Source organism: Stutzerimonas sp. S1, from assembly GCF_025966695.1.
Taxonomy (GTDB): Bacteria; Pseudomonadota; Gammaproteobacteria; order Pseudomonadales; family Pseudomonadaceae; genus Stutzerimonas.
Window position 1 is genome coordinate 336,657 of the sequence record NZ_JAOEIY010000005.1, and the last position, 57,538, is coordinate 394,194.

Sequence of the window (57,538 nt, forward strand, 5' to 3'; positions counted from 1 at the left end):
GCGAAGCACTGCACCTGGGCGCCGCGCTGATCCAGGCGCAACAGGGTGATCACGCTTTCATAGATTTCCGAGCCGTCGTAGACGCCACAGCCGGAAAGGATCACGGCGACTTTCTTGTTCATAGCGATACTCCTGGTCTAGACCGGACCGATGAGGCCCTGCGATGCGTCGATGCTAAAGCGTAGGCGGGGGCAGAGGTAGTCCCTGCATGCAGGTTGGATTCGCCAGCCTCGTTGGTGTTCAGTCCACGGCTCTGCGTTGGGTATGCGCGCGCTTAAAGCACTGGCAGTGACCGGCGAGGGTGGCGACAATGAGTCGATCTTTTCGCGGCGTGGTGCGGTCCGTCATAAAGCTGTCATCGCGCTGGCCTATAACCGTCATATTCGCCCGTACTGCGGGCCAGGAGTCCGTCTGTGAGTTTCGTTCCGGCCAATCGCTTGTTCCCTGCCACCCGCCTGCGGCGCAATCGTCGTGATGAATTCTCCCGTCGCCTGGTGCGCGAGAACGTGCTGACGGTCAACGATCTGATCCTGCCGGTATTCGTCCTCGATGGCGAAAACCGCCGCGAGGCGGTGCCGTCGATGCCGGGCGTGGAGCGATTGTCCATCGATCTGCTGCTCAAAGAAGCCGAGGAGCTGGTGGCGCTGGGTATTCCGGCCCTGGCGTTGTTCCCGGTGACGCCGATGGAGAAGAAATCCCTCGACGCCGCCGAGGCCTGGAACCCGGACGGTCTCGCGCAGCGCGCAACGCGGGCGCTGCGCGAGCGCTTCCCCGAGCTGGGCATCATCACCGACGTGGCGCTCGATCCGTTCACCACCCACGGCCAGGATGGCATCCTCGACGAGAACGGTTATGTGCAAAATGACGTGACCGTCGATGCGCTGGTACGCCAGGCGCTGTCACATGCCGAAGCCGGCGCTCAGGTCGTTGCCCCCTCGGACATGATGGACGGGCGCATCCAGGCGATCCGTGAGGCGCTGGAAGTCGCCGAGCATCACAACGTGCGCATCATGGCTTATTCGGCGAAGTACGCCAGCGCCTACTACGGTCCGTTCCGTGATGCGGTGGGCTCGGCGGCCAACCTCGGCAAGGGCAGCAAGAACACCTATCAGATGGATCCGGCCAATGGCGACGAGGCGCTGCACGAAGTGGCGGCGGATTTGGCCGAAGGCGCCGACATGGTGATGGTCAAGCCCGGCCAGCCGTACCTGGATATCGTCTGGCGGGTCAAGGAAGCGTTCAAGGCGCCGACCTTCGTCTATCAGGTCAGCGGCGAGTACGCCATGCACATGGCAGCGATTCAGAACGGCTGGTTGAGCGAGGCGGTGATTCTTGAGTCTTTGGTCGGCTTCAAGCGTGCCGGGGCCGATGGCATCCTGACCTACTTCGCCAAACGCGCGGCACAACAATTAATCCGGGGCCAGTGAGCCCGCGAGGCAGTTGCATGACCAATCAAGGACTCAGCGAAACGGAATTGCAGGACGCGACCGACGAGGCGCCGCCGCTGAACGAGGCGGTGGCCGAGGTGGTCGCGCTCGAGGAGGCGTTGCCGGTGCCGATCGCACCGACGATTACCAATCTCGACGACAGCAGCCTGTATATCCACCGCGAGCTGTCGCAGCTGCAGTTCAATATCCGCGTGCTCGAACAGGCTCTGGACGAGTCCAATCCGCTGTTGGAGCGGCTGAAGTTCCTGCTGATCTTCTCCAGCAACCTGGACGAGTTCTTCGAAATCCGCGTCGCTGGACTGAAGAAGCAGGTCGCCTTCGCCCGCGAGCAGGCTGGGGCCGATGGCTTGCAACCGCACCAGGCACTGGCGCGTATCTCAGAGCTGGTGCACGAGCAGGTCGACCGGCAGTACGCGATTCTCAACCATGTACTGTTGCCGGCGCTGTCCGAGCACGGCATTCGCTTCATTCGCCGGCGTCACTGGACCACCAAGATCAAGACGTGGGTGCGACGTTACTTCCGCGACGAGATCGCGCCGATCGTCACGCCGATCGGTCTCGATCCCACTCACCCGTTCCCCTTGCTGGTGAACAAGAGTCTGAACTTCATCGTCGAGCTGGAAGGCATCGATGCCTTCGGTCGCGACTCGGGCCTGGCGATCATTCCGGCGCCCCGTCTGCTGCCGCGGGTCATTCGCGTGCCGGAAGCGGTGGGCGGGGCGGGCGATAATTTCGTATTCCTTTCCTCGATGATCCACGCCCATGCCGACGACCTGTTCCATGGCATGCGCGTCAAGGGCTGCTACCAGTTCCGTCTGACCCGCAACGCGGACCTGTCGGTGGATACCGAGGATGTCGAGGACCTGGCACGTGCCCTGCGCGGAGAGCTGATCTCGCGGCGCTATGGTGATGCGGTGCGGCTGGAAGTGGCCGACACCTGTCCCCAGCATCTGGCCGATTTCCTGCTCAAGCAGTTCAGTCTTGGCGAGAGCGAGCTGTATCGCGTCAACGGCCCGGTGAACCTGACCCGACTGTTCAGCATCACCGGGCTGGACAGCCACCCGGAGTTGCAATATTCGCCGTTCACACCGGCGATTCCCAAGCCGCTGCAGAACAGCGGCAATATCTTCAACGTGGTGCGCAAGCAGGACATCCTGTTGATGCATCCGTTCGAATCGTTCACCCCGGTGATCGACCTGCTGCGCGAGGCGGCCAAGGATCCAAGCGTGCTGGCAGTGAAGCAGACGCTGTATCGCTCGGGCGCCAACTCCGAGATTGTCGACGCGCTGGTCGAGGCGGCGCGCAATGGCAAGGAGGTCACCGCGGTGATCGAGCTGCGCGCGCGCTTCGACGAGGAGTCCAACCTGCAGCTGGCCACTCGTCTGCAGCAGGCCGGCGCAGTGGTGATCTACGGCGTGGTGGGCTACAAAACCCACGCCAAGATGATGCTGATCCTGCGCCGCGAGAACGGCGAGCTGTGCCGCTACGCGCATCTGGGGACCGGTAACTACCACGCCGGCAATGCGCGCCTGTACACCGACTACAGCCTGCTGACCTCGGACGATGCGCTCTGCGAGGACGTTTCCAAGCTGTTCAGTCAGCTGATCGGCATGGGCAAAACCATGCGCATGAAGAAGCTGCTGCATGCGCCGTTTACCCTGAAGAAGGCCCTGCTCGATCTGATTGCGCAGGAGACGCAGCACGCCAGCGAGGGCAAGCCGGCGCACATCATCCTCAAAGTCAATTCGCTGACCGATCCACGGATGATCAAGGCGCTGTACAAGGCCAGCCAGACGGGCGTGCGCGTGGATCTCATCGTGCGCGGCATGTGCTGCCTGCGGCCGGGCATTCCCGGAGTCTCGCACAATATCCAGGTACGCTCGATCATCGGGCGCTTCCTCGAGCACAGCCGGGTGTTCTATTTCTTCAACGACGGTGAGGAGAAACTCTACCTGTCCAGTGCCGACTGGATGGAGCGCAACCTGGATCGCCGTGTGGAAACCTGCTTCCCGGTCGAGGGCAAGAAATTGGTGATGCGGGTGAAGAAGGAGCTCGAAGGCTTCCTGACTGACAACACCCAGAGCTGGATCCTGCAGTCGGATGGCAGTTACGTGCGCAACAGTCCGAGCGGCAACCAGAACCCGCGTAACGCGCAGAACGCTCTGCTCGAGCGGCTGAGCAACCCGATTTCACGCTAGCGCAGGCGACTTACGACTGGGCGTAGTCGCCGTGCGACTCAGTGCGGACTCAGCGGACGCTTAGGGCAAAGTCGATGCGCTTGAGCCATTCGGCTTCGAGCGCGAAATCGGCTTCGGTCAGCGGATTGTCTTGCAGCCAACCGTCGGCGAAGACCACGTCCAGGCTATCGTCGTTGACGCGCAGTCGATACTCCGGCGCCTGCTGCGGGCCGCGGATGTGGTGGAAGAGAATGGCGAAACGCAGCAGCACGCAGAGCCGAGTCAGCTTGATGCCATCCTCGCAGAGCTCCTCGAACTTCTGCTTGGGGATGTTGCGTCGGTGACCACGCACCAGCAGCGCCAGCATCTGCTGGTCCTGGCGCGAGAATCCCGGCAGGTCGGAGTGCTCGATCAGATAGGCGCCGTGCTTGTGGTAGTGGTAATGGGCGATGTCCAGGCCCACTTCATGGATGCGTGCCGCCCAGCCCAGCAGCTCGCGCAGCCATTCGTCATCCAGTCCCCAGTCTTCGGCGACCTGGTCGAAGGCTTCCAGCGCCTTGGCCTCAACCCGAGCGGCGTGTTCGGCGTCGACGTGATAGCGCTCCATGAGGAAGCTCAGGGTGCGATCGCGTACATCTTCGCGGTGATGGCGGCCGAGCAGGTCATAGAGCACGCCTTCACGCAGCGCGCCCTCGGAGTGGGTCATGCTGCCCAGCTCGAGCGCATCGAAGATCGCCTCGAGGATTGCCAGTCCGGCCGGGAACACGCCGCGACGATCCGGCTTGATGCCGTCGATATCGATGCGCTCCACGTCGCCAAGCTTGAACAGCCGGCGTTTCAGCCAGCCGATGCCTTCGGCCGTGACTTCGCCATTGCTGTAGCCGCCGCTCTTGATCGCCAGGCCGACCGCCCGGATGGTGCCGGAGGCGCCGATTGACTCCTCCCAGCCAAGCCGGCGTAGCGCGTGCTCGATGCTCATCAGCTCCACGCGTGCCGCGGTGTAGGCCTGTGCGTAGCGCGCCGGAGTGATCTTGCCGTCGCGGAAGAAACGCTGGGTGTAGCTGACGCAGCCCATCTGCAGGCTTTCGCGCAATTGCGACTCGAAATGCTCGCCAATGATGAATTCCGTGCTGCCGCCGCCGATGTCCGCTACCAAGCGCTTGCCGGGGCGACCGGGAAAGGTGTGCGAGACGCCGAGATAGATCAGCCGTGCCTCTTCGCGACCCGAGATGACCTCGACCTGATGATTGACAATTTCCTCGGCACGGCGGATGAACTCGGCACGGTTGCGTGCTTCGCGCAGGGCGTTGGTGCCGACGATACGCACGGCCTCTTGCGGCAGGTGATTGACCAGTTGGGCGAAACGGCGCAGGCACTCGAGGCCGCGTTGCATGGCCGCTTCGTCGAGCAGACGGTTGTCGTCGATGCCAGCGGCCAATTGGACCTTTTCACCGAGTCGTTCGAGGATGCGCATCTCGCCGTTGTTGGTGCGCGCCAGCACCATGTGGAAGCTGTTGGACCCAAGGTCGAGGGCGGCGATCAGTGGATAGGATTCGGCGGAAGTTTGGCGCATGGGGTGGTCTCGATGCAGAACCCCGACATCGTGACACGATCGACATTCATCCGCCAACGTGCGCGCGGCTGGTCTTGCCGCAGCCGGACACGTGGCGGACGCGGGTAGGCGGCGGTAACCGGCTGCGGCTTTCGGTCCGCTCGTAGCCGGGCTATCATGTCGACCACTTTCCGTTCCGACCCTGGAGAACATCCATGAGCGAATACATCAACAATGTCAGCGACAGCAGCTTCGAGCAGGACGTCCTCCAGGCGGACGGCCCCGTGCTGGTCGATTACTGGGCTGAGTGGTGCGGCCCGTGCAAGATGATCGCTCCGGTCCTCGACGAGATCGCCAAGGATTACGAGGGCAAGCTGAAGGTTTGCAAACTGAACATCGACGAAAACCAGGAAACCCCGCCTAAATATGGCGTGCGTGGCATCCCGACGCTGATGCTGTTCAAGAATGGTAACGTCGAAGCCACCAAGGTTGGCGCACTGTCGAAGTCGCAGCTTGCGGCGTTCCTCGACAGCAATATCTGATACGACCCGCTGTGCCCGAAGCCCTCGCAGATGTGAGGGCTTTTTTCATTCCAGGGTGGACGCTTCTTCTGTGCGGTGCTAAATTCGGCCCCGCGATCATTTCTTCGATCGCCCTCTGCATGCCGTCGCCGACGCACTTCAGCCTCTAAAAGCACAACGAATCCGTTCGTCTCCTGCTGCGCGGCTTCTCAAGCTAATCGCTGTCTACATCCTTCCTGATCTCTTTCTATGAATCTGACCGAACTCAAGCAAAAGCCCATCACCGAACTGCTGGAAATGGCCGAACAGATGGGCATCGAAAACATGGCCCGTTCGCGCAAGCAGGACGTGATTTTCTCCCTGCTGAAGAAGCACGCGAAAAGCGGCGAGGAAATCTCCGGTGACGGCGTGCTGGAAATCCTCCAGGACGGTTTCGGCTTCCTGCGCTCCGCGGATTCCTCCTATCTGGCCGGCCCGGACGACATCTACGTCTCGCCCAGCCAGATTCGACGTTTCAACCTGCGTACCGGCGACACCATCGTCGGCAAGATACGCCCGCCGAAAGAAGGCGAACGTTACTTCGCGCTGCTCAAGGTCGACTCGATCAACTACGACCGGCCGGAGAACGCGAAGAGCAAGATTCTCTTCGAGAACCTGACCCCGCTGTTCCCCAATGAGCGCCTGAAGATGGAAGCCGGCAACGGCTCCACCGAAGACCTCACTGGCCGCGTGATCGATCTCTGCGCGCCGATCGGCAAGGGCCAGCGCGGCCTGATCGTCGCTCCGCCGAAGGCGGGCAAGACCATCATGCTGCAGAACATCGCGGCGAACATCACCCGCAACAATCCCGAGTGCCACCTGATCGTTCTGCTGATCGACGAGCGCCCGGAAGAAGTGACCGAGATGCAGCGCACCGTGCGCGGCGAAGTGGTCGCCTCGACCTTCGACGAGCCGCCAACCCGCCATGTGCAGGTCGCCGAGATGGTGATCGAGAAGGCCAAGCGCCTGGTCGAGCACAAGAAGGATGTGGTCATTCTGCTGGACTCCATCACCCGTCTGGCACGTGCCTACAACACGGTGATCCCGAGCTCCGGCAAGGTGCTCACCGGCGGTGTCGACGCCCACGCTCTGGAGAAGCCCAAGCGCTTCTTCGGCGCCGCGCGCAACATCGAAGAAGGCGGCTCGCTGACCATCCTCGCCACCGCTTTGGTGGAAACCGGCTCGAAGATGGACGAGGTGATCTACGAGGAATTCAAGGGCACCGGTAACCTGGAGCTGCAACTGGATCGCCGCATCGCCGAGAAGCGCGTGTTCCCGGCCATCAACATCAACCGCTCCGGTACTCGCCGCGAAGAGTTGCTGACCGCCGAGGACGAGCTGCAGCGCATCTGGATCCTGCGCAAGCTGCTGCACCCGATGGACGAAATCGCCGCCATCGAGTTCCTGCTCGACAAGCTTAAGGACACCAAGACCAACGACGAATTCTTCATGTCCATGAAGCGCAAGTAAGCGGCTCGTCGTTGCCAACAAGGCCGGGGAAACCCGGCCTTCGTCTGTCTGCAGGTTTTGGATATTCCGACGCCGGGGCTAAACTTTGCGCCCCGACCCTGCCGGCCCATGCGAGGCTCAAGCATGCAGTATCGCGATCTGCGCGACTTTATCAGCGGCCTAGAAAAACGCGGTGAGCTCAAGCGCGTCAAGGCTGCTGTCTCTCCCGTCCTGGAAATGACCGAAATCTGTGACCGCACCTTGCGCAAGCAGGGTCCGGCGCTGCTTTTCGAAAATCCAACCGGTTTCGACATGCCGGTGCTCGGCAATCTGTTCGGCACGCCGGGACGGGTTGCCCTCGGCATGGGCGCCGAGGATGTCGGCGAACTGCGCGAGATCGGCAAGCTGCTAGCCTTCCTCAAGGAGCCGGAGCCGCCCAAGGGGCTGAAGGATGCCTGGAGCAAGCTGCCGATCTACAAGAAGGTCATCAGCATGGCGCCCAAGGTGCTCAAGGATGCGCCCTGCCAGGAAGTGATCCTCGAGGACGACGATGTCGATCTGGCGAAGATTCCGGTGCAACACTGCTGGCCGGGCGATGCGGCGCCATTGATCACCTGGGGCCTGACCATCACCAAGGGCCCGAACAAGGAGCGGCAGAACCTCGGCATCTACCGCCAGCAGGTCATCGGTCGCAACAAGGTGATCATGCGCTGGCTGAGCCATCGCGGCGGAGCGCTGGATTTCCGCGAATGGTGCGAGAAGTACCCGGATCGCCCGTATCCGGTGGCGGTGGCGTTGGGTGCCGATCCGGCGACCATTCTCGGTGCGGTCACGCCGGTGCCGGACACCCTTTCCGAATACGCTTTCGCCGGCCTGCTGCGCGGCTCGCGCACCGAGCTGGTCAAGGCAATTGGCTCCGATCTGCAGGTGCCGGCCTACGCGGAGATCGTTCTCGAGGGGCACATCTATCCCGGAGAAATGGCCGACGAAGGGCCCTACGGCGACCACACCGGCTATTACAACGAGGTGGACCGCTTCCCGGTGTTCACCGTCGAGCGCATTACCCATCGCAAGAACCCGATCTACCACAGCACCTATACCGGCCGTCCGCCGGATGAGCCGGCCGTCCTCGGCGTGGCGCTGAATGAAGTGTTCGTGCCGATCTTGCAGAAGCAGTTCCCTGAGATCGTCGATTTCTACCTGCCGCCAGAAGGCTGTTCGTACCGCATGGCGGTGGTGACCATGAAGAAGCAGTACCCGGGCCACGCCAAGCGGGTGATGCTCGGCGTGTGGAGCTTCTTGCGCCAGTTCATGTACACCAAGTTCGTCATCGTCACCGACGACGACATCAATGCCCGCGACTGGAACGACGTGATCTGGGCCATTACCACGCGCATGGACCCCAAGCGTGACACGGTGATGATCGATAACACGCCGATCGACTACCTGGATTTTGCTTCGCCGATCTCCGGTCTGGGCTCGAAGATGGGCCTGGATGCGACGCATAAATGGCCGGGCGAGACCAACCGCGAATGGGGCCGGGCCATCGTCCAGGACCCGGCGGTCAAGCAGCGGGTCGATGAACTCTGGTCGCAGCTGGGTATCGACTGACATAACCGAAGAGGCGGGCCCGAGCTCGCCCGAAGCCTTGACGGGTTTTCCCGTTCACTGAAAAGACGTGCAGATGAAAGTTACCTTGCAGCCATCCGGCGCCGTACTCGAAGTTCGGCCCGGCGAACGCATCCTCGACGCTGCCAAGCGGCTGGGCTACGAATGCCCGCAAAGCTGTCGCAACGGCAATTGCCATATCTGTGCCTCGCTACTGGTCGAAGGGCGCGTGCGCCAGGACGGCGAGGTGCGCGATCACGGCGAGCTGCTGGCCTGCATGGCCGAGCCGCTGGAAGACTGTGTGCTGCATTGGGACGGTGTGCTGGCGCCCGGCGAGCTGCCGGTGCGCGAGCTGAGCTGCCAGCTCAGCGGCTATGAGGATGTGGGTGGCGACGTGGTGCGCCTACGCCTGCGTCTGCCGGCCGGGCGTCAACCGCGCTACCACGCCGGCCAGTACCTGTTATTGCAGCGCGAGGACGGCGAATGGTCGGCCTTCTCCCTGGCCTCGGCGCCGGGCAGCGGCCGCGAGCTGGAGCTGCACGTGCTGGCGCGCGAGGAATCGGCCATCGAGCTGCTGGCCTTCCTGCGTCGCCAGGGCTTCGCGCGAATCCAGATGCCCTTCGGCGACACGCACCTAGCCGAGCTGCCGGACGGCCCGCTGGTGCTGGTCGCCGCCGGCACCGGCATGGCGCAGATGCACAGCCTGATCGAATATTGCCGCGCTACCGGTTTCCCGCATCCGGTGCATCTGTACTGGGGGGTGCGGCGGCCAGAGGACTTCTATCGGCTACCGCATTGGGAAGAGTGGCAGGGCATGAGCAATCTGCATCTGCACCGCGTCGTCAGCGACGTCTGCGGCTGGGAAGGGCGCTGCGGGATGCTGCATGAAGCGATTCGCGAGGACTTCAGCGATCTCAAGCCGTTGCATATCTACGCCAGCGGCTCGCCAGCGATGGTCTACGGCACCCTGGATGCGCTGGTGGAAGCCGGGATGGATCCGCACCAGATGCGTGCCGACGTGTTCGCCTACGCACCGCGCGAGGCTTGACCGGGTTGGTGTACCTGCAGACAGAAAAACGCCGGGTCGAGCCCGGCGTTTTCAGTTCAGCGCGTCTGGCGCTGTTGTAGCAGCAGGTTCTTGTAGCCGCTGGCGGCGAGCGTCTTCTGCGCCGCGCTCAGCTGCTCGCGGCTGGCGTACGGGCCAACCAGGACCCGATACCAGGGCTCATCGCGAACCTTGACATTCTCTACGCGCACGTCCTGACCGAGCAGGATGATCTGTGCGCGTACCTTTTCTGCTTCAGCCTGCTTGCGGAACGAGCCCGCTTGAAGGAAGAACTGCGTGACCGGTGCCTTCGCTACGGTTGGTGGCGGCGGTGGCACCTTGCCGCTAAGGGCTGCCATCGCCCGGGCCTCATCAATCTTGGCCGCCTCCTCGGGCGTCACTGGCTTGCTTGGTGGCGGTTCCGGCTGCTTGGTCTCCGGCGGCAGGATCACCTCGGACTCCGGCAGCAGGGTATAGAAATCGTACTTCGGCTTGCTCGGCTGTTCGCTAACCGGGGCACTGCGCTTGGGCTGCTCCTTGGCTGCGGTCTTGGATGGCTTGTCGCGCTTTACCTCGTCGCCGCCGGGCTCCAAACTCGCCAGAAAGACGATAAAGCCGCCGATCACCAAACCACAGGCAAGCCAGACCCATCCGGGCACGGCCTTCTTCGCGGGCGCCTGATAGCGGCTGGCGCCCCGGCGCGGGGCCGGTTTCTTCCTGGCGGCCACTTACATCCGCTCCAGCGTTTCCAGGCCAAGCAACTCGAGGCCCCGCTTGAGCGTGCGTCCGGTCAGCGCGGCGAGGCGCAGGCGACTCTGCTGCACGGCCTGATCGTCTGCGCTGAGGATTGGGCAGTTCTCATAGAAACTGGAGAACAACCCGGCCAGGTCGTACAGATAGGTGCATAGCAGGTGTGGTTCGCCCTTCTCGCCAACACTGTTCAGCACTTCGCCAAACTGCGCGAGCTTGGCGGCCAGCGCCAGTTCCTGTTCGGCCTCGAGCTGGATGTGTCCGGCGATCTCGTCGATGCCCTTGCCCAGCTTGCGGAACACGCTGGCCACACGAGTGTAGGCATACAGCAGGTAGGGGGCGGTGTTGCCCTCGAAGCTCAGCATCAGCTCGAAGTTGAAGCGGTAGTCGCTGGTGCGGTGCTTGGACAGGTCGGCGTACTTGACCGCGCCGATGCCAACGGCGCGGGCGATCCTGCGCAGCTCGGCTTCGCCAAGGTCAGGATTCTTGCTTTTCACCAGGGTATAGGCGCGCTGCTCGGCCTCGTCGAGTAGATCGACCAGCTTGACCGTGCCGCCGTCGCGGGTCTTGAACGGGCGGCCGTCGGCGCCGTTCATGGTGCCGAAGCCCATGTGTTCGAGGTCCATGCCCGGATGGACGAAACCGGCGCGGCGCGCCACCTCGAAGGCCATCTGGAAGTGCAGGGCCTGGCGTTGGTCGACGAAGTACAGGGCGCGGTCGGCGTGCAGCACCTGGCTGCGGTAGCGCATGGCCGCCAGGTCGGTGGTGGCGTAGAGGTAACCGCCGCCGGCCTTCTGCACGATCACCGGCAGCGGGTTGCCTTCGGCGTTCTTGAACTCATCGAGAAACACGCATTGTGCGCCGTCGCTCTCGCTGAGCAGCCCCTTGGCCTTGAGTTCGGCGACGATCTGCGGCAGGTCGGTGTTGTAGGCGCTTTCGCCGCGCACATCGGCCGGGCTCAACTTGACGCCGAGGCGGTCGTAGACCTTCTGGCAGTGTGACAGGGAAACGTCGTTGAAACGCTGCCAGAGGTTCAGGCACTCGGCGTCGCCGGCTTGCAGCTTGACTACCAGTGCGCGGGCACGGTCAGCGAACTCGGCGGAGTCGTCGAAGCGCTGCTTGGCGGCACGGTAGAACTGCTCGAGATCGGCCAGCTCGCTCTCGGCGGCCGTCGGATTTTCTTCGAGGTAAGCCAGCAGCATGCCGAATTGGGTGCCCCAGTCGCCGACGTGGTTCTGGCGAATCACCTCGTCACCGAGGAACTCCAGCACGCGGGCCACCGCATCGCCGATGATGGTCGAGCGCAGGTGGCCGACGTGCATTTCCTTGGCCAGGTTTGGCGAGGACAGGTCGACCACTACGCGCTGGACGGTGCCGCTCTTGCACACACCGATCTGTGTATCGGCCAGTGCGGCCTCCAGGCGTCCGGCCAGGGCGTCGCTGTTCTGAAAGAAGTTGAGAAAACCCGGTCCAGCGATCTCTACCTTGCTGACGGCAGCGTCGGCCGGCAGTGCAGCGATGACTTTCTCGGCCAGCTCGCGCGGCTTCATACCGGCCGGTTTGGCCAGCATCATCGCGATGTTGCTGGCAAAGTCGCCGTGGCTCTTGTCCTTGGTGTTTTCCACCTGGATCGCCGGCGTCAGTCCTTCGGGCAACACGCCTTCGGCGGTCAGGCGGTCGAGGGCTTGCTGGATCAGGTGGCGAATGCTGTCTTTCATGGTCGGCTCGGTCGGCAAGAGTGCGCGAAAACTCGGCATTATCGGGGGGCGGCGGCTCTCGCTTCAAGCCGCAGGGGCGTTGGTCGCCGGGAAAAATCGCTTTTTGCGCTACTCGGTGACGGGCCGGGCTGTCAGAACAGGTCGATGGGATCGACGTCCAGCGACCAGCGCACGGCACGGCTGTTCGGTAGCAGCTCGAGCTGCGGCAGCCAGGTGGCCATCAGGCGATGCAGCGCCGCGCGTGCGTTACCCTGCAGCAGAAGTTGCGCGCGGTAGCGGCCGGCCCGGCGTTCCATGGGCGCAGGAACCGGACCGAGCAGTTCGATGCCGCTGAGCTGCAATTCGTCCAGCAAGTGTTCGGCGGCGTTGCAAGCTTGTTCGAGAAAGTCTTCCGCCTGACCGGGCTTGTGCGCCTCCGCGCGCAGCAGTGCCAAATGGCTGAACGGAGGCAGCCCGGCGGCGCGGCGTTCGGAGAGCGCTTGCTCGGCAAAGGCGAAGTAACCCTGCTCGGTCAACTGCACCAGCAATGGGTGATCGGCGAGGTGGGTCTGGATGATGACCTTGCCCGGTTCTTCCGCGCGCCCGGCGCGCCCGGCAACCTGGACGATCAGCTGGGCCATGCGCTCGCTGGCACGGAAATCCGCCGAGAACAGCCCGCCATCTGCGTCGAGAATTGCCACCAGTGTCACGCGCGGAAAGTGATGGCCCTTGGCGAGCATCTGCGTACCGACCAGTAGACATGGCTCGCCGCGGTTGATGGTGCTGAACAGCTGCTCCATGGAGCCCTTGCGCGCGGTGCTGTCGCGATCGATGCGCAGTACCGGATAGTCGGGGAACAGAACGCCGAGCCGTTCTTCGGCTCGTTCGGTGCCCGCGCCGACGGGGCGCAGATCGACCTTGCCGCACTCTGGGCAATTGCTCGGTGGTCGTTCCACGTGACCGCAGTGATGGCAGCGCAGCTCGTTATGGCGCTGGTGCAGTGTCATCCGCGCGTCGCACCTGGGGCATTGGCTGAGCCAGCCGCAGTCATGGCACAGCAGTGTCGGTGCAAAGCCTCGTCGGTTGAGAAATACCAGCACTTGCTGTCCTGCCGCCAGCGTCTGCGCAATGGCCTGTTGTAGCGGCCCGGAAATGCCCGAATCGAGCGGTCGACTCTTGATGTCCAGACGCAGAAAGCGTGGCGGCTGGGCGCCGCCGGCGCGCCGGGTCAGCTTGAGCAGGGCATAGCGGCCGCTGTGGGCGTTGTGCAGGCTTTCCAGGGATGGCGTCGCCGAGCCGAGCAGGATTGGCAGGTTCTCCTGGCGCGCGCGCAATAGCGCGAGGTCGCGAGCGTGATAGCGCAGGCCCTCTTGCTGCTTGTAAGAGGCGTCATGCTCCTCGTCGATGATGATCAGTCCGGGATTCTTCATCGGTGTGAACAGCGCCGAGCGAGTGCCGATGATGATGTCCGCCTCTCCATCGCGCGCCGCGATCCAAGCATCCAGGCGCTCGCGATCATTCACATTGGAGTGCAGCAGGGCGATGCGGGCGTTGAAGCGTTTCTCGAAGCGCGCCACGGTTTGCGGACCGAGATTGATTTCCGGAATCAGCACCAGCGCCTGCTTGCCGGCCTCAAGGACTTGGTGGATCAGTTGCAGGTAGACCTCGGTCTTGCCGCTGCCGGTGACGCCAGCGAGGAGGAAAGCCTGGAAACCGCCGAGACCTGCGCGCACCGCTTCAAACGCGGCGCGTTGTTCGCTGTTGAGTGACAGCTCCGACTGCAGCAGCCAGCTGCCGCTGTGGCTCCGCGGTTGACTGATACGCCGGCTCTCGACCCGTAGAAGGCGTTTCTCCAGCAGCAGGTCGAGGCTGTCTTTGTTCAGCTGCAACTTACCGAGCAGGCTGTGCGGGACGCCGTGAGGATGCTGGGCAATAGTCTTCAGTGCGTCGCGCTGGCGCGGGGCGCGCGCCAGCCGCGGATCATCGGCGCGCGCGCCTTCAATCACCTGCCAGAATCGCTCTTGCCGCGCCTCGGCAGGCTCGCCTTGGCGTAGCAGCGCCGGCAAGGCCCAGCTGAATGTGTCACCGAGGCTGTGCTGGTAATACTGCGCGGTCCATAAGCACAGCCTGAACAGCGCCGCCGGCAGCGGCGATTGGCTATCGAGCAGTTCAAGCGCCGGCTTGAGCTTCTCCTCCGGCACCTCGCTGTGCGTGGCCAGCTCCACCAGCACGCCGACCAGCTCGCGCCGGCCGAAGGATACGCGTAGGCGCATACCTGGCTGCAGCACGACAGGCTCGATACCGGCCGGTGGCAGGTAGTCGAACAGGCGGCGCAGCGGCGAGGGCAGGGCGAGACGGAGGATGGTCGTGGGCACGCGAAGATCCCTGGTTGAAGGGCGCCGATGGTAAACGATCAGTGCATGTGCTGCTGTGTTGTTATGGAGCTGCGCATGCCGGGCTGGCGGGCTGCGATGAGCGTGGTTTCCGCCGCCCTGCATGGGGTGGGAAGTCTGCGTTCGGCCACGACGGCCTGCGCTTGCATCACATAAGGGCTCTGGTATGATTCGCGCCCTACTTCGTGCGGTACTCGACATAGGGTCGGGTGGCGGCACGCAATCCTAGAGGATTCACCATGAAAGCCGATATCCATCCTACGTACGTAGAAATCGAAGCCACCTGCAGCTGCGGCAATGTCATCAAGACCCGCTCCACGCTGGCCAAGAATCTGAACATCGACGTGTGCTCCGAGTGCCACCCGTTCTACACCGGCAAGCAGAAAGTGCTGGATACCGGCGGCCGTATCGATCGCTTCAAGCAGCGTTTCGGCGTTTTCGGCGCCAAATAAGCTGGCGTATCGGGAATCCCATGCGATTCTCCGAATACTTGAAAAGGGCGTCCCTCGTGGGCGCCTTTTTCGTTTCTGTCATTTGCGGTTTTCCGGTGTTGGCGTCCTGCCCAGCACCGGGACCGCTCTCGGTGGTCGATGTGGCGCAAGTTATCGACGGCGATACCTTGCGTTTGACCGATGGCCGCAGTGTACGACTGATCGGTCTGAACACCCCGGAGCTTGGCCGCAAGGGACGCCCGGCGGAGCCCTTGGCGGAAACGGCCAAAGGCCATCTGCAGTCATTGGTGGCGGCCAGTGATCATCGGATCGGCCTGAGGGTGGGGCGCGAGGCGCGTGACCGCTACGGTCGCTTGCTGGCGCATGTCTATGGTGCAGACGGTGGGAATCTGGAAGCCGCGCTGCTGAGGCAAGGGCTCGGCTACTTTGTCGCAGTAGCGCCCAATACCCAGTTGGTTGACTGTCACCGAGCTGCGGAGACGCAGGCGCGTCAGCTGAAGCGGGGCGTGTGGCGCCGCCCGCCGATACAGAGTGCAAGGGGCGTGGGAAAAGCCGGCTTCGCCTTGATTCATGCGCGTGTCGAGCGTATCGAGCGCAACCGGGGCGGCCTGTGGTTCGAGCTCGACGGCCCGCTGGTGCTGCACGTTCCTTCGCAGCACGCTAGCGTCTTCACCCCGCGCCAGCTCAAGGCGATGGAGGGCGCATACGTCGAAGCGCGCGGCTGGATTGTCGATCGTCGCGCCCGCGCGCGTCGTGACCAAGCACGCTGGCTAATGCCGCTGTCGCATCCGGCAGCGGTTTTCGTGCTGCCATGAACGCTGCGCGAGACAGCGTTTTCAGCGACGTTCATACCCGGAAAGTCGCAGTCCGCAACGCTTGACAAAAGGGCTGTTGACTCGCTTGTGACGGCGCGCGCTCTTGGCGTATGCTCGACCGCCTGTCTGTCCCAGTAAAAATAAGCGGAAATGCCAATGACTGACCTGAAAACTGCCGCTCTCGACTACCATTCCCTGCCTCGCCCGGGAAAACTGAGCGTCGAGCTGACCAAGCCTACCGCCACCGCCCGCGATCTCTCGCTGGCTTACAGTCCAGGTGTTGCCGCTCCCGTCCGAGAAATCGCTCGTGATCCGGAGTTGGCTTACCGCTACACCGGCAAGGGCAACCTGGTCGCTGTGATTTCCGATGGCACCGCTATTCTCGGCCTGGGCAACCTCGGCCCGCTGGCGTCCAAACCGGTGATGGAAGGCAAGGGTGTGCTGTTCAAGCGTTTCGCTGGTGTCGATGTGTTCGATATTGAAGTGGACGCTGAAAGCCCGCAGGCCTTCATTGATACCGTCAAGCGTATCTCCATTACGTTTGGTGGCATCAACCTGGAAGACATCAAGGCGCCGGAATGCTTCGAGATCGAGCGCGCACTCATCGAGCAGTGCGATATCCCGGTGTTTCACGACGACCAGCATGGCACGGCCATCGTTACCGCCGCCGGTATGCTCAATGCGCTGGAAATCGCCGGCAAGAACATCGAGACGGCGAAGATCGTCTGTCTTGGTGCCGGGGCTGCTGCGACGTCCTGCATGAAGTTGCTGGTCAGCATCGGTGCGAAGATCGAGAACATCTTCATGATCGACCGCAAGGGCGTCATTCACGCCGGCCGCGACGATCTGAACCAGTACAAGGCGATCTTCGCCCATGAGACAGACAAGCGTACGCTGGAAGATGCGTTGGATGGCGCCGATGTGTTCGTCGGTCTGTCAGGCGCTAACCTGCTCAGCGGCGAGGGTCTTAAGCGCATGGCGGCTAACCCGATCGTCTTCGCCTGCTCCAACCCTGATCCCGAGATCAGTCCTGAGCTGGCCCATGCCACTCGTTCGGACGTGATTATGGCGACCGGCCGTTCGGATTACCCGAACCAGGTTAACAACGTGCTTGGCTTCCCGTTCATCTTCCGTGGGGCGCTGGATGTGCGCGCAACCCGTATCAATGAAGAGATGAAGATCGCTGCGGCTCTCGCATTGCGCGATCTGGCCAAGCTGCCAGTGCCGGCGGAAGTTAGCGCTGCTTATGGTGTCGATAATCTGCAGTTCGGCCGCGAATACATCATTCCGAAGCCGATGGATCCGCGCCTGATCACTTTGGTGTCGGATGCTGTCGCCAAGGCGGCAATCGAAAGTGGCGTAGCGACTCTGCCTTATCCGTCCAACTACCCGCTCAATTCGGTAGACGACGTGTTCAACGGTTGATTCCGTCGGATGATAAAGGGCCCCGCTGATGCGGGGCTTTTTATTGCGTGTCTCGTGGTGCCTCTTGAAAGGCGCGCAGGGCTCGCGTGTAGCTAGAACAAGTCGATGGGCGCCGCTTCGTTGGCAGGAAGCGGGCTGCCGGGTATCTGCACGCCGGACTCATGTTCGCTCATCGGCGGTGGTGAGTCTTCACTCTTGAACAGCTCGAAATATGCGTTCGGCGTATCCGGCGTCGCGGCGCGGCCACTTTGTGGGTCGACGCGCAGCGTCAGCAGTCCTTCGGGTTCGGCGGGTGGATGTTCTGGGTGGCCCTCGAGTACTGCTGCCATGTATTTCATCCAGATAGGCAGCGCCACCGTGCCGCCGTATTCGTGGCGGCCAAGGCTCTGTGGCTGATCGAAGCCGGCCCAGACGGTGGTTACAAGGTCCCTGTTATAGCCGGAGAACCAGCTGTCAATTGAGTCGTTGGTGGTACCGGTCTTTCCGGCAAGATCCTGTCGTCCGAGCGATAGTGCGCGCCGCCCGGTACCGAGCTTGATCACGTCCTGCAGCATGCTCGTCATGATGTATGCCGTACGCTCGTCGATGATCTGTTCGGCGACGCGCGGGGTTTGTTGCTGTGTTTCAACCGCAGCGTCCGTCACGCTGGAGGGCGTTTCCTCGTTTGGTACGCGAGAGGGATTGGCGGTGAAAAGCAGCTTTCCTTCGCGGTCCTCGATGCGCTGAATGAGGTAGGGCTCGATCTTGTAGCCGCCATTGGCGAACGCGGTCCAGCCAGTCGCAATTTCCATCGGGGTGAGTGTCGCGGTGCCGAGAGCCAGTGACAGGTTCCTTGGCAAATCCTGGGGTTGGAAGCCAAAGCGGCTGATGTAGTCGATGGTGTAGTCGATGCCGATGGTCTGCAGCAGCCGGATCGACACGAGGTTGCGCGACTTGTATAGCGCCTCGCGCATGCGGATGGGGCCAAGGAAGGTGTTGGTGTCATTCTTCGGTCGCCAGATGCGGTCCATTCCTTCCTCGACGAAGACGATGGGCGAATCGTTGACGAGAGTGGCGGCAGTATAGCCTGCATCGAGGGCAGCGCTATAGATGAAGGGTTTGAAACTCGACCCGGGCTGCCGTTTGGCTTGGATGGCGCGGTTGTACTTGCTCTGGCCGAACGAGAAACCACCGGCAAGAGCCTCGATGGACCCGTCGTCCGGATCTAGCGACACCAGCGCTGCCTGGGCCAGCGGGACCTGACTGAAGTGTGCAGTTTCGTCTTTCCAGCGGACGCGAATCAGGTCTCCGCGGGCGACGATGTCGGCAGGGCGCTGTGGGCGAGGCCCTAGGCTGTTGGTGGCGAGGAAGGGGCGCGCCCATTTCATGTCGTCCCATACGATGGAGTGTTCGGTACCGTCACGGAACAACACCTTGATCTCGTCGCTTTCAACCTCGCTGACGATCGCGGGCAGCAGGCCGGAAAGTGGTCGCCGTTGTGCTAGTTCCTCCAGCCACTCGTCACGCGAGCTGTTTGCGAATCGAGCCTCCGGGCCGCGGTAGCCGTGGCGCTGGTCGTACTCCAGTAGTCCTTCAAGAAGTGCAATGTTCGCAGACTGCTGCCGTTCGCTTGTGACAGTGGTGTAGACGCGGAAACCATCGGTGTAGGCTGCGCTACCAAAACGACCTACCATTTCCGCGCGGGCCATTTCGGCTATGTATGCGGCATCCAGCTCGGGTGACGCACCGTGATAACGCGCCGTTTCAGGCTCCTGAATGGCCAGCTGAAAACTCGCTTCGTCTATCGAGCCTAGCTTGTACATACGGCCTAGAATCCAGTCGCGCCGCTCCTTGCTGCGAGTCGGATTGACCAGCGGGTTGAATGCTGAGGGAGCCTTCGGGAGGCCCGCGATCATCGCCTTCTGCGCAAGGCTGAGGTCGCTGATCGACTTGCCGTAATAGACTTGTGCTGCAGCCTCGACGCCATAAGCGCGGTGGCCTAGGTAGATCTTGTTGACATACAGTTCAAGAATGTCGTTCTTGGTCAGTTCGCGCTCGATCTGCAGGGCCAGGAGTATTTCGCTTATCTTGCGTGAGAAGCTTCGCTCGCTGGTGAGAAAGTAATTTTTGGCCACCTGCATGGTGATCGTGCTGCCGCCGGTCTGAATGTGGCCACTTTTCAATAATTGCGCGGCAGCGCGCATCAAGCCCGTGATGTCGACGCCATAATGGTTCGCGAAATTGTCATCCTCGGCGGCGAGCAAGGCTTGTATGAAATCGGCGGGGATTTCTTCGAAACGGATGGGGGATCGGCGCATCTCCCCGAACTCTGCGATTAGCTTGTCATCGGCGCTGTAAACCCGCAGCGGTATCTGGAGCTGGATACTTCGTAAAGAATCGACGGAGGGCAGGCTCGGGCTCAGGTACAAAAATGCACCGCTCAGGCTCAGTGCTAGTGCGCAAAAAATTGCAAAGCAAGACCAGAAGAAAAACTTCAGAAAGCGCATCGGGGTTCTTGGAATCCGGAATTAGGGGAGGGCGCCGCAGGCGATGCTGAAAGGGGAAAACCGATCACATTATAAGCGGTTTTTTTGCCGACTAGCCATTTGCGCTTCTGTCAAGGCTGTAATCTAATGTGGATAACCATAATTAATCCGTAAGTCGCGGATAAGATAGGAAATTGGCCGTGCTAGGGCTCTTCACGAAGAAAGCGAACACGCTACTTGGGATCGACATTAGTTCGACCTCAGTCAAGCTCCTCGAATTAAGTCGATCGGGTAGTCGTTACCGGGTCGAGGCTTATGCCGTCGAGCCATTGCCGCCGAATGCCGTCGTCGAAAAGAACATCGTCGAACTCGAGGGCGTGGGTCAGGCATTGCAACGCGTGGTCGCTAGGGCCAAGGTAAATAGCAAGCTGGCTGCGGTGGCCGTATCCGGCTCTGCGGTGATCACCAAAAGTATCGAGATGGACGCGGGGTTGTCGGACGATGAGCTGGAAAATCAGCTGAAGATCGAGGCTGATCAGTACATTCCTTATCCACTCGAAGAGGTGGCGATCGATTTCGAAGTGCAAGGGCCGGCTCCGCGCACGCCAGGTCGCGTGGAGGTGCTTCTTGCAGCTTGCCGTAAGGAGAATGTCGAGATTCGCGAGGCCGCGCTCGCGTTGGCTGGGTTGACGGCCAAGGTGGTGGATGTTGAAGCCTATGCTCTGGAGCGTTCCTACGGGCTTCTCGCTCCTTTGCTTGCTTCGGGCCAAGACGAATTGACGGTTGCCGTTGTGGATATCGGCGCCACCATGACGACACTGAGCGTGCTGCATAATGGTCGCACCATCTATACCCGAGAACAGCTTTTTGGTGGGCGTCAGCTGACTGAAGAAATTCAGCGTCGCTACGGGCTGTCTGTTGAAGAAGCAGGGCTGGCTAAGAAGCAGGGTGGTCTTCCAGATGACTACGACAGCGAGGTTCTGCAACCGTTCAAAGAAGCTGTCGTACAGCAGGTATCGCGCTCTCTGCAGTTCTTCTTTGCTGCAGGGCAGTTCCATGACGTGGATCATATCCTGCTAGCCGGCGGAACGGCATCGCTGCCGGGGCTGGATCGCCTAATCCAGCAGAAAATAGGCACGCAAACGTTAGTCGCCAATCCTTTTGCCGACATGTCTCTGAGCAACAAGGTCAACGCCGGTGCGCTGGCCAGTGACGCGCCGGCGCTGATGATTGCGTGTGGTTTGGCGTTGAGGAGTTTCGACTGATGGCGCGTATCAATCTTCTACCGTGGCGCGAACAACTGCGCGAAGAGCGCAAGCAGCGATTCCTGGCAACTCTCGCGGGCGTGCTTCTGGTGGCGGGGGGCATTGTCTTTCTCGGCGACCGATATTTCGAGGGTGCGATCGAGCAGCAGAACGCTCGTAACGACTTCGTCCGCAAGGAAATCGCGGTGCTCGACGCGCGAATCAAAGAGATCAAGGAGCTGAAAGAGCGGCGACAGCAACTTCTTGAACGCATGAAAATCATTCAGGACCTGCAAGGTAATCGTCCCATCATCGGGCGAGTATTCGATCAGCTGGTGCGCACGTTACCCGACGGCGTCTACTTCACGGGTTTGAAGATGACTGGCAAGACCATCGCGATTGTCGGGGCTGCCGAATCGAACAATCGGGTATCTAACCTGATGCGTAATCTCGATGGATCGGAATGGCTGGAGGCGCCCAACCTCACCGAGGTAAAAGCGGTCACGGCCGGTGCGGTTGATCAGGAGAACGTGTTCCAGCTCACGGTGCAACAGACGCAGCCGGGCATCTCTACGGAAGGAAGTAAGCCATGAGTCTGGCTGATTCTCTGGAAAGTTTACGCAAGGTCGATCTGGCCGATCTGGACCTTAATAATCTCGGCTCGTGGCCGGGCCCGGTAAAGGTAATCGCATCGGCATTGCTGCTGTCTGTGGTGCTGGCGCTAGGGTATTACTTTCATCTGAAGGATCTGCAGGCCACGCTAGACCAGCAGCGCGCGCAAGAGGAAACGCTGAAACAGCAGTTTTCCACAAAAGCGTTTCAGGCTGCGAATCTTGAGGCCTATAAAGAGCAAATGGCCGAGATGGAAACGTCTTTCGGTGCGCTACTTCGGCAGCTGCCCAGCGATACTGAGGTTCCGGGACTGCTGGAAGACATTACGCGCACCGGACTCGGGAGTGGTTTGGAGTTTGAAGAAATCAAGCTTCAGCCGGAAGTAGTCCAGCAGTTTTATATCGAGCTGCCGATCCAGATAAAGGTAGTTGGTGGATATCACGACCTTGCGACGTTTGTTAGTGGTGTGGCCAGTTTGCCGCGGATTGTAACGTTGCACGATTTCGAGATTAAGACCGACAAAATGGATACGTCTAATAAGTTGCGTATGAGCATTGTGGCTAAGACGTATCGGTATAACGACAAGGGGCTGCAGAAATGAAAAAAGCCCGTTTTGCCGCGTTGGGCTTGACTCTTGCGATGTTGAGCGGTTGCGGGGGTAGTTCAGATTTCTCTGATCTGCAGCAGCATCTTGATGATGTTCGCGCGCGACCAAAGGGGACAATCGAGCCGCTTCCGGCATTCGTGCCTTACGAGGCTTTCACCTATAGCGCTGCGGCCCTTCGACACCCCTTCCAGCCTCCAGTGAAAATAGATCTAGCGCAGAGGGAAAAAGGCACCAAGGACATACGTCCTGACGAGACCCGCGTAAAACAGTTTCTCGAAGGATTCAATATCGAGAACTTCGTGATGGTCGGTACTCTGGCGAACGGCGGCGGTAGATTCGCGTTGGTGAGAGGTGGGGATGGTGTTCATCGGGTCAAGATTGGCGATTATCTTGGGCGCAATCACGGCCGTATCGTCGACATCAGCGACGCCGAGGTTGAGGTGGTGGAAATCGTCCCGGATGGGGAGGGTGGGTGGTTGGAGCGCCCGCGCAGTTTGACTTTGAAAGAGCGCACTTGAGCGCGGGGCAATAAGAATGGAAAACCTGTACCGGTCTGCACAACGGAAGAACTCTATGAATACCACCATCTCCCGCTTTAGTGTCGCATTCCTGGCGCTGTTGGCATCGCCGGCATTGCTGGCTGCCAACCTGAATGCTCTGGATGTTGCTTCGCTCCCTGGTGATCGTGTTGAACTCAAGCTCGCATTCGATGAGCCGGTCAGCAAGCCGCATGGCTACACGTTGGAACAGCCGGCACGCATTGCTCTGGATCTGCCAGGAGTGTCCAACAAGCTGGGGGTAAAGAATCGTGAACTGGGCGTCGGCAATGCGCGAAGCGTCACTGTCGTTGAGGCGCAGGGGCGTACTCGCCTGATTGTGAATCTCACTACGCTTGTGCCTTACTCGACGCGAGTTGAGGGAAGCAATTTGTTTGTCGTCCTTGGAGAATCGGCTGCTTCGGTTAGTTCCGCCACTCCTGCGCCAGTGGCCAGTCCAGCTCAGTCGAAGTCGCTGGTGGTTGGTAAAGCAATAAGCAACATCGATTTTCGCCGTGGGGATGATGGCGCAGGCAACGTGATCATCACTCTTTCCGACCCGTCGGTTAGCTCCAGCATTGAAGAGCAGGGTGGAAAGATCCGCGTTTCGTTTGCTAAAACGCAGCTGCCGGAGTCTCTTAGGGTCCGGCTGGATGTTCAAGATTTCGCGACTCCGGTGAAGTTTGTCGATGCATCTAGCCAAGACGGTGGTGCGAGTATCGCTATCGAACCGACCGGTCGTTACGATTATTTGGCTTATCAAACAGACGACAAGCTCACTATCAGCATCAAGCCCTTGAGTGAGGACGAGGCGGAGCAGCGCAAGACAGAGCGTTTCGCCTATTCAGGCGAAAAGCTATCGCTTAACTTCCAAGATATCGATGTTCGTTCGGTGCTGCAGCTGATCGCGGACTTCACCGACCTCAATTTGGTCGCAAGCGATACGGTACAAGGGAATATCACGCTTCGTCTGCAAAATGTGCCTTGGGATCAGGCGCTGGATCTTGTCCTGAAAACCAAGGGGTTGGATAAGCGTCAGGTGGGCAATGTGTTGCTGGTTGCGCCGGCCGATGAGATCGCTGCGCGCGAGCGCCAAGAGCTGGAGTCGCAGCGGCAGATCGCCGAGCTTGCTCCTTTGCGTCGTGAGGTGGTGCAGGTTAATTATGCTAAAGCTGCTGATATCGCTCGTTTGTTCCAATCAGTCACTGACAGTGACGGTGCAACTGAGGAGCGTGGATCAATAGCAGTAGATGATCGTACTAATAATATTATTGCCTATCAGACGCAAGATCGATTGGATGAGCTTCGACGCATCGTTGCGCAACTTGATATTCCAGTGCGCCAGGTAATGATCGAGGCGCGTATTGTTGAAGCAAACGTCGATTATGACAAGAGTTTAGGTGTGCGTTGGGGCGGTAATATTGGTGCTGGCGATAAGTGGAGTGCGTGGGGTAAGAACGGTAACTTGGACATCGAAGATGCCGATGATGGAGGACAGCAAATTACCTGGCCTATGAATACTCCATTTGTTGATATGGGCGCAGTGGGTTCTACCGCAGGGATTGGTTTGGGCTTTGTTACAGATAACGCGATCCTTGACCTCCAGCTTTCGGCGATGGAAAAAACCGGTAATGGTGAAGTTGTTTCTCAGCCGAAGGTTGTCACCTCTGACAAGGAAACTGCGAAAATATTAAAAGGATCTGAGGTTCCTTACCAGGAAGCTAGCTCAAGTGGCGCGACGAGTACCTCCTTTAAGGAAGCTGCCTTGTCACTGGAGGTCACCCCGCAAATCACTCCAGATAATCGCATCATCATGGAAGTTAAAGTTACCAAGGATGAGCCGGATTTCTCGCAAGCTGCGACAACAGGTGTTCCGGCTATTCGGAAGAATGAGGTCAATGCGAAGGTACTGGTGACTGATGGTGAGACAATTGTAATTGGTGGCGTGTTCTCTAATACTCAGAGTAAGTCGGTGGATAAGGTGCCATTTCTTGGTGATCTTCCGTTCTTGGGGCGTTTGTTCCGACGCGACCTCGTCCAAGATCGTAAGTCCGAATTGCTGGTATTCATCACGCCGCGGATCATGAATAATCAGGCGATTCAAGTCAGCCGCTAGCGTAGTGAATGCAGAATCTAATCCTCGTAGGCCCGATGGGGGCAGGTAAGAGCACCATCGGGCGTTTGCTAGCCAAAGAGCTGCGCGTACCGTTCAAAGACTCCGATAAGGAGATCGAACTGCGGACCGGTGCCAGCATCCCGCTTATCTTCGATGTGGAGGGGGAGGGCGGCTTTCGCGAACGCGAACATGCCGTTATCGCGGATCTCTGCACTCTGGATGGTGTTGTGCTGGCAACGGGGGGGGGCGCGGTGTTGCGAGAGGATAATCGTAGCGCTTTGCGCGCCGGGGGACAGGTTGTTTATCTGTGCACTTCCGTCCAGCAGCAGCTGGAGAGGACGTCGCGAGACCGCAATCGTCCCCTGCTTCAGGCGGTTGATCCCCGCCAGGTGCTGGAAAGTCTCATGGCGGTCCGTGATCCGTTGTATCGCCAGATCGCTGATATCGTCGTCGAAACAGACGAGCGTCCGCCGCGTTTAGTGGTGATGGAGATTCTCGATAAGCTCCAAGCGCTTTCCCCTCGTGATAGCCGCGATAAAACTACGCTATCCTAGCCTCCTTTTTCCGTGGGGGCTCCATGCAGACACTCCAGGTCAATCTCGGCGAACGTAGCTATCCAATTCACATTGGCGAGCGGCTACTTGATAGCGTAGAGCTATTTTCCAATCGTATCCGTGGCAAGCAAGTGGCCATTGTTACCAATGAAACCGTTGCGCCGCTCTACCTCGAGAGGCTTACTCGTACGCTTGGTAGCTACTCGGTCACCCCGATTGTTCTCCCTGATGGTGAAGCTTATAAAAGTTGGCAAACGCTCCAGCTGATCTTCGATGCTCTGTTGGGCGCTAGACATGATCGGCACACTACCGTGATTGCGCTTGGGGGGGGGGTGATCGGCGATATGGCTGGGTTTGCTGCGGCTAGTTATCAGCGCGGCGTCGATTTCATCCAGGTGCCGACGACGTTGCTATCTCAGGTCGACTCTTCGGTAGGAGGCAAGACCGGCATCAATCATCCGCTGGGCAAGAACATGATTGGTGCGTTCTACCAGCCGCGCGCCGTCGTGATCGACACTGCTACTCTGGATACCTTACCGCCGCGAGAGCTTTCTGCAGGGCTCGCGGAAGTCATCAAGTACGGGCTGATCTGCGATGCGGCGTTTCTTGGATGGCTCGAAACCAATGTCGACCGTTTGCGCGGATTGGATAACATGGCGCTGACCGAAGCCATTCATCGCTCCTGCGCGGCCAAGGCTAAGGTTGTGGCGCAGGACGAGCGTGAATCTGGCGTCCGCGCCATCCTGAATCTAGGTCATACCTTCGGGCATGCCATCGAGACGCACCAGGGCTACGGCGTCTGGTTGCATGGTGAGGCGGTGGCGGCCGGTACGGTGATGGCGATGGAGATGTCTTGCCAGCTGGGCTGGCTTCAACCTGCCGAGCGAGACCGAGCCATACGCTTGCTCGTACGCGCGGGGCTGCCGGTCGTGCCCCCGGCGGACATGACGGTGGCGAATTTTCTGGAGCACATGGCGGTCGACAAGAAAGTGCTAGACGGCAAGCTGCGGTTGGTTTTGCTCAAGGGAATCGGTGAGGCTGTCGTTACTGGTGATTTCGCCCGGGAGGCACTGGAATCCACGTTGTGTGTTGATTACCAGGCGCTGACGCAAAAACTAGGAGCGTAAGAAAATTTCCATGACCAGTTTGTCTGCAGACGACTCGTTTCTGAATCATTACGGTTTCAGTCATGATCCTTTTGCAGCCCGCGTTCCGGGGTTCAAATTCTTTCCTGCGCAGCGCAAGCCGGTGCTGGGGCAGCTTCATCACCTGGCTCGTTATAGTCAGCTGTTGCTCGTGGTCACTGGCCCGGAGGGCAGCGGCAAAACGCTGTTGCGACAGGCGTTAGTCGCCAGTAGCAACAAGCAGTCCGTGCAGAGTGTAGTGATCACGCCTCAGGGGACCGTCGATGCTGCTGCGGTGTTACAGCAGGTAGCGCAGGCGCTGAACGTCGTGGCGAGTGACTTTGACGCGATAATGGCGCAAATCGTCCAGTTGGCACTCACAGGGCAAGAGGTTTATCTCTTGGTCGATGACGCGGAGCGCCTGACGGGGGCTGCCATCGAAACCCTGTTGCGCTTTGCTGCGGGAAACCCTGAGGCACGCCCCCATGTGTTTCTGTTTGGTGATCCAACACTCGTCGGTCGCCTGGAAGCGCTAAGCGATGGCTCGGGCGAGGAGCGCTATCACGTCATAGCACTGCGACCTTATGAAGAGGATGAGACACGGGAGTACCTTGGCCAGCGCCTCGAGGGGGCAGGCGGCGGGCTGGAGTGTCTCAATGAAGAACAGGTCGGCCGTATCCATGATCTGTCGGGTGGCTGGCCCGGCGCGATCAATGCCTTTGCACGCGAGGAGCTGCTTGCCGCTATGCAAGCCGCTGGCACGCGCAGGCGAACCGGAAGCTTGTTCTTGCCCCTTCCAACAAGGCACCTGTTGGCAGTCGCGGCAATAATTGCTGCTGTCGGGCTGGCAGTGTTGTTTCGCGGCGGCGATCAGGAGCCGGCAACGCCGACCAGCAGCTCGCTTCCTTTGGGGGGGGATATAGCTGGTGCACCGGTGACCACTCGCGAGACCGGAGCTGCGATCGAGTTCGATGGCGCTGATCGTCCTTCGTCGCTGCCATTGGCTGGTGACGCTCAGCCGGTGATTCGTGAGCCATTGGCCGCAGCGGCCGGTGGTGAAGAGGATGATTCGGGCGGTCAGGCATTGCCGCCGGTGTCGCCTGTCGCTGCTGCCGAGGAAGAGCCTGTTGCCGTGGAGTCGGTGCCGCCACCGCGGCCGTTGGCAACACTGGCTCCAGAGGTTACACGTGCTCCCGAGCCCGTAGCTCCAGTTGAACAGGTACGAAAGCCGGTTGCATCGCCGGCGCCTACGCCTGCCATCGCGCCGAAAGCGACAACAGCTAGTGGCTGGTACGCTAGCCAGTCTGCGTCCAATTATCTGGTGCAGATTCTCGGCACTCGAAGCGAGAAAAGCGCGCAGGCAGTGGTGGCCAAGTACGGTGCTGACTACCGCTACTTCGTCAAGCAGCACCAGGGGAAGCCGCTCTATGTGGTGACCTACGGCAACTTCACTAACCGCAGCGCAGCAGTTGCGGCTACCAAGGAGCTGCCGCCGGCTTTACAGTCGGGCAAGCCTTGGGTGCGCAGCCTTGGCACTATTCAGCAAGAGATGCGTTAATTTTTACAAAATGCCCCAAAAAAGTGCGCAATGCACCGAATTGGGGCTTGCAAAAATAAATTGTGTCGTTCCGCCGTTGCTTTGTAAACTGCTCCCCCTTTTGCCCGCGTGAATGACGGGGCTTTGTTCCGCTCCGTCAATAAGGGGTTGATTTACAACGCATTTAGCTGGTGGAGTGCCTATGAGAGCAGGTCTGTTTCGTCCTGAAGAGTTCAAGGATAACTGCGGTTTCGGCCTGATTGCCCACATGCAGGGCGAGGCAAGCCATCACCTGCTAAAGACTGCGATTGCATCCCTTACGTGCATGACCCACCGCGGCGGCATCAATGCTGACGGCAAGACGGGTGACGGCTGCGGTCTTTTGATGCAAAAGCCGGACACCTTCCTCCGCGCGATGGCCCGCCAGCATTTTGCTGCTGAGCTTCCGGCTCAGTATGCGGTGGGCATGATCTTTCTCAGCCAAGATGCCGGCAAAGCCGAGGCTGCTCGTGCCCGCCTCAATGAAGAGGTCGCGGCCGCGGGTTTGACTCTTGTGGGCTGGCGGGAAGTTCCCGTCGACACCAGCGTGCTGGGAAAACTTGCGCTGGAACGCCTGCCGCGCATTGAACAGATCTTTGTTTCTGGCGAAGGCCTGTCCGAGCGCGATTTCGGCATCCAGCTATTCTTCGCCCGTCGCCGGGCGGAGGTCGCCCTGGCGAATGACCGGGAGTTCTATGTCTGCAGCCTGTCGGACAAGGACATCATCTACAAAGGTCTGATGATGCCGGCCGACCTGGCGCAGTTCTATCCGGAACTAGGCGACGAGCGCCTGGCCACCGCGATCTGCGTGTTTCACCAGCGCTTTTCTACCAACACCATGCCGCAATGGCCGCTGGCTCAGCCGTTCCGCTTTCTCGCCCATAATGGCGAGATCAACACCATCACCGGCAACCGCAACTGGGCACAGGCGCGCCGCCTGAAGTTCAGCAACGATCTGCTCCCCGATCTGGAAAGCCTGGCGCCCCTAGTCAATCGTGCTGGTTCCGACTCGTCCAGCATGGACAACATGCTTGAGCTTCTGGTTACCGGTGGCATGGATCTGTTTCGTGGCCTGCGCATGATCATTCCGCCGGCCTGGCAGAACGTTGAAACCATGGACGCCGATCTGCGGGCGTTCTACGAATACAATTCCATGCATATGGAGCCATGGGATGGCCCGGCTGGCGTTGTGCTGACCGACGGCCGCCACGCGGTGTGCTTGCTCGATCGCAACGGTCTGCGGCCGGCTCGCTGGGTGACTACCAAGAACGGCTACATCACGCTGGCATCCGAAGTCGGCGTGTGGGACTACAAGCCGGAAGATGTCATCGCCAAGGGGCGTGTCGGCCCCGGACAGATTCTCGCCGTCGATACTCACACCGGCCAAGTCCTGCATACCAGCGATATCGACAACCGCCTGAAGTCGCAGCAGCCCTATAAAAAATGGCTGCGTGGAAACGCACTGCGAATTCAGTCGACGCTCGACGACAATGACCACGGCTCGGCGTTCTATGACGTCGATCAGCTCAAACAGTACATGAAGATGTTCCAGGTCACCTTCGAGGAGCGTGATCAAGTGCTGCGCCCGCTGGCGGAACAAGGCCAGGAGGCGGTCGGCTCGATGGGTGACGATACGCCCATGGCGGTACTGTCGCGGCGCGTGCGGTCGCCGTACGACTACTTCCGGCAGCAGTTCGCTCAGGTGACCAACCCGCCAATCGATCCGCTGCGCGAAGCCATCGTGATGTCGCTCGAAACCTGCCTGGGTGCCGAGCGCAACGTCTTCGAGGAAACGGCGGAGCACGCCAACCGCGCGATCCTGACCACGCCGGTGATCTCGCCCGCCAAGTGGCGGAGCATCATGGAGCTCGATCGCCCCGGCTTCGAGCGCCACGTTTTTGACCTGAACTACGACGAAAGCCTCGGACTCGAGGCAGCGGTGCGCAACCTGGCCGATCAGGCCGAGGAAGCCGTACGCGCTGGCAAGGTGCTGCTGGTGCTCAGCGACCGCCATATCGCTCCGGGCAAGCTGCCGGTACATGCATCGCTGGCGGTTGGCGCGGTGCATCATCGCCTGGTCGAAACCGGCCTGCGCTGCGACTGCAACATCCTGGTGGAAACCGCCACCGCACGCGATCCACATCATTTTGCGGTGCTGATCGGCTTTGGCGCCACGGCGGTGTACCCGTTCCTCGCCTACGAAGTGCTGGGTGATCTGATCCGCACCGGCGAGGTGCTGGGCGATCTCTACGAGGTGTTCAAGCACTACCGCAAGGGCATCTCCAAGGGCTTGCTGAAGATCATCTCGAAGATGGGCATCTCGACCATCGCTTCCTACCGGGGCGCGCAGCTGTTCGAGGCTATCGGCCTGTCCGACGAGGTGGTTGACCTGAGCTTCCGTGGCGTGGCCAGCCGGATCAAGGGCGCGCGCTTCGTCGATCTCGAGGCCGAGCAGAAGGCACTCGCCGCCGAAGCGTGGAACAATCGCAAGGCCATCCAGCAGGGCGGGTTGCTGAAGTTCGTCTACGGTGGCGAGTACCATGCCTACAATCCGGACGTGGTCGGCGCGCTGCAGGCGGCCGTGCAGTCAGGCGACTACAGCCGCTTCAAGGAATACAGCGCGCTGGTTGACCGGCGTCCAGTGTCGATGCTTCGCGACCTGCTGAATGTGAAGCTGGCCGAGCAGCCGCTAGCGTTGGAAGAAGTCGAGCCCCTGGACTCGATCCTGAAGCGGTTCGACTCTGCTGGTATCTCCCTGGGCGCGCTATCGCCCGAGGCCCACGAGGCGATCGCCGCGGCGATGAACCGCATCGGCGCGCGCTCGAACTCCGGTGAGGGTGGTGAAGATCCGGCGCGCTACGGCACCGAGCGCAGCTCGAAGATCAAGCAGGTCGCAACCGGCCGCTTCGGTGTAACTCCGGAGTATCTGGTCAACGCCGAAGTGCTGCAGATCAAGGTGGCGCAGGGCGCCAAGCCCGGTGAAGGCGGGCAGCTGCCCGGCGGCAAGGTCAACGGCCTGATCGCCCGCCTGCGCTACGCAGTACCCGGCGTGACGCTGATCTCGCCACCACCGCACCACGACATCTATTCCATCGAGGATCTGGCTCAGCTGATCTTCGACCTCAAACAGGTCAACCCGCAGGCGCTGGTGTCGGTCAAGCTGGTGGCCGAGCCGGGTGTCGGCACCATCGCCGCCGGTGTGGCCAAAGCCTACGCGGACCTGATCACCATCTCCGGCTATGACGGCGGTACCGGTGCCTCGCCGCTCACTTCGATCCGCTATGCCGGCTCGCCGTGGGAGCTCGGTCTGGCCGAGACCCATCAGACCCTGCGCGGCAATGATCTGCGCGGCAAGGTGCGGGTGCAGACCGATGGTGGCCTGAAGACCGGGCTGGACGTGATCAAGGCCGCGATCCTCGGCGCGGAGAGCTTCGGCTTCGGCACCGCGCCGATGATCGCGCTGGGCTGCAAATACCTGCGTATCTGCCATCTGAACAATTGCGCCACCGGTGTCGCGACGCAGAACGAGCAGCTGCGCAAGGATCATTTCATCGGCACCGTCGATATGGTGGTCAACTTCTTCCAGTTCGTCGCCGAGGAAACCCGCGAGTGGCTGGCCAAGCTGGGCGTGCGCAGCCTCGGCGAGCTGATCGGCCGTACCGATCTGCTCGAAGTGCTGCCGGGCGATACCGCCAAGCAGAACAACCTCGACCTGACGCCGCTGCTCGGCGGCAGCAATATCGCCGCCGACAAACCGCAGTTCTGCGAGGTGGAGAAGAACCCGCCGTTCGACCAGGGCCTGCTGGCCGAGGAAATGGTCAAGCTTGCCAAAGGCGCCATCGACACCAAGAGCGGCGGCGAGTTCGAACTGGAAATCTGCAACTGCGACCGTTCCATCGGGGCGCGGGTGTCGGGTGAAATTGCTCGCCTGCACGGCAACCAGGGTATGGTCGATGCGCCGATCACCTTCCGCTTCACGGGCACCGCAGGGCAGAGCTTCGGCGTGTGGAACGCCGGTGGACTCAACCTGTATCTCGAAGGCGACGCCAACGACTACGTGGGCAAGGGCATGACCGGCGGCAAGCTGGTGATCACTCCGCCGAAAGGCAGCAGCTACGCTTCGCAGGACACCGCCATTCTCGGCAATACCTGCCTATACGGTGCAACAGGCGGCAAGCTGCTTGCTGCCGGTACCGCGGGCGAGCGTTTTGCGGTGCGCAACTCCGGTGCCCACGCGGTGGTGGAAGGCACTGGCGATCATTGCTGCGAGTACATGACCGGTGGTTTCGTCTGCGTGCTGGGCAAGACCGGTTCGAACTTCGGTTCCGGCATGACTGGCGGTTTCGCTTACGTGCTCGACATGGACAACAGCTTCATCGATCGCGTGAACAACGAGCTGGTGAACCTGCAACGGATCACCGGTGAGGCGATGGAGGCCTATCGCAGTCACCTGCAGGTCGTCCTGCGCGAATATGTGAAGGAAACAGGCAGTGCCTGGGGGGGCGAGTTGCTGGAGAATCTCGACGATTACCTGCGTCGCTTCTGGCTGGTCAAGCCGAAGGCGGCCAACCTGGCGTCGCTGTTGTCGAGCACCCGGGCGAACCCGCAATAAAAACTGCCATGGACGGCATGGCTCCGAAGATAGGGGCGCTGCCGTTCTACCGTGCTTTGCCTGCAGCTCGGAGTTTGCTGTCCGCGGCTGCCGTTACGAGGTTTTGAAATGACTGAACGTCTGAATAACGACTTCCAGTTCATCGAGGTCGGGCGCAAGGATCCGAAGAAGAAGCTGCTGCGCCAGCGCAAGAAGGAGTTCGTCGAGATCTACGAACCCTTCAAGCCGCAGCAGGCCTGCGAGCAGGCGCATCGCTGCCTGGGCTGCGGCAATCCCTATTGCGAATGGAAGTGCCCGGTCCACAACTACATTCCCAACTGGCTCAAGCTGGTATCCGAGGGCAACATCCTCGCGGCTGCTGAGCTGGCGCATCAGACCAACACTCTGCCGGAAGTCTGCGGTCGGGTTTGCCCGCAGGATCGCCTGTGCGAGGGTGCCTGTACGCTGAACGACGGTTTCGGTGCGGTGACTATTGGCTCGGTGGAGAAGTACATCGCCGATACCGCTTTTGCCATGGGCTGGCGTCCGGACATGTCCAAGGTCAAACCGACCGGCAAGAAGGTCGCCATCATCGGCGCCGGTCCCGCTGGTCTCGGCTGTGCCGACGTCCTGGTGCGCAACGGCGTGACCCCGGTGGTGTTCGATAGGAATCCGGAAATCGGTGGCCTGCTGACCTTCGGCATCCCCGAGTTCAAGCTGGAGAAGAGCGTGCTCAGCCGCCGCCGCGAGGTCTTCAGCGGTATGGGCGTCGAGTTCCGCCTCAACACCGAGGTGGGCAAGGACGTAACCATCGAGCAGTTGCTGGCCGACTACGATGCCGTGTTCATGGGCATGGGTACCTACACCTACATGAAGGGCGGTTTCCCCGGCGAGGACCTGCCGGGCGTGCATGACGCGCTGGATTTCCTCATTGCCAACGTCAACCGCAACCTCGGTTTCGAGAAGTCGGCCGAAGACTTCATCGACATGAAAGGCAAGAAGGTGGTGGTACTCGGCGGTGGCGACACTGCGATGGACTGCAATCGCACCTCCATTCGCCAGGGCGCCAAGAGCGTCACCTGTGCCTATCGCCGCGACGCAGCGAACATGCCGGGCTCGCGCCGCGAGGTGAAGAACGCCAAGGAAGAGGGCGTGAAGTTCCTCTTCAACCGTCAGCCGATCGCGATCGTGGGCGAAGGCAAAGTGGAGGGCGTCAAGGTAGTCGAGACACGTCTCGGCGCACCGGACGCGCGAGGTCGCCGCAGTCCCGAGCCGATCCCCGGTTCGGAGCAGGTGCTGCCGGCCGACGCCGTGGTGATCGCCTTCGGCTTCCGCCCGAGTCCGGCGCCGTGGTTCGAGGCGCAGGGCGTTCAGCTCGACAATCAAGGTCGCGTGGTGGCACCGGCGGTCGGCGAGTTCAAGCACCAGACCGCCAACCCGAAGATCTTCGCGGGTGGCGATATGGTCCGTGGCTCCGACCTAGTGGTGACGGCGATCTACGAAGGCCGCCAGGCTGCCGAAGGCATCATGGATTACCTCGGCGTCTGACCGCGGATTTCCGGGACGCTCTAGGCGTTCCGGGCCGCCTGACCTGAATCAAGACCATAGAGAAAAGGCACGGTGCTCGCCGTGCCTTTTGTTTTCCGCTTTGCGACAATGCACGGCACTTTTTTGCTGGGACCCTGCCATGACCGCCTTGAAGAACGACCGCTTCCTTCGTGCCTTGCTCAAGCAGCCGGTGGATGTCACCCCCGTGTGGATGATGCGCCAGGCTGGCCGTTACCTGCCGGAATACCGCGCCAGTCGTGCCAAGGCCGGTGACTTCATGAGCTTGTGCATGAATCCGGAACTGGCGTGCGAGGTCACCCTGCAGCCGTTGGACCGCTATCCGCTGGATGCCGCGATTCTCTTTTCCGATATTCTCACCGTGCCGGACGCCATGGGTCTTGGCCTGTACTTCGAGACTGGCGAGGGGCCGCGCTTCAAGAAAGTGGTCAGCAGTGCCGCTGATATCGAAGCGCTGCCGATCCCCGATCCGGACAAGGATCTGGGTTACGTGATGGATGCGGTGCGTACCATCCGCCGCGAGCTGAACGGTCGCGTGCCGCTGATCGGTTTTTCCGGCAGCCCCTGGACGCTGGCGACCTACATGGTCGAGGGCGGCTCGTCGAAGGATTTTCGCAAGTCCAAGGCGATGCTCTACAGCGATCCCGCGGCGATGCATGCGTTACTCGACAAGCTGGCACAGGCCGTCACCAGCTACCTCAACGGGCAGATTCGCGCCGGCGCGCAGGCCGTGCAGATTTTCGATTCCTGGGGTGGCAGCCTGTCGGCGGCGGCCTACCAGGAGTTCTCTCTTGCGTACATGCAGAAGATCGTCGACGGTCTGATTCGCGAGCACGATGGCCGCCGTGTGCCGGTAATCCTGTTCACCAAGGGGGGTGGACTGTGGCTCGAGTCCATGGCCGACAGCGGCGCCGAAGCGCTGGGGCTCGACTGGACCTGCGATATCGGCAGCGCCCGTGCGCGGGTCGGTGACAAGGTCGCGCTGCAGGGCAACATGGACCCCAGCGTGCTGTATGCCAAGCCGGAGGCGATTCGTGCCGAGGTTGGCCGCATCCTCGCCAGCTTCGGCCACGGCGATGGCCACGTCTTCAACCTTGGCCACGGCATTACGCCGGAAGTCGATCCAGCCCACGCCGGTGCCTTCATCGAGGCAGTACACGAGTTGTCAGGGCAGTATCACCGCTGACGCACGCTTTTACGAAATGGGCCGCCTCTCGCGGCCCTTTTCGTTCAGGGCTGCTGGTAATGGCCCGGCTCGTGCTCATGGATTAGTCGGGTTACGCGAATGTCCGTGATCCCCAGGACTTCGGCCTGTTCCCGCAGTTGCGCCTCGTCCGCATCGGCGTTCGGCATGATCAGGCTGTTCTCGGCGTCGGCGTTGTGTAACTGGATGAGATGCCGCGCGGCGTCGGCTTGCGACAGGCGTTCGGTCTCCGCTTCGACGATCTCGGCACGTGGATCGTTCTGATAGATGTAGTTGACTTCGAATCTGTGTGGTTTGCCGAACATGACGGTCTCCTCTGTGGACGCGTTCTGTTCGGTGGACTGGTCGACGGATTCGATCGTTCCGCCGCGCAGTCAGTTGATCGTCGAGACGACACCTCCCGAGGAGGCGCCGCTCCGCACTTTTTTACTTCACGTTAGCCAGATCGGCCTTGATCGCGACGCCAGCCATGATGGCGCCGGCATGGCATTCGTACTTCTGGCTGTCCTTGTACTCGACGTGCTTGTAGTTGCTGACGATGTTCACCACCGCATTGGCGCCGGCAGCCTTGGCGGCCTGCTGCATGGCGATCAGCGCCGATTGCAGCGCCCAGCTGCAGGCGCCTTCGTCGGTCTTGTTGAAGGCGTTGGTCTTCTTGCTGGTGGTAACACCGCTACGCACGACCTTGGCATTCTTCGGCGTCTTGCCGGCCAGATAGAACTTGACGCTGCCATCCAGCCGGCCGGACTGGGTGGCTTCGGCGACGACGGCGTCGAACGGCAGGTAATGGGTGGTATCACGGGCCTGGCTGATGCCCGGCAACACCAGAAGCGCCAGCGCTGTGCCTATCCATGCGGTTGTTTTCATCGGCTTTTTCCTTGCGGTTGGTGGGTGAAACTCAGGCCCAGCGGCGGAAGATCAGCGAGGTGTTGATCCCGCCAAAGGCGAAATTGTTGTTCATTACATATTCGTGCTGCATGGCCCGCGGCGCGCCCTGCAGATAGTCGAGTTCGCCACAGCGCGGGTCGACCGAATCCAGATTGAGCGTATGGATATAGCGATCGCGGTTCATCATCTCGATGCTGAACCAGGATTCCAGCGCGCCGCACGCGCCCAGGGTGTGGCCGAGATAGGACTTCTGCGAGCTGATTGGCATGCCGCTGCCGAACAGCGCCTGGGTCGCGTGGGTTTCGGCGATGTCGCCCTGCTCGGTGGCGGTGCCATGGCCATTCACGTAGCCGATGGCAGTCGGTGCGAGTCCGGCATCTTCCAAGGCCAGCTCCATGGCCCGGCGCATGGTCAGCTGCTCGGGCTTGGTCGCATGCTGGCCGTCGGCGTTGCTGCCGAAGCCGACCAGTTCGGCGTGAATCGTCGCGCCGCGGGCCAGGGCATGCTCCAGCTCCTCGAGCACCAGCATGCCGGCGCCTTCGCCGATCACCAGGCCATCGCGGTCGCTGTCGTAGGGGCGCGGCGAGGTATGCGGTGCGTCGTTCTTCAGGCTGGTGGCGTAGAGGGCGTCGAAGACCATGGCCTCGGTGGCGCAGAGTTCCTCGGCGCCGCCGGCCAGCATCAGCGGCAGGCGACCGAACTTGATCGCCTCGTAGGCGTAGCCGATGCCCTGGCTGCCGCTGGTACAGGCGCTGGAGGTGGGGATCACCCGACCGGTAAGGCCGAAGAAGATGCTGATATTGGCCGCGGTGGTGTGCGGCATCATGCGGATGTAGGAATTGGCATTCAGCCCGTCGGCCACCGAATTCAGCAGCATGTTGCCGAATGCCTTGATCTCCTCGGTGCTGCCGGTGGAGGAACCGCAGGCAACGCCCATGCGTCCGTCACGGATCGAGGCATCGTCCAGTAGGCCAGCATCGGCCAGCGCACGCTCGGCGGCCAGCACCGACAGCCGCGACACTCGGCCCATGCTGCGCAGCTGCTTGCGCGTCCAGTGCGACGGCACACTGAAGTCGTCCACCGGGCCGGCCAGACGGGTGTTCAGTTCAGTGAAGCGATCCCATTCATGCATGCGGCGGATGCCGCTGCGGTTGGCGCTGAAATTAGCTTCGATGCTTGCCCAGTCGCTGCCCAGCGAGGTGATGCCGGCCATGCCGGTGACGACTACACGTCTGCCGCTCATCAGCACAGCCCTCCGTTGACGGCGATGACCTGCCGGGTGATATACGCCGCCTCGGCGGACATGAGGAAATTCACCGCACCGGCGACCTCTTCCGGCGTGCCCATGCGCTGCGCTGGAACCATCTTCAGCATTTCCTCGATGGGCAGTTCGGCATCGAGCATCTCGGTGTCGATCAGCCCGGGCGCAACGCAATTGACGGTGATTCTGCGCTTGCCCAGCTCCACCGCCAGCGCCTTGGCCGCACCGATCACACCGGCCTTCGATGCACTGTAGTTGACTTGGCCGCGGTTGCCGATCAGGCCGGATACGGAGGTGATGCAGACGATGCGCCCCGGCTGGCGGCGGCGGATCATCGGCATGGTCAGCGGCTGCAGCACGTTGTAGAAACCGTCCAGGTTGGTGCGCAGCACCTGGTCCCAGTCGTCGTCGCTCAGTGCCGGGAAGGCGCCGTCGCGGGTCAGGCCTGCATTGCAGACCACGCCGTAGTACGCGCCATGCGCTTCGACGTCGGCTTCCAGCTCACGCCGGCAGGCGGCGCGCTCGGCGATGTCGAACTGCAGGATGCGCGCGCTGCGACCCATCGCCTGTATCTCGGCCTGGACCGCTTCGGCCTGATCGCGACGCGAGCGGCAATGCAGCACGATGTCGTGGCCAGCCTGGGCCAGGCGCAGCGCGATGGCGCGGCCGATGCCGCGGCTGGAGCCGGTGACGAGGACGGTTTCACTCATGGGGCAGACTCTTGTAGGTAACTCGCCACTTCGGGCGGGCGGAACACGTTCAGGCGCGCCTCGGCATGGATGCCGGGCCCGTCGAGATGACATTCGAAGACGCCCATGCCGTTATCGTCCTGCAGAGAGCGATGGGCACGGACGCGCAGGGCGGCGCCGACCGGAAACGCTTCGACATTGCACTGGTAGCTACGGGTACCGAGCAGAAAGCCCAGCTCCACCGGTTGGCCGGCCTGGCGTGCATGGCAGCCGGCGAACGCGGCGACGCTCTGCGCCATGATCTCCACGCCGACCCAGGCTGGCAGGCTGCCGTCGGCTGCGCTGAGCAGGCCGTCGGCACGCACCTGCAGCACGGTTTCCACACTGTCGTCGTCGAAACGCTCGACGCCGTCGAGCAGGATCATGTCGCCGGCGTGCGGCAGCAGCTCGGCGATGGGCCAGTCGATCACGGTGCATCCCCCAGAATCAGGCTGATGTTGTTGCCACCGAAGGCGAAGGAATTGCTCATCATCCGTCGCGGCCTTGTTGGATTCATTCGCGTACCGACTGCTACCAGCTGCAATGCCGGCAACGCCGGATCGGGCTCGCCATCCCAGCGGTGCGGCGGCAGCTGCTGATCGGGGTTGAGGGGCGAGAGCGACAGCCAGCAGAACGCCGCCTCCAGCGCACCGGCGGCGCCGAGGGTGTGGCCGGTCAGCGGCTTGCTCGATGAGCAGGCCACGCCCAAGGGGAACAGCGCGGCGACGGCGGCGCTTTCCATGGCGTCGTTGTGGGGCGTGGCGGTGCCGTGCAGGTTGAGGTACGCGATCTGCTCGGGTGTGCAGCTGGCGCGGGCCAGCGCCTGGCGCATCGCGCTCAGGGCGCCGTGGCCCTCGGGATCGGGCGCGGAGATGTGATGGGCGTCGGAACTGGCACCGCCGCCGAGCAGGGCGATGCCGATTTCGCCGTCGGTATCGCGGGTCATCAGGAACAGCACTGCTGCCTCACCGATGTTGATGCCGTTGCGGTTGCGCGAGAATGGATTGCACAACGTCTCGCTGGTAGCTTCCAGTGCGGTGAAGCCTTGCAGGGTCAGGTCACTCAGGCTATCCACACCACCACACAGCACCGCATCGCAGAGGCCGGCGTCGAGCAGGCGCTTGGCGCTGAGCAGCGCGCGGGCGCTGGAGGTGCAGGCGGTGGAAATGGAGTAGCAGGGGCCGGCCAGTTGCAGCCACTCACCCAGAAAGCTCGCCGGTGCCGCCAGTTCCTGATGCGCGTAGTGGTAGCCGGGCGCAAACGAACCCTCGCGTAGCAACCCGGCGATGCCCTGCGAGGCTTCCTGAATACCCGTAGTGCTGGTGCCCAGCACCACGCCGATACGACTCTGGCCGTAATGGGCGATGGCCTTGCGGATATCGCTTTCGATCTCCAGCACGGCAGCCAGCAACAGCTGATTGTTGCGCGTGGCATGACGCGGGTCGTCGTCGGGCAACGCCGGCAGTGCGCAGCGGACCGCGCCCACCGGCAGTCGACGGCCGGCCACCGGCTGCGGGTGAACCTGCATGCCCGATGTATCGCCAGCGAACAGGCGCGATGCCACCTCGGCCTTGCCGCTGCCGAGCGCACAGATCACGCCGAGGGCGTTGAGGTAGGCGGTCATCAGTGCTGGCTTCCGGTCGTATCGGGCAAGGGGGCGACACCATAGGTCAGACCCGGCGCCACGTCGAGTTCGAAGCTCAGTGCGGATCGATAGCGTACCTGCCAGCGCACGCCGCCAGCCTGGCGCAGCTGTCGCTCGCCAGGACCGGACTGTTCGGCCGCGGCGCCATACAGCGCGGCCAGTTGGTCGCGCCTGGTCAAGGCGAACAGCAGCGCGGCGAACAGTTCGCGCGCCTCTGGATTGGGTCGTAGCAGCCCCTCGGTGTGCCAGTCGCCGTCGCGCAATTGTTGCCGCGCGAGCGGGATGCCCAGCGGATCGAGCAGCGACCAGCGCAGAGCGGCTTCTTCGCGCTGGATCACCAGCAACCAGTCCGCCGGCTCGCTGCCCCGGCGCTGCACATGAAGCTGCAGCGGCACGTCCAGCGCTGACGTGGTTGCCGGTAGCGGTGCGCGCGCCGCGCAGCCCTCCAGCAGCACGAAGCACAGGCCGAGCAGCAGTCGCTTCATTTTGATCCGCTCAGACACCGGCACCCGCCGAGCAGAGTTCGGCCAGTACGCGCAGGCGGCGTTTGGGTTCGGCGACATAGGGGTTCTTTTCGTCCCAGGCATAGCCGGCGAGGATCGAGCTGATCATCCGGCGGATCTCCGGCTGGGCGTGTTCGTAGTAGATCACGTCCTGGAAGCTGCAATCGTACCAACCCTCCACGTAGGTCCGGAAGGTATCGACGCCGCGCTTGAGCGGGGCGGCGAATTCGCGCTCCCAATCCACCATTTCGCCGCTCAGCTGGCGATGCAGCACACCGGCAGCCATGTGTGCCGAGCGCATGGCGATGGTCACGCCGGAGGAAAACACCGGGTCGAGAAACTCGGCGGCATTGCCGAGCAGGGCGAAGCCCGGACCGTGCAGACTCTTGACGTTGGCCGAGTAGCCGCCGATCAGTCGTGCTGGGGTGTCCCATTCGGCGTTCTGCAGAATGCGTTTGAGGTTCGGTGCCTCCTGGACGAATTCGCGCAGGCAGGCATCCAGATTCACCGGCCGGCCTTCGTAGCGTTCGGCACTGGCGACCACGCCCAGCGAACAGCGGCCGTTGCTGAACGGGATGGTCCAGTACCAGACGTCCCGCAGTTCGGGATGGGTGGTGATAAGGATCTTCTCGCGGTCGAAGCGCGGGTCGTCGATGCGATCTTCGATGTGGGTGAAGACCGCCCGGCGTACCGGGAAGCCCGATGGCGCTTCCAGATCAAGCAGCTGCGGCAGCACACGGCCATAGCCGCTGGCATCCAGCACGAAGGCGGTATCGACGCGGTACTCGCTGCCGTCGGCCCGCCGAATCTGCAGCCAGGGCCGCTCGCCGGTGAAATCCGCCGCGGTGACTTCTTCCTCGTAGCGAATCTCCACACCCTGCAACGCGGCCTGATCGGCCAGCAGCTTGTCGAAGTCGGCGCGCTGAACCTGATAGGTGCTGCCATGACCGGCGGTGAATTTGTCGCGGAAATCGAAATCCGTGTAGCGCTCGCCCCAGCCGAAGGCCGCGCCGTGCTTGGTCTGGAAGCCCGCCGCGCGCACCGCCTCGAGCATGCCGGCTTCCTCGATGAAGTCCAGGCAGTGCGAAAGCAGGCTCTCGCCGATGGAGAAGCGCGGAAAGCGCTGGCGTTCGATGATCAGCACGTCGTGGCCTTGGCGCTTGAGCAGCGCGCCGGCGATTGCGCCGGACGGGCCGGCTCCGATGATCACGACTTCACGGTGTTGCGATTCAAGCGGCGCCATACGGCCTCCCTGCCTGTGGTGGTGTGTCTTGCTTATGGGTGGCCCAGGGGGCCAGGAAGAAACTGAAGGCCAGCCCGAGGCTGACGGTGAGGCCGAAGTTGCTCACGGCCGGCGTGCTGGACACCGCCAGCAGGCCGAACGACAGCCAGGTGGTGGTGGCCGCCAGCAGGGTGCCGACCAGGCTGACCGCGGCGCCGCCGACCTGCTCGCGCATGAGGATGGCGTAATCCACGCCGATCGCCGTGACCAGCAACAGGCCGAACAGGCCGAACAGGGTCAGCGGCTGACCGAGCCAGCCGAGGCTCGCCAGGCTCGCCAGCGCCGCCAGCAACGGCACCGCAATGCAGCGCAATGCGCCGGCGGCGCCGAAGGGCAGGCAGAGCAGGGCGAAGATCAGCAGGCTGGCCAGCACCTTGAGCTCGGCAGCCTGCAGCTTGGTTGCGGCGAACAGCTGGTTGAGCCTGGCGGGTTGATCGACCAGCGTTGTGCCGGGCACGGCTTTGGCGATGGCCGCCAGCGCTGTACTGTCGCGCAACCCCTGCAGGCTGATCAGTCCCGCCACGCCATTGTCCATTTTGCCAAGCCAGAGCGCGCGCCAGGCTTCGCCAAGCGGACCGGCCAGTGCCGCCTCGACGGTCACCGGCGGCTGCGTCTGCAATTGCGCGATTTCGGCCCGCAGGGTTGCGACTTCGACGCCAAGCGCCGTCAGCGGCTGGCTGGCCGCGAGTAGTTGCGGCAGGGCGGCGCGCAGCTGTGCCTGCTCGGATGCCGGCGCGAGCAACTGGCTCAGGGCAAGGTAGCCAGCCAGCTGCTGCTCGCTCTGCAGAGCATCCAGATCGCGGCTCAACTCCACCTGGCGCTTGAGCAGTTCATCTGTATCGGCTGCACGCACCAGGAAATACTGACTGGTGGGCTGGAAACCGGTGATCGCAGCGATGCGTTCAGCCTGCTGCTGCAGTTCGGGCGCGCTGCTGACCCACTGGCGCAGGTCGTCCTTGAACGACAGCTGCAGCACGCCGCCGAGGCAGAACAGCCCGAGGCCGGCCAGCAGCCAGGGTGTGGCGATGCGCGCCAACAGCGCCTGGCGCAGCTGCAGCCAGTGCTTCGCCCAGCCCAGCGGGCGAGGCCAGGGTTGCAGGCGGCCATTGAACAGCACCGGCAGCAGGCAGGTGGTGCAGAGAAAGGCGCCGAGCAGTCCGGCTGCGGAGAAAACCGCCACCTGGCTCAGTGCCGGGAAGGGTGTGAAGGCCAGTGCCAGATAGCCGATCAGGTTGGTGAACAGGGCCAGCGCCAGCCCCGGCAGGATCAGGCCCAATGCGCGGCGGCCGTGCCAGGGTTGCAGTGTCCAGCTCTTGGACAGGTAGTGCAGCGGGAAGTCCAGGCTGACGCCGATCAGGCTGGCGCCGAGCACCAGGGTCAGTACGTGCATCTGGCCGAACAGCGCGACGCAGGCGGCCGCGCCCGACAGCGCGCCGACCAGCACCGGCAAGGCAGCCAGCAGGATGCGCGGTGTGCGGAACAGCCAGAGCAACAGCAGCAGGGTGGCACCCAGCGAGAGGCTGCCGATCAAACTCGCCTCGGCGCGGGCGGTACGTTGGCCATGGGCGGCATGCAGCACCCCGCCGGCACTCAGCAGTTCGCCTCCCGCCGCTTCGATGTCGTCACGGGCCTTTTCGACGAGGGTTGCCACCTGTTGTGGCGAACCCTCGTCGAAGGCATCGCCTTGCGCACGCGCATGTACGACCAGCCAGCGCTGGCCGGCATGTTCGGCGACGAGGCTGCCGTCGTTCTGGGCGCGAACATTGCCCAGCTGTGGCAATCGTTGCAGGGCCAGGCCGGCGAGGCCGAACCAGTCCTGCTCGAGCGGCAGCGGGCTGGCGGCGAACGGGTCGTAGAGTCGCTCGAGGCGCTGCTGGATGAACGACTCCGGATGGTCGACAAGCTGTTGGCGATCGGCAGTCGCGAGCAGACCGAGGGACTGCTCGCGCAGCTGGCGCGCGACCGCCGGCAGATCGGGCTGTACCCGCTCGCGCACCTGGGCGAACAGGCCGCTACCACGCAGTTCGGCCGCCAGGCTTTCAGTCAGACGCCAGGTTTCACGCTCGTCGTCATGCCGGATCAGCAGCATCAGATCGCGCCTGAGCGGTTCCTGCATGCGTTCGGTCGCCAGCTGTTCGAGCGCGTCGTGGCTGTCGCTGGGCAGCAATAGCAGCAGGTTGGCACTCAGTGGCGGGCCGTCGCGCCATTGCCAGGCATTCAGCGCCAGCAGGCCGAGCAGCGCCAGGCCGAACAGCGCGGCCGGCCAGCGCCGGGGTTGCAGTTGCTCAGTCGACAAGATCGCGTTGCTCGTGGGCCGTGAGGCTGTCGTCGATCTGGCTATCGAGCAGGCGCAGCACGGTGCGGTCGCCCTGCACCTCGCGCAACTCGATCCGCACAACCGTGGCGCCGCCCTCGATCTCGATGGTCTCGAAAACCTGGCTGAGCAGTGCGCCGCGCGGGGTCAGCTGCAGGCGCCAGGCATCGGGGGCGCCGTTCAGCTTGAGTTCGAAATCGCGCTGCAGGGCCTGGGTATCACCGCTCAGTACGGCGAGGAACAGCTGATTCTGCCGAGCCGAACTGCCGTGCGGGTCGACCGCCTGCCAGCCCTGCTCGTCCCGCCGCGCGATGCCCTGGGCGGTGATGCGATAGTCCTGGCGGATCGGCTGCTGCAGCAGCCAGAGCAGGCCGTGGCCGCGGGCGAGCACGAACCGGCCCTGGCTGGTCAGCGGCTGCGGCAGGGCACGCAGGTGCTTTTCCTGAATGAAGTCGCCACGTACCACGGCCGGCCCGCTCAGTTGTTCGGCGAGCTGTGGCAGCTCGAAGGGCTGCGCCATGGCCATGTGGGTCACCATCAGCAGGGCGATGGCAGCAGCCCAGTTCCTGAATATTCGCGTCATGCCAGTGCGCGCTCCACCGCGTCGACGAAGACTCGCGGCGACGCCAGCAGCATCTCGCGGCTGGCGATCTCCACGGCGACCTGCACGCTGCTGCCGCGGGTCATGCGCTCGCCAGTTTCGGCATCGCGGATCAGGTAGTTGATCTTCAGGCGGTTCTCCCACTCCACCAGGTTGGCGCGCACGACGATGCGCTGGTTGAAGCGGGCGCCGCGCATGTAGCGCAGCTGCACGTCGATGATCGGCCAGGCATAGCCGGCGTCGCGCATCTGCTGGTAGTTGTGGCCGATGCGCTCGAGCAGCGCACAGCGGGCGACCTCGAAGTACTTGACGTAGTGGCCGTGCCAGACCACGTCCATGGAGTCGACGTCGAAGAACGGCACGAGGATCTCGACCTCGGCCTGCAGTACGCCGTCCTTACGCATAGAACCTCCACTTCCGGTTACGGATCTGCGCAAGGCACAGGCGCAGTTCGCCTTCCAGCGCGCGGTCTTCGATCAGCGGCGGGAAGTCCGCGGCCAGTTCGCCGTGCATGGCTGCAAGGGCCGCGGGCAAGGCGCGGGCGTCATCTTCGCGCTGGCGCAGCCAGACGCCCTGCTGGGCGGCGAGCAGCGTGGCGGCGGCGACCTGTTCGGTGAGTTCCAGGCTGCGCAGGGCGTCGCGGGCGGCGATGGTGCCCATGCTGACCTTGTCCTGGTTGTGGCATTCGGTGGAGCGCGAGAAGACGCTGGCGGGCATGCTGTTCTTCAGTGCTTCGGCGGTCCAGGCGCTGGCGCCGATCTGCACTGCCTTGAAGCCGTGGTTGATCATCGCCGTGGCCGCCGGGGCGCCGGAGAGGTTGCTTGGCAAGCCGTGGTTGTAGCGCGTGTCGACCAGCAGGGCGAGCTGGCGGTCGAGCAGGTCGGCGACGTTGGCCACCAGGTTCTTCAGGCTGTCCATGGCGAAGGCGATATGCCCGCCGTAGAAATGTCCGCCGTGCAGCACGCGCTCGTTGTCGGCATCGATGATCGGGTTGTCGTTGGCGCTATTCAGCTCGGTCTCGATGAACTGGCGCAGCAGGCCCAGGCTGTCGGCCAGCACGCCGAGCACATGGGGCGCGCAGCGGATGGAATAGCGATCCTGCAGCCGGTGCAAGGGCGCGGCAGGCGCATCGATGGCCAGGTCCTGGCGAATCCAGGCGGCGACCTGGGCCTGGCCCGGGTGCGGCTTGGCGGCAAACAGGCGCTCGTCGAAATGCTCCGGATTGCCTTGCAGGGCAATCACGTTCAGCGCGGTGATGCGGGTCGCCAGCTGCAGCAGGTAATCGGCGCGGGCGTAGGCCAGGCAGGCGAGGCCGGTCATCACCGCGGTGCCGTTCATCAGCGCCAGCGCTTCCTTGGGGCGCAGCGTCAGCGGCGTCCAGCCGAGCTGGCGGTGCACTTCGGCGGCGCTGCGGCGTTCACCGCGATATAGCACCTCGCGCTCGCCGGCCAGGGCGGCGGCGACGTAGGACAGCGGGGTCAGATCACCGCTGGCGCCGACCGAGCCTTCCTCCGGAATCAGCGGCAGCACGTCGTGTTCGAGAAATGCCTGCATGCGTTCCAGCAACTCGATGCGCACGCCGGACATGCCGTGGGTCAGCGAGCGCAGGCGCGCGGCGAGCACGGCACGGGTGGCTTCGGCGTCCAGCAGCTTGCCCAGGCCGCAGCCATGGAAGGTGAACAGGTGCTGCGGCAGCGCTTCGACCTGATGCAGCGGCACCGCCACCACGCAGGAGTCGCCGTAGCCGGTGGTGACGCCGTAGATCACGCCTTCGCGGTCCAGCAGGGTGTCGAGAAATTGCGCACCGCGGGCGATGCGGCTGCGGAACGCTTCGTCCGCCTGCAGTCGTGCTGGCGCACGGCGCTGCGCTACGGCCAGCACGTCCTCGATGCGCAGAAGGTTTTCGCCAAAGATCACGGGCTCAGTCACGACGCGGGTCCTGTGTGTTCCAGAAGGGATAGAAGTTGAACCATTGCAGCGGCGCCTCAAGGCAGCGCGCGGCGAGGCGATCGGCGTAGCGCTGCACCGCCTGCGCGATCACCGCGTCGCGCTCGGCGCGGCGCCAGCGGACGCGCTCGGCGAAGGGCTCCAGATGCACATGGAAGCGGCCTTGATGTTTGAGGCAGAACAGCAGGTTCACCGGGCATTCGAGCAGGCCGGCGAGCAGCCAGGGCCCTTGGGGAAAGGCTGCCGGCTGGCCGAGAAAGTCGGCCATGGCAGTGCGTCCGCCGTGCAGCGGCACGCGATCGCCGGCGATGGCCAGCCATTCGCCGCGCTCCAGACGCTGGGACAGCTGCAGCATGGTCGCCGGGTCCAGCTCGCTGACCTGGATCAGCCGCAGGTTGTCCGCGCCGGACTGGTCGAGCAGGCGGTTGAACTGTTCGGCATGACGGGTGTGCACCAGCACGTTCATCCGCACTTCGCCGCCCATTTCGGCAAGGGCCCGGCAGATCTCCAGGTTGCCCAGGTGCGAGCCCACCAGCAGCTGGCCGCGCGGGGCTTCGAGGCTGGCGTGAAGATTGGCCGGATCGTGAATCACCAGGCGTTCCCGCCCGACGCGCCCGCTCCAGACATCGAGCTTGTCCAGCAGCGCTTCGGCGAAGCTCATGAACTGGCGATAGACCGAGCGGGTGTTGGGCTGCAATTCGGCGCGCCCGCTCCAGCGCGCCAGGTTGCCCTGGTACTGGCGCGCGCTGTCGCGGGCGCTGCGGCCGAACAGGTAGAAATACAACACGATCAGGTACAGCAGCGGCGCCATCACGCGCCGGCCGAGCACCCGCACCGCCCAAGCGGTCAGGCGCATCAGCGCGAAGCTGCCGCGCTCGCGTTGCGCTGCCCAGTGCGAAGGCATCGGGGCTTCGCTCATCGTTGCAGGCGCCGCGCGAGCAGCTTCGGTGCGCGCAGCAGCATGCCGACGAACAGTCGGGCATGCATCGCGGAGATCAGCGCGTTGTCCAGCCAGAGGCGGAAATGCGAGATACCGTCCTGCGGGTAATGCACCCGCGTTGGCAGCCAGACCATCGGCTGGTCCTGCCAGTGCAGGCGCACCAGAATCTCGGTATCGAAATCCATGCGCCGGCCCAGGCGCACGCTGTCGATCAACGCCAACGTCGGCTCCAGCGGATAGACGCGGAAGCCGCACATCGAGTCGCGAATCGACAGCGACAGGGTGTTGATCCAGACCCAGACATGGGTCAGGTAGCGGGCATACAGGCGACCCTTGGGCACGCTGGCGTCATATTGCGGATAACCACAGATCAGTGCATCCGGGGCCTGGCTGGCGCGATCGAGGAACAGCTCGACGCCGGAGAGATCGTGCTGGCCATCGGCATCCACCTGCAGCGCATGGCTGAAGCCCAGTCGCCGGGCCTCGCGCAGGCCGCTGATCACCGCGCCGCCCTTGCCCTGGTTGTGCTGATGGCGGAGCAGGAAGACGCCGGCCTGCTCGGCGAGCTTGTCGATGACTGCCGCTGCGGCCGGGGAGGAACCGTCATCCACCAGCACGCAGGGCAGATCCGCGGCACCTAGCGCGGCGACCACCGCGGGCAGGCTGCGCTCGTGGTTGTAGACCGGGATCACCGCGCAAGGCTTGAACCAGTCTTCTTCCGGCTTCGCGGGAGGAGCGACTACCGCGGTTGCAGGCGCCGCGGCTGCTACGGGTGGCAACTCGTTCATGGTGGTCATGGCTGCGCTCCCAGCAGAATGCGCCCGGACGAGCAGGGCTTGTCGTCGTTGTGATAGGTGAAGTACAGCTTGCCGCGCTCGCGATCGAATCGCAGGCTCAGCTGCAGCCGGTCGCCGGGCCTGGCGAGCTGCTGGAATTTCAGCACTTCCATGCCGCCGAAACGGGGCGGCAAGTCGTCGATCAGTTCGCGTGCGAGATCCATTGCCCACTCGATCTGGACGACGCCGGGCAGCACCGGCGTACGCGGGAAATGGCCGCTGAAGTGCGCCAGGTCCAGCGGCACGCGCAGCTCGATCTGCCAGTGATCGTCCTGCCATTGCTGCCGCAGGCGCTCCGGCCCGCGCGGGCGTGGCGCCTGCAGCAGCGTATCCACCTCGGCTTGGGATAGTTTGCCCTGGGAATTGCTCGGCAGCTGGCCGACCAGTCGCCAGCGCCGCGGCAGCGCCAGCGCCTCGCAGTGGGCACTGAGATGTTGGCGCAGCGCCTGGGTAACGGCGCGGCGGCCCTGATTGCGCAGCGCGAAGGTGCCAGCCTCGCTCAGTGCCACCAGCGCGCCGAGATAGGCACGATTGTCCTGGATGACGCCGAGCCGCGCCTCGCTAATGAATGGGTGTTCGGCGAGTGCGCTTTCCAGCATCGGTAGCGAAATGCGCTTCTCCTCCAGCTTGACGATGCGATCCAGCCGGCCGCGCAGAGTGAAGCGGCCATCGGCGTGCAGTTCGGCGCCATCGGCAGTCTGCTCCACATGTCCGCGTGCAAGCCAGGGCGATGCCACGCGCAATGCACCCTGCTCGTCTTGATCGAGTTCGATACCCGGCAGCGGCTGCCAGCGTTCGCCGCCCTGGCGCCAGGCGATGCCGCCGGTTTCGGAGCTGCCATAGATCTCCGTCGGCCACTGGCCGAGGCGCTCCCGCAGCAGCTGTGCGGCCTCGGCCGGCAGCGGCCCGCCAGAAGAGAACACCCGACGCACCTGGCGCAGCGCCGGCCAGTCGAGGTTGTCGCCCATGCGCTTGAGCAGGGCGGGGCTGGCCACCCAGCAGAACGCCGGCTGTGCGCGGCTGGCCAGCTGCATATCCTCGGCGAAGGGCAGGGCACGACGCAGCAATGGTCGGCCGGCACAAAGCGGCCAGAGCAGCCGAAACAGCAGGCCATAGATGTGCTGCGTGGCGACGCTGCCGATCACTGTCGCATCGCCGAGGTCGGCACCCCACAGCGCTTCCAGCGCTTCGACTTCGTTGGCCAGTTGGTACAGGCGTTTGTCGATGAGCTTGGGCTCGCCGCTGGAGCCGGAGGTGCAGAGCGTCAGGCCGAGCAGTTCGGGATCGAACGCTGCAGGGGCGAGCGGCGCAGCCAGCAGGTCCGTCAGGCTGGAGTCGCCAGGCTGATCGGTCAGCCAGAGCTCCACGTGCGGCCTCAGCCGCGCGCGGCTCGCGGGTTGCAGGTCGGCTGGCAGCAGTACCCGCGCGCCGGCACGCCAGGCGCCGAGCAGGGCGATTGCCAGCTGTGCCGCATCTTCCAGATGGACAGCGAGGTTTCTCACCCCGCGCTGTTGCAGCCCGCCGGCCAGTTGCAGAGCCTGCTGCTGCAGTTGCTCGAGTGACAGTGGCGGTTGGTTGGACACTGATCGCGGATCGACCTCGAGCAACAGTTCGGTAAGAGGAAGCCAGCTCATGCGCGATCCTTCACGTACTGGCGAACCAGCCATTCGCCGACGAACAGCAGGCCCATCAGCACATAGGCGATCAGGCCGTTGTACAGCGTCCACCAGCTCAGCGGCGCCCATAGTGTCAGGACGGCAGCGATCGTGCCGTTCAGGATGAAGAAGGCTACCCAAACCTTGGTTACCTGCCGCGTATAGCGCACGCCAGAGGCCGGTAGTTCAGGCTCCTGCAGGCGCGCCAGACGCTCGATGACCGGCATCCCGCTGAACAGACTGCCGGCGAACAGTACAAGCATGGCGACATTGATCAGCACCGGATACCAGCGCAGCAGCGTGCTGTCATCGAGCAGTGCCAGCAGCAGGCAGAACAGCAGCGCCACAGCGGCGGTCCAGCGGCTGGCTGAGCGGCTGGCGCTCAGCAGACGGGCGAACCAGAGCGCCCCGAGCAGCGCGGCGAAGGCGCGTGGCGAGAGGTGTTCAATGCCGAAGTAGACGGCGAAGGGATAGGCCAGCCCGGCGAGCAACAGGGCGAGGCCCGCCAGCCGGGCTGCGCCGGCTGGCATCCTGGGTGAACGTGAAAGCATCGATCGGTTCCGGAAAGTGCCTTGGGGCGCGCTGCATGCGCGGCCCAGTCAGTCCCTGCGCCGCGCTGGCGCAGTTGTCTTGTCTGTCAGGCAGTTTCCGCGTTGGTCAGCCGATAAACCGCTTCGACGACATCGCCCACGGTGCGCACGGCCTTGAACTCTTCGGCGGCGATCTTCTTGCCGGTCTGACGCTTGATGTGGTCGATCAGGTCAACGGCGTCGATGCTGTCGATTTCCAGGTCCTGGTACAGATTGGCTTCGAGGGTGATGCGCTCGGGATCGAGCTCGAACAGTTCGACCAGTGCGTCGCGCAGGGTCTGGAAAATCTCGTTGCGGCTGTTCATGGGAGATTCTCCTCAGGCGGTGGCGCGGTTGGCGCTGACGAAGGCCGCCAGGCTGTCGACGCTGGCGAAGTGCTTGCGGGTGTCCTTGGCGTCGGCGTCGATCTTGATGCCGAAGCGCTTCTGGATCGCCAGACCCAGTTCCAGCGCATCCACCGAATCCAGGCCGAGCCCTTCCCCAAACAGCGGCTGATCGGCGGCGATGTCGTCCGGGCCGAGGTCTTCCAGACCCAGGGCGTCGATGATCAGTTGCTTGATCTCAAGCTTGAGTTGGCTCATCGAGTGCGAGCTCCTTTATAAAGTGTCGGTGCAGATGGTCGTTGAGTCGTCGCGAGGCGATTGGCGCCGCTCCCTGGGCGGCAAACTGCTGCGGGTCGATATCCTCCCCTACCCGCAGCTGAAAGTGGAAGCGTCGCGACGGAATGCGGTACCAGGGCTCGGCCTTGGTCAGGGTGGTCGGCGTCACGCTGATGACTACCGGTGTCACCAGTCTTGCGCCACGCAGGGCAATGGCTGCCGCGCCGCGGTGGAACTGTGGTGGCTGGCCGGGCGTGGTGCGCGTGCCCTCGGGAAAGATGATCAGCGTCTGGCCCTGCTGCAGCGCGCTGGCGGCTTCGTCGAGCATCTCGGCGCTGCCGTTGTTGCTGATGTACTGCGCCGCGCGGATCGGCCCACGGGTGAAAGGGTTGTCCCACAGGCTCTGCTTGACCACGCAGTTGGCGTCGCGGATCAGTGCGATCAGCACGACCACGTCGATCAGCGAAGGATGATTGGCGATGATCAATTGTCCCGGGCGGCCAAGTCTCTCGGCACCTTCGACCTCATAGGTCAACACGCCGCTGCGATACATGAACTGCACGAACAGCCAGAACAGCCGGCTGACTGTCTGCCGTGCGCGACGGCGGTGCGTGGCCGCGTCGCCGGGTAGCAGCGAGAGCAAGGGGAAGACCAGCAGGCGCAGACACAGTCCGCCGAGGCCGAACAGGACGAACGACAGCCCGGTGGCGATCAGGCGCCACAGCCAGGGCGCGTTGGGGCGTTTCAGCGTGTGCGCTGCCAGTTCCATCGGCGCGTCTTCCATTGATGCGTGAAGTGGGATGGTGTTGTGTGCAGTGCGCGTACCAGTTGCAGCGCATGCGGCCAGCGGGCCGCTGGCATGTCCGTATCGGCCGCAGTCAGGCTAAGTTGCCAGTCGGTGCCTGGCTTGAGCAGCAGGCCCAGGGCATAGGGAAACGGCACGTCGTCGATCCAGGCGCGATAGGGTTCCGGGGGCTGCTCTTCGGCAATCAGCAGCAGCACTGCCGGCGCGCCTTCGTCTAGCAACAGACTGGCCTCGATCACAGCATGTTCGAGTCCATCACCTTCGGCAGCCAGTGCGGTCATCTCGCTGGTGTCGCCGCGTTGGATCGACCACAGACCGGCGATTGCGTTGTGCACGGAGAGACTGAACTGCGTGGGTGACAGCGGCTCGCTGCGGGCCAGATCGCTGAGCAGGCTAAAGTTGCGCGAGATTTCACCATGCCGCGAGGCATACACCAGTGGCAGCCGCGGTTGATCTTCGGCCAGCGGGGCTGCGATGGCGAAGATCATGCGTGCCAGACGGCTCATGCGCCGGCGTAGTAGCGGCGGGAGGAAGGCAACGTCAGGCTGCAGCTCGGGATCGGCAGGGCAGCAGGGCGCCAGCGACCATTTCGCCCAGGCGTCAGCACAGGCCAGACCGGGCGCCCAGGCTTGCCATCGCTCGATATTGAAATTGATCACGCCAGTGCTCACAGGGCCCCTCGCAGAGCCGGCCGCTGTGCCTGCGGACGTCCTTGTACTGCCTGCATTGGAATATTGCCGCCTCAAAAGTGCGGGCATTATCCAAGCGCCGTCGAGGCTAGGCAAACATTGCTGCTGCCGACTGACCAGAGGCACCGTCCGGGGGAGGGCGAATCATCGGTCTCGCCGGCACGCCGAGGCGGTTACACGCCTTGCTGTCGAAGCCACGCCAGCAGCTGTGGCAGTGGCATCGCCCCGCTCTGGCGCGCGACCTCACGACCGTTCTTGAAGAGGATCAGGCTGGGAATCGAGCGGATGCCGAGCTGGGTCGAGAGTTGTGGGTTGGCTTCGCTGTCCAGCTTGGCCAGGCGACAGCGGCCCTGCAGTTGGGCTGCTGCCTGCGTGAAGATGGGGGCGAAGCTGCGGCAGGGGCCGCACCAGCTGGCCCAGACATCCACCAACAGCGGGAGGTCACCCTTGATCTGGCTGGCGAACTGGTTCGCCTGCAGCTCGAAGGGCTGGGCCGGCAGGACGTCGGCTTTGCAGCGCCCGCAGCGGGGCATCTCGGCGAGACGGGCGGCAGGGATGCGGTTGAGACTGGCGCAATGCGCACAGGGAATGATCAGCGAGTCGGTCATGGCGAGGCTCCACAGCGGTATGTCGGATAATGTGGAGCCTTGCAGCACGATATCAAGCAGGGCACCAGGTGGTGCCCTGTCGCATTCAGCCCTTGGCTGCGCTCAGCGCCTGTGCCAGGTCGGCGAGGATGTCGTCGATGTGCTCGATGCCGATCGACAGCCGAATCAGATCCTGCGACACGCCGGCGCGGGCCAGCTCTTCGGCATTCAGCTGGCGATGAGTGGTGCTGGCCGGATGGCAGGCCAGCGACTTGGCATCGCCAATATTGACCAGGCGCACGATCAGCTTGAGCGCGTCGATGAAGCGCGCGCCGGCCTCCAGGCCTCCCTCGATGCCGAAGCAGAGGATAGACGCCGGTTTGCCGCCCATGTAGCGCTGCGCCAGTGCATGCTCGGGGTGGTCGGCCAGGCCGGCGTATTTGACCCAGGCCACTTGCGGATGGGCCTGCAGGTATTCGGCGACCTTGAGCGCGTTCTCGCAGTGGCGCTCCATGCGTAGCGCGAGGGTTTCCAGCCCCTGCAGGATGAGGAAAGAGTTGAACGGCGAGATCGCCGCGCCCATGTTGCGCAGCGGCACCACCCGGCAGCGGCCGATGAAGGCTGCCGGCCCGAACGCCTCGGTGTAGGTGACGCCGTGGTAGGACACATCCGGCGTATTGAGCAGGGCAAAGCGCTCCTTGTGCTGCGCCCAGGGGAAGTTGCCGGAATCAACGACGATGCCGCCGATGCTGGTGCCGTGGCCGCCCATGTACTTGGTTAGCGAGTGCACGACGATGTCGGCACCATGCTCGAACGGTCGGCAGAGAATTGGTGTGGCTACGGTGTTGTCGACGATAAGCGGCACGCCGTGACGATGCGCGGCGTCGGCCAGAGCCTGCAGGTCGATGATGTTGCCGGCCGGGTTGCCGATGGACTCGCAGAATACCGCCTTGGTCTTGCTGTCGATCAGCGCTTCCAGTGCGGCGATGTCGTCATGGGCGGCGAAACGCACCTCGATGCCCTGACGCGGCAAGGTGTGGGCGAACAGGTTGTAGGTGCCGCCGTAGAGCTTGGCGACCGAGACGATGTTGTCACCCACTTCGGCAATGGTCTGGATGGCATAGGTGATCGCGGCCATGCCCGAGGCCACGGCCAGCGCGGCGACACCGCCTTCCAAGGCGGCGACGCGCTGTTCGAGCACGTCGGTGGTGGGGTTCATGATGCGGGTATAGATGTTGCCCGGCACCTTCAGATCGAACAGATCGGCGCCATGCTGGGTGTCGTCGAACGCGTACGAGGTGGTCTGGTAGATCGGCACGGCCACCGCCTTGGTGGTCGGATCGGGGCTATAGCCCGCATGGATGGCCAAGGTTTCCAGTTTCATGTCGCGCTCCTGTTGTTGTTTGTCGCAGAAAAGCCCGGAGCATGAAACGGAACGCGCAGATGTTCAATGATTTGAGGCAAACCCCTGGATCATTGAGGGGTGAGCGGCCAGAACAGCGGGATAACCAGCGTCGCAACCACCCAGAGCAGGAGGTTGAGCGGAATGCCGACCTTGAGGAAGTCGGCGAAACGGTAGCCGCCGGCGTTATAGACGAAGGTGTTGGTCTGATAGCCGATCGGCGTTGCGAAGCTGGCGCTGGCGGCGAACATGACCGCAACGACGAAAGCACGTGGGTCGACGCCCAGGTGCTGAGCGAGGCCGATCGCGATCGGGGTGATCAGCACGGCGACCGCGTTGTTCGACAGCATCTCGGTGAGCAGCGAGGTCAGCAGGTAGATGAACGAGAGCATGAACAGCGGGCCCGCCCAGGGGGTCAGGTTCGTCACGTTCTGCACGATCAGCTGCACCAGGCCGACCTTGTCCATCGCGATGCTGATCGCCAGCATGCCGAAGATCAGACTGAGGATCTTCCAGTCGACGGCCTTGTAGGCATCCTCGACATCCAGGCAGCGCGTCGCCAGCACCGCGGCGGCGCCGATGATTGCCAGGCCTTCGATGGGCATCACGCCAACGGCAGCCAGCAGCATCACTGCCAATGTGGTGAGGATCGCAATCGGAGCCTTGTCGCGCCGAAACGCCCGTTCCTGCACGGCGTTCAAGCTGATCAGCTCGCCGTTGTCGGCAAAGCGCTTGATCTGCGCTGGCGTGCCTTCGACCAGCATCACGTCGCCGAACTGCAGCTGGAAGTCGTCGAAATTGCCTTGAATGTTCTCGTCCTGGCGGTGCACGGCCAGCACATTGATGCCATAACGAGCGGAGAGGTCGAGGTCGCGCATAGGCCGGTGGCTGTAGCGGGAGCCACGGCCGACGATTGCCTCGGCGAGAATCACGTCCTCGCTGCTGATAGTCTCGAAGGCATCGCCGCGATTGAAGGTCAGGTGACCGCTTTCGCGTAGCTCCACCACGTCCTTGACCTGTCCGTGGATCAGCAGAAGATCACCGGCCTGCAGCGTGAAGTCGTGCTCCGGGCGGCTGACATGCTGCGCTTCTCGGCTGACCTGCAGCACCTGAAGGCCACTACCGCCGTTGAGGTTCGCCTCGGCCAGAGTCTTGCCGATCACGGGAGAGCTGGACGGCACCCGCAGTTCGGTCATGAAGGTACGGTCCAGTCGTGGGCCGAGCAGTTTGGCGAGGGTGTCGCGCTCGGGAAGCAGGTGCTTGCCGATGGTCAGCAGGTAGAGCATCCCGGCTCCCGCAAGGATCACAGCGGCGCCGGTGATCTCGAACATGCCGAATGGTTCGAGGCCGGCCTTACGCGCCACGCCGTCGACCAGGATATTGGTGGAGGTGCCGATCATTGTCAGCGTGCCGCCGAGGATCGTGGCGTATGACAGTGGAATCAACAGCTTTGATGGCGTGGTGCCGGCGCGCTTGGCCAGCGAGATCGCTACCGGCGTGAGGATCGCCACCACCGGCGTGTTGTTGAGAAAAGCGGAGATTGCCAACGCGGTCAGGGTGAGCCCGGCCAGCACGCGCGTCGGGCTGGTGCCGACCAGACCGCCCAGCCAGTTACCCAGGGCATCGATGCAGCCGGTGCGTTCCAATGCCGCGGAAATGATGAACATGCAGGCGATGGTCACCGGTGCCGAGTTGGACAACACGCCCAGCACTTCGCCGGGAGTCAGCAGTTGGGTGGCGAGCAGCACCGCCACGGCGATCGCCACGACGATGTCCGGACTCCAGCTTTCGCGCACGAAGGCCAGCAGTACCCAGATCAGCAAGGCGCAAACGAACAGAAGCGGCAGCGAGTCTGGAAACATGGAAGTCCTTAGCGTGGCGATGACTCGAAACGGCGGCCGCGCCAGCGACCCCGCGCGCACGATAGAGGGCAGCACTTAGAGAGTCCAGAAACCAATACTGCTGTTTATATGCGATTTGGTTATTTGTCAGTGGGCGGGCAGTTGATGACGGACGTGCAGAACAACTCATCCATGCATGAAGTTGCAGCGGGCCCGCGGAGCTGAGCGCGGGCAGAAAGGGATATGCGCGAAACGAAAAAGCCGCGCAATGCGCGGCTTTAAAGGTGGTGGGCCCACACGGACTCGAACCGTGGACCAAAGGATTATGAGTCCTCTGCTCTAACCAACTGAGCTATAGGCCCCCAGAAGGCCGGCGGATTATACCGGCGCTGGCGTCAATGCGCCACGCGAAGCTGGATAGCTAAACGCTTGTCCAAAAAGCAAAACCCCCGGCAGGCCGGGGGTTTGGGTCACTCGTCGAGGAAGGAGCGCAGATGCTCGCTTCTGGTCGGGTGACGTAGCTTGCGCAGCGCCTTGGCTTCGATCTGGCGGATGCGCTCGCGGGTCACATCGAACTGCTTGCCGACTTCCTCGAGGGTGTGGTCGGTGTTCATGTCGATGCCGAAGCGCATGCGCAGCACCTTGGCTTCACGGGCGGTGAGGCCGGAGAGCACTTCGCGGGTGGCTTCCTTGAGGCTTTCCACCGTGGCCACGTCGATCGGCGATTGCATCGCGGAGTCTTCGATGAAGTCGCCCAGATGGGAGTCTTCGTCGTCACCGATCGGCGTCTCCATGGAGATCGGTTCCTTGGCGATCTTCAGTACCTTACGGATCTTGTCCTCGGGCATTTCCATGCGCT

Annotated in this window: 50 protein-coding genes and 1 tRNA gene (2 of these 51 only partly in view); 20 read left to right on the forward strand and 31 right to left on the reverse strand. The window is 62.7% G+C overall.

What is annotated here, in order from left to right; all coding sequences use genetic code 11:
* Positions 1–122: the 5' portion of an isoprenoid biosynthesis glyoxalase ElbB gene (gene elbB / locus N8H22_RS13030; protein ID WP_264590939.1), read on the reverse strand. Its footprint begins 544 nt before the window's first position; only the first 122 of its 666 coding nucleotides appear in the window; it begins with the start codon at positions 120–122; its stop codon lies off the left edge, out of view.
* 291 nt (positions 123–413) lie between these two features.
* On the opposite strand from elbB, the gene hemB reads away from it, so the two are divergent.
* On the forward strand, positions 414–1,427 hold the full coding sequence (hemB, locus tag N8H22_RS13035) for a porphobilinogen synthase (RefSeq protein ID WP_264590940.1): 1,014 nt from the start codon (positions 414–416) through the stop codon (positions 1,425–1,427).
* Between the two features lie 17 nt (positions 1,428–1,444).
* Positions 1,445–3,646: a polyphosphate kinase 1 gene (gene ppk1, locus N8H22_RS13040; RefSeq protein WP_264590941.1), complete on the forward strand. Its 2,202-nt coding sequence runs from the start codon at positions 1,445–1,447 to the stop codon at positions 3,644–3,646.
* 49 nt (positions 3,647–3,695) lie between these two features.
* Here ppk1 and ppx read toward each other — a convergent pair whose 3' ends face one another.
* Positions 3,696–5,198, reverse strand: a complete 1,503-nt coding sequence (gene ppx / locus N8H22_RS13045; protein ID WP_264590942.1) for an exopolyphosphatase — start codon at positions 5,196–5,198, stop codon at positions 3,696–3,698.
* 194 nt (positions 5,199–5,392) lie between these two features.
* Here ppx and trxA point away from each other — a divergent pair, with 194 nt between their 5' ends.
* From trxA to N8H22_RS13065, 4 genes are all read left to right on the forward strand, one after another.
* Positions 5,393–5,719: a thioredoxin TrxA gene (gene trxA / locus N8H22_RS13050; protein ID WP_021207111.1), complete on the forward strand. Its 327-nt coding sequence runs from the start codon at positions 5,393–5,395 to the stop codon at positions 5,717–5,719.
* A gap of 228 nt (positions 5,720–5,947) precedes the next feature.
* Positions 5,948–7,207 carry a transcription termination factor Rho gene (gene rho, locus N8H22_RS13055; protein ID WP_264590943.1) on the forward strand — a complete coding sequence of 420 codons (1,260 nt, stop codon included), beginning with the start codon at positions 5,948–5,950 and terminating at the stop codon, positions 7,205–7,207.
* Positions 7,208–7,330: 123 nt separating this feature from the next.
* The gene (gene ubiD, locus N8H22_RS13060) at positions 7,331–8,797 is read left to right on the forward strand and encodes a 4-hydroxy-3-polyprenylbenzoate decarboxylase (RefSeq protein ID WP_264590944.1); all 1,467 of its coding nucleotides are present in this window, start codon (positions 7,331–7,333) and stop codon (positions 8,795–8,797) included.
* Positions 8,798–8,870: 73 nt separating this feature from the next.
* Entirely contained in the window at positions 8,871–9,842 is a 972-nt protein-coding gene (locus N8H22_RS13065; protein ID WP_264590945.1) for a CDP-6-deoxy-delta-3,4-glucoseen reductase, read from the forward strand.
* Positions 9,843–9,898: 56 nt separating this feature from the next.
* On the opposite strand, the gene N8H22_RS13070 is transcribed toward N8H22_RS13065, so the two are convergent.
* The 3 genes from N8H22_RS13070 to N8H22_RS13080 form a co-directional block, all read right to left on the reverse strand.
* The gene (locus N8H22_RS13070; RefSeq protein ID WP_264590946.1) at positions 9,899–10,567 is read right to left on the reverse strand and encodes an SPOR domain-containing protein; all 669 of its coding nucleotides are present in this window, start codon (positions 10,565–10,567) and stop codon (positions 9,899–9,901) included.
* Complete coding sequence (gene argS / locus N8H22_RS13075) at positions 10,568–12,307, reverse strand: arginine--tRNA ligase (RefSeq protein WP_264590947.1); 1,740 nt, start codon at positions 12,305–12,307, stop codon at positions 10,568–10,570.
* Between the two features lie 131 nt (positions 12,308–12,438).
* Positions 12,439–14,661, reverse strand: a complete 2,223-nt coding sequence (locus N8H22_RS13080) for a primosomal protein N' (RefSeq protein WP_264590948.1) — start codon at positions 14,659–14,661, stop codon at positions 12,439–12,441.
* 257 nt (positions 14,662–14,918) lie between these two features.
* Between N8H22_RS13080 and rpmE the strand changes: the two genes are divergently transcribed.
* From rpmE to N8H22_RS13095, 3 genes are all read left to right on the forward strand, one after another.
* Positions 14,919–15,131: a 50S ribosomal protein L31 gene (gene rpmE, locus N8H22_RS13085; protein WP_264590949.1), complete on the forward strand. Its 213-nt coding sequence runs from the start codon at positions 14,919–14,921 to the stop codon at positions 15,129–15,131.
* A 20-nt stretch (positions 15,132–15,151) separates the two neighbouring features.
* Entirely contained in the window at positions 15,152–15,946 is a 795-nt protein-coding gene (locus N8H22_RS13090) for a thermonuclease family protein (protein ID WP_264590950.1), read from the forward strand.
* A 156-nt stretch (positions 15,947–16,102) separates the two neighbouring features.
* Positions 16,103–17,371: a malic enzyme-like NAD(P)-binding protein gene (locus N8H22_RS13095; RefSeq protein ID WP_264590951.1), complete on the forward strand. Its 1,269-nt coding sequence runs from the start codon at positions 16,103–16,105 to the stop codon at positions 17,369–17,371.
* A 92-nt stretch (positions 17,372–17,463) separates the two neighbouring features.
* On the opposite strand, the gene N8H22_RS13100 is transcribed toward N8H22_RS13095, so the two are convergent.
* Positions 17,464–19,857 (reverse strand): penicillin-binding protein 1A, encoded by a 2,394-nt coding sequence (locus N8H22_RS13100; RefSeq protein WP_264590952.1) that lies wholly within the window; start codon positions 19,855–19,857, stop codon positions 17,464–17,466.
* 179 nt (positions 19,858–20,036) lie between these two features.
* Between N8H22_RS13100 and N8H22_RS13105 the strand changes: the two genes are divergently transcribed.
* From N8H22_RS13105 to hemE, 11 genes are all read left to right on the forward strand, one after another.
* On the forward strand, positions 20,037–21,101 hold the full coding sequence (locus tag N8H22_RS13105) for a pilus assembly protein PilM (RefSeq protein WP_264590953.1): 1,065 nt from the start codon (positions 20,037–20,039) through the stop codon (positions 21,099–21,101).
* Complete coding sequence (pilN, locus tag N8H22_RS13110) at positions 21,101–21,673, forward strand: type 4a pilus biogenesis protein PilN (RefSeq protein ID WP_264590954.1); 573 nt, start codon at positions 21,101–21,103, stop codon at positions 21,671–21,673. The genes N8H22_RS13105 and pilN overlap by 1 nt, the downstream gene beginning before the upstream one ends.
* Entirely contained in the window at positions 21,670–22,293 is a 624-nt protein-coding gene (pilO, locus tag N8H22_RS13115; protein WP_264590955.1) for a type 4a pilus biogenesis protein PilO, read from the forward strand. Before pilN ends, pilO begins: the two co-directional genes overlap by 4 nt.
* Positions 22,290–22,817 (forward strand): type 4a pilus biogenesis lipoprotein PilP, encoded by a 528-nt coding sequence (pilP, locus tag N8H22_RS13120; RefSeq protein WP_264590956.1) that lies wholly within the window; start codon positions 22,290–22,292, stop codon positions 22,815–22,817. The genes pilO and pilP overlap by 4 nt, the downstream gene beginning before the upstream one ends.
* A 55-nt stretch (positions 22,818–22,872) precedes the next feature.
* The gene (gene pilQ, locus N8H22_RS13125) at positions 22,873–24,951 is read left to right on the forward strand and encodes a type IV pilus secretin PilQ (protein WP_264590957.1); all 2,079 of its coding nucleotides are present in this window, start codon (positions 22,873–22,875) and stop codon (positions 24,949–24,951) included.
* Between the two features lie 8 nt (positions 24,952–24,959).
* A complete protein-coding gene (aroK, locus tag N8H22_RS13130) occupies positions 24,960–25,505 on the forward strand; it encodes a shikimate kinase AroK (protein WP_264590958.1) in 546 nt (181 codons plus the stop codon).
* A gap of 23 nt (positions 25,506–25,528) precedes the next feature.
* Positions 25,529–26,632: a 3-dehydroquinate synthase gene (gene aroB, locus N8H22_RS13135; RefSeq protein ID WP_264590959.1), complete on the forward strand. Its 1,104-nt coding sequence runs from the start codon at positions 25,529–25,531 to the stop codon at positions 26,630–26,632.
* A gap of 10 nt (positions 26,633–26,642) precedes the next feature.
* Positions 26,643–28,187, forward strand: a complete 1,545-nt coding sequence (locus tag N8H22_RS13140; protein WP_264590960.1) for an AAA family ATPase — start codon at positions 26,643–26,645, stop codon at positions 28,185–28,187.
* A gap of 181 nt (positions 28,188–28,368) precedes the next feature.
* Positions 28,369–32,817, forward strand: coding sequence for a glutamate synthase large subunit (gene gltB / locus N8H22_RS13145; RefSeq protein WP_264590961.1), 4,449 nt, complete (start codon positions 28,369–28,371; stop codon positions 32,815–32,817).
* 108 nt (positions 32,818–32,925) lie between these two features.
* On the forward strand, positions 32,926–34,344 hold the full coding sequence (locus tag N8H22_RS13150; RefSeq protein ID WP_264590962.1) for an FAD-dependent oxidoreductase: 1,419 nt from the start codon (positions 32,926–32,928) through the stop codon (positions 34,342–34,344).
* A gap of 139 nt (positions 34,345–34,483) precedes the next feature.
* Complete coding sequence (gene hemE, locus N8H22_RS13155; protein WP_264590963.1) at positions 34,484–35,548, forward strand: uroporphyrinogen decarboxylase; 1,065 nt, start codon at positions 34,484–34,486, stop codon at positions 35,546–35,548.
* Between the two features lie 44 nt (positions 35,549–35,592).
* Here hemE and N8H22_RS13160 read toward each other — a convergent pair whose 3' ends face one another.
* From N8H22_RS13160 to rpoD, 25 genes are all read right to left on the reverse strand, one after another.
* The gene (locus N8H22_RS13160) at positions 35,593–35,871 is read right to left on the reverse strand and encodes a hypothetical protein (RefSeq protein WP_264590964.1); all 279 of its coding nucleotides are present in this window, start codon (positions 35,869–35,871) and stop codon (positions 35,593–35,595) included.
* A 121-nt stretch (positions 35,872–35,992) separates the two neighbouring features.
* Positions 35,993–36,433, reverse strand: coding sequence for an excinuclease (locus N8H22_RS13165; protein ID WP_264590965.1), 441 nt, complete (start codon positions 36,431–36,433; stop codon positions 35,993–35,995).
* Between the two features lie 31 nt (positions 36,434–36,464).
* A complete protein-coding gene (locus N8H22_RS13170; RefSeq protein WP_264590966.1) occupies positions 36,465–37,697 on the reverse strand; it encodes a beta-ketoacyl-ACP synthase in 1,233 nt (410 codons plus the stop codon).
* Positions 37,697–38,425, reverse strand: a complete 729-nt coding sequence (gene fabG / locus N8H22_RS13175; protein ID WP_264590967.1) for a 3-oxoacyl-ACP reductase FabG — start codon at positions 38,423–38,425, stop codon at positions 37,697–37,699. The genes N8H22_RS13170 and fabG overlap by 1 nt, the downstream gene beginning before the upstream one ends.
* Positions 38,422–38,874: a hotdog family protein gene (locus N8H22_RS13180; protein WP_264590968.1), complete on the reverse strand. Its 453-nt coding sequence runs from the start codon at positions 38,872–38,874 to the stop codon at positions 38,422–38,424. Before N8H22_RS13180 ends, fabG begins: the two co-directional genes overlap by 4 nt.
* Complete coding sequence (locus tag N8H22_RS13185) at positions 38,871–40,067, reverse strand: beta-ketoacyl-[acyl-carrier-protein] synthase family protein (protein WP_264590969.1); 1,197 nt, start codon at positions 40,065–40,067, stop codon at positions 38,871–38,873. Before N8H22_RS13185 ends, N8H22_RS13180 begins: the two co-directional genes overlap by 4 nt.
* The gene (locus tag N8H22_RS13190) at positions 40,067–40,573 is read right to left on the reverse strand and encodes a DUF3261 domain-containing protein (RefSeq protein WP_264590970.1); all 507 of its coding nucleotides are present in this window, start codon (positions 40,571–40,573) and stop codon (positions 40,067–40,069) included. The genes N8H22_RS13185 and N8H22_RS13190 overlap by 1 nt, the downstream gene beginning before the upstream one ends.
* 10 nt (positions 40,574–40,583) lie before the next feature.
* Entirely contained in the window at positions 40,584–41,834 is a 1,251-nt protein-coding gene (locus N8H22_RS13195; protein ID WP_264590971.1) for an NAD(P)/FAD-dependent oxidoreductase, read from the reverse strand.
* Positions 41,821–44,169, reverse strand: a complete 2,349-nt coding sequence (locus tag N8H22_RS13200) for a hypothetical protein (RefSeq protein ID WP_264590972.1) — start codon at positions 44,167–44,169, stop codon at positions 41,821–41,823. Before N8H22_RS13200 ends, N8H22_RS13195 begins: the two co-directional genes overlap by 14 nt.
* A complete protein-coding gene (locus N8H22_RS13205; RefSeq protein WP_264590973.1) occupies positions 44,159–44,770 on the reverse strand; it encodes an outer membrane lipoprotein carrier protein LolA in 612 nt (203 codons plus the stop codon). The genes N8H22_RS13200 and N8H22_RS13205 overlap by 11 nt, the downstream gene beginning before the upstream one ends.
* The gene (locus tag N8H22_RS13210) at positions 44,767–45,192 is read right to left on the reverse strand and encodes an acyl-CoA thioesterase (protein ID WP_264590974.1); all 426 of its coding nucleotides are present in this window, start codon (positions 45,190–45,192) and stop codon (positions 44,767–44,769) included. Before N8H22_RS13210 ends, N8H22_RS13205 begins: the two co-directional genes overlap by 4 nt.
* The gene (locus N8H22_RS13215; protein WP_264590975.1) at positions 45,185–46,717 is read right to left on the reverse strand and encodes an aromatic amino acid ammonia-lyase; all 1,533 of its coding nucleotides are present in this window, start codon (positions 46,715–46,717) and stop codon (positions 45,185–45,187) included. Before N8H22_RS13215 ends, N8H22_RS13210 begins: the two co-directional genes overlap by 8 nt.
* Positions 46,710–47,654, reverse strand: coding sequence for a glycosyl transferase (locus N8H22_RS13220; protein WP_264590976.1), 945 nt, complete (start codon positions 47,652–47,654; stop codon positions 46,710–46,712). Before N8H22_RS13220 ends, N8H22_RS13215 begins: the two co-directional genes overlap by 8 nt.
* Entirely contained in the window at positions 47,651–48,472 is an 822-nt protein-coding gene (locus N8H22_RS13225) for a glycosyltransferase family 2 protein (protein WP_264590977.1), read from the reverse strand. The genes N8H22_RS13220 and N8H22_RS13225 overlap by 4 nt, the downstream gene beginning before the upstream one ends.
* Positions 48,469–50,145, reverse strand: coding sequence for an acyl-CoA synthetase family protein (locus N8H22_RS13230; protein WP_264590978.1), 1,677 nt, complete (start codon positions 50,143–50,145; stop codon positions 48,469–48,471). The genes N8H22_RS13225 and N8H22_RS13230 overlap by 4 nt, the downstream gene beginning before the upstream one ends.
* On the reverse strand, positions 50,142–50,717 hold the full coding sequence (locus tag N8H22_RS13235) for a hypothetical protein (RefSeq protein WP_264590979.1): 576 nt from the start codon (positions 50,715–50,717) through the stop codon (positions 50,142–50,144). The genes N8H22_RS13230 and N8H22_RS13235 overlap by 4 nt, the downstream gene beginning before the upstream one ends.
* 86 nt (positions 50,718–50,803) lie before the next feature.
* Positions 50,804–51,061, reverse strand: coding sequence for an acyl carrier protein (locus N8H22_RS13240; protein WP_264590980.1), 258 nt, complete (start codon positions 51,059–51,061; stop codon positions 50,804–50,806).
* Positions 51,062–51,073: 12 nt separating this feature from the next.
* Positions 51,074–51,337: a phosphopantetheine-binding protein gene (locus N8H22_RS13245; protein WP_264590981.1), complete on the reverse strand. Its 264-nt coding sequence runs from the start codon at positions 51,335–51,337 to the stop codon at positions 51,074–51,076.
* A complete protein-coding gene (locus N8H22_RS13250) occupies positions 51,318–52,124 on the reverse strand; it encodes a lysophospholipid acyltransferase family protein (protein WP_264590982.1) in 807 nt (268 codons plus the stop codon). Before N8H22_RS13250 ends, N8H22_RS13245 begins: the two co-directional genes overlap by 20 nt.
* Entirely contained in the window at positions 52,100–52,819 is a 720-nt protein-coding gene (locus N8H22_RS13255) for a beta-ketoacyl synthase chain length factor (protein WP_264590983.1), read from the reverse strand. Before N8H22_RS13255 ends, N8H22_RS13250 begins: the two co-directional genes overlap by 25 nt.
* A 203-nt stretch (positions 52,820–53,022) precedes the next feature.
* Complete coding sequence (trxC, locus tag N8H22_RS13260) at positions 53,023–53,457, reverse strand: thioredoxin TrxC (RefSeq protein WP_264590984.1); 435 nt, start codon at positions 53,455–53,457, stop codon at positions 53,023–53,025.
* Between the two features lie 85 nt (positions 53,458–53,542).
* Positions 53,543–54,820, reverse strand: coding sequence for a bifunctional O-acetylhomoserine aminocarboxypropyltransferase/cysteine synthase (locus N8H22_RS13265; RefSeq protein WP_264590985.1), 1,278 nt, complete (start codon positions 54,818–54,820; stop codon positions 53,543–53,545).
* Positions 54,821–54,909: 89 nt separating this feature from the next.
* Complete coding sequence (locus N8H22_RS13270) at positions 54,910–56,700, reverse strand: SLC13 family permease (RefSeq protein ID WP_264590986.1); 1,791 nt, start codon at positions 56,698–56,700, stop codon at positions 54,910–54,912.
* 264 nt (positions 56,701–56,964) lie between these two features.
* Positions 56,965–57,041: transfer RNA gene (locus N8H22_RS13275), tRNA-Ile, on the reverse strand.
* Positions 57,042–57,149: 108 nt separating this feature from the next.
* Positions 57,150–57,538: the 3' portion of an RNA polymerase sigma factor RpoD gene (gene rpoD, locus N8H22_RS13280; protein ID WP_264590987.1), read on the reverse strand. The gene runs 1,465 nt beyond the window's last position; only the last 389 of its 1,854 coding nucleotides appear in the window; its start codon lies off the right edge, out of view; the stop codon is at positions 57,150–57,152.

What these genes read in the sequence shown, in the direction of transcription:
- N8H22_RS13240 (WP_264590980.1), bottom strand. Translation starts at nt 51,061, where the DNA reads ATGAACAGCCGCAACGAGATTTTCCAGACCCTGCGCGACGCACTGGTC.
- N8H22_RS13225 (WP_264590977.1), bottom strand. Translation starts at nt 48,472, where the DNA reads ATGACCACCATGAACGAGTTGCCACCCGTAGCAGCCGCGGCGCCTGCA.
- N8H22_RS13160 (WP_264590964.1), bottom strand. Translation starts at nt 35,871, where the DNA reads ATGTTCGGCAAACCACACAGATTCGAAGTCAACTACATCTATCAGAAC.
- trxA (WP_021207111.1), top strand. Translation starts at nt 5,393, where the DNA reads ATGAGCGAATACATCAACAATGTCAGCGACAGCAGCTTCGAGCAGGAC.
- N8H22_RS13170 (WP_264590966.1), bottom strand. Translation starts at nt 37,697, where the DNA reads ATGAGCGGCAGACGTGTAGTCGTCACCGGCATGGCCGGCATCACCTCG.
- N8H22_RS13150 (WP_264590962.1), top strand. Translation starts at nt 32,926, where the DNA reads ATGACTGAACGTCTGAATAACGACTTCCAGTTCATCGAGGTCGGGCGC.
- pilQ (WP_264590957.1), top strand. Translation starts at nt 22,873, where the DNA reads ATGAATACCACCATCTCCCGCTTTAGTGTCGCATTCCTGGCGCTGTTG.
- N8H22_RS13195 (WP_264590971.1), bottom strand. Translation starts at nt 41,834, where the DNA reads ATGGCGCCGCTTGAATCGCAACACCGTGAAGTCGTGATCATCGGAGCC.
- N8H22_RS13210 (WP_264590974.1), bottom strand. Translation starts at nt 45,192, where the DNA reads ATGCGTAAGGACGGCGTACTGCAGGCCGAGGTCGAGATCCTCGTGCCG.
- N8H22_RS13190 (WP_264590970.1), bottom strand. Translation starts at nt 40,573, where the DNA reads ATGAAGCGACTGCTGCTCGGCCTGTGCTTCGTGCTGCTGGAGGGCTGC.
- trxC (WP_264590984.1), bottom strand. Translation starts at nt 53,457, where the DNA reads ATGACCGACTCGCTGATCATTCCCTGTGCGCATTGCGCCAGTCTCAAC.
- pilN (WP_264590954.1), top strand. Translation starts at nt 21,101, where the DNA reads ATGGCGCGTATCAATCTTCTACCGTGGCGCGAACAACTGCGCGAAGAG.
- pilP (WP_264590956.1), top strand. Translation starts at nt 22,290, where the DNA reads ATGAAAAAAGCCCGTTTTGCCGCGTTGGGCTTGACTCTTGCGATGTTG.
- N8H22_RS13220 (WP_264590976.1), bottom strand. Translation starts at nt 47,654, where the DNA reads ATGAGCGAAGCCCCGATGCCTTCGCACTGGGCAGCGCAACGCGAGCGC.
- N8H22_RS13140 (WP_264590960.1), top strand. Translation starts at nt 26,643, where the DNA reads ATGACCAGTTTGTCTGCAGACGACTCGTTTCTGAATCATTACGGTTTC.
- N8H22_RS13265 (WP_264590985.1), bottom strand. Translation starts at nt 54,820, where the DNA reads ATGAAACTGGAAACCTTGGCCATCCATGCGGGCTATAGCCCCGATCCG.
- fabG (WP_264590967.1), bottom strand. Translation starts at nt 38,425, where the DNA reads ATGAGTGAAACCGTCCTCGTCACCGGCTCCAGCCGCGGCATCGGCCGC.
- N8H22_RS13185 (WP_264590969.1), bottom strand. Translation starts at nt 40,067, where the DNA reads ATGACCGCCTACCTCAACGCCCTCGGCGTGATCTGTGCGCTCGGCAGC.
- gltB (WP_264590961.1), top strand. Translation starts at nt 28,369, where the DNA reads ATGAGAGCAGGTCTGTTTCGTCCTGAAGAGTTCAAGGATAACTGCGGT.
- N8H22_RS13100 (WP_264590952.1), bottom strand. Translation starts at nt 19,857, where the DNA reads ATGCGCTTTCTGAAGTTTTTCTTCTGGTCTTGCTTTGCAATTTTTTGC.
- N8H22_RS13230 (WP_264590978.1), bottom strand. Translation starts at nt 50,145, where the DNA reads ATGAGCTGGCTTCCTCTTACCGAACTGTTGCTCGAGGTCGATCCGCGA.
- N8H22_RS13205 (WP_264590973.1), bottom strand. Translation starts at nt 44,770, where the DNA reads ATGACGCGAATATTCAGGAACTGGGCTGCTGCCATCGCCCTGCTGATG.
- ppx (WP_264590942.1), bottom strand. Translation starts at nt 5,198, where the DNA reads ATGCGCCAAACTTCCGCCGAATCCTATCCACTGATCGCCGCCCTCGAC.
- argS (WP_264590947.1), bottom strand. Translation starts at nt 12,307, where the DNA reads ATGAAAGACAGCATTCGCCACCTGATCCAGCAAGCCCTCGACCGCCTG.
- hemE (WP_264590963.1), top strand. Translation starts at nt 34,484, where the DNA reads ATGACCGCCTTGAAGAACGACCGCTTCCTTCGTGCCTTGCTCAAGCAG.
- N8H22_RS13095 (WP_264590951.1), top strand. Translation starts at nt 16,103, where the DNA reads ATGACTGACCTGAAAACTGCCGCTCTCGACTACCATTCCCTGCCTCGC.
- aroB (WP_264590959.1), top strand. Translation starts at nt 25,529, where the DNA reads ATGCAGACACTCCAGGTCAATCTCGGCGAACGTAGCTATCCAATTCAC.
- N8H22_RS13235 (WP_264590979.1), bottom strand. Translation starts at nt 50,717, where the DNA reads ATGCTTTCACGTTCACCCAGGATGCCAGCCGGCGCAGCCCGGCTGGCG.
- N8H22_RS13245 (WP_264590981.1), bottom strand. Translation starts at nt 51,337, where the DNA reads ATGAGCCAACTCAAGCTTGAGATCAAGCAACTGATCATCGACGCCCTG.
- N8H22_RS13065 (WP_264590945.1), top strand. Translation starts at nt 8,871, where the DNA reads ATGAAAGTTACCTTGCAGCCATCCGGCGCCGTACTCGAAGTTCGGCCC.
- N8H22_RS13090 (WP_264590950.1), top strand. Translation starts at nt 15,152, where the DNA reads ATGCGATTCTCCGAATACTTGAAAAGGGCGTCCCTCGTGGGCGCCTTT.
- aroK (WP_264590958.1), top strand. Translation starts at nt 24,960, where the DNA reads ATGCAGAATCTAATCCTCGTAGGCCCGATGGGGGCAGGTAAGAGCACC.
- N8H22_RS13165 (WP_264590965.1), bottom strand. Translation starts at nt 36,433, where the DNA reads ATGAAAACAACCGCATGGATAGGCACAGCGCTGGCGCTTCTGGTGTTG.
- rho (WP_264590943.1), top strand. Translation starts at nt 5,948, where the DNA reads ATGAATCTGACCGAACTCAAGCAAAAGCCCATCACCGAACTGCTGGAA.
- ppk1 (WP_264590941.1), top strand. Translation starts at nt 1,445, where the DNA reads ATGACCAATCAAGGACTCAGCGAAACGGAATTGCAGGACGCGACCGAC.
- N8H22_RS13270 (WP_264590986.1), bottom strand. Translation starts at nt 56,700, where the DNA reads ATGTTTCCAGACTCGCTGCCGCTTCTGTTCGTTTGCGCCTTGCTGATC.
- pilO (WP_264590955.1), top strand. Translation starts at nt 21,670, where the DNA reads ATGAGTCTGGCTGATTCTCTGGAAAGTTTACGCAAGGTCGATCTGGCC.
- N8H22_RS13250 (WP_264590982.1), bottom strand. Translation starts at nt 52,124, where the DNA reads ATGGAACTGGCAGCGCACACGCTGAAACGCCCCAACGCGCCCTGGCTG.
- ubiD (WP_264590944.1), top strand. Translation starts at nt 7,331, where the DNA reads ATGCAGTATCGCGATCTGCGCGACTTTATCAGCGGCCTAGAAAAACGC.
- rpmE (WP_264590949.1), top strand. Translation starts at nt 14,919, where the DNA reads ATGAAAGCCGATATCCATCCTACGTACGTAGAAATCGAAGCCACCTGC.